Below are 57,671 nucleotides of genomic sequence, written 5' to 3'. Positions count from 1 at the left end.
TCCCTTGGGAAAAACGTAAGATTGGAGGATTTAAGATGCAGGAAATCGTAAATCGGGCAAAAGAACTCCTGGCCGACGGAACCGTAAAACGGGTGCTGGGATGGAAAGCCGGCGACCTGCCTTATAATCCGGAGCCGGCATATTTTGAGAAAGAAGAAGACCTGGAAGAATTCGTATATAACGGATTCTGCGGGGCAAATTTAAGTAAATACATGATTGAGGCCTCTAAGATGGAGGGAAAGACTCTGGTATTCTTAAAACCCTGTGACACCTACAGCTTCCAGCAGCTGATGAAAGAACACCGGGTAGACCGGGAGAAAGCCTATATCATCGGTGTGGGCTGCAAGGGCAAGCTGGACATTGAGAGGATCCGCAGGATGGGGATCAAAGGGATCAAAAGCATCGCAGGGGCCAACCTTGAGGATGAGGCCGAGACCCTGACCATTGTGACCCTTTACGGAGAGAAGGAAGTTCCTTACAAGGACGCCATGCTGGAGCGGTGTCATGTCTGTAAGGGCAAGGACCACATGATCTTCGACGAGATCATCGGGGAGTCCAAAGAGACCAAAGACGGGGACCGGTTCGCGGAAGTAGAGCGGATCGAGGCCATGAGCCCGGAAGAAAAATTCGCCTTTTTCCAGAAGGAACTGAGCAAATGTATCCGCTGCAATGCCTGCCGGAATGTATGTCCGGCCTGCAGCTGCCGCAAATGCGTCTTTGACAGCAATAAATTTGACAGCGCCCAGAAGGCCAACGTGGATTCCTTTGAGGAAAAGATGTTCCACATTATCCGGGCCTTCCATGTGGCGGGACGGTGTACCGACTGCGGCGAGTGCAGCCGGGTATGCCCACAGGGGATCCCCCTTCATCTTTTCAACCGGAAGTTCATCAAAGATATCGATGAACTGTACGGAGAGTATCAGGCGGGCGCAGACCTTGAGGAAAGAGGCCCCCTGACCAGTTACCAGTTGGACGACGCAGAGCCTGGGATCGTGGCGGAAAGGAGTTAGGGCATGTATAAGATAAAACGAGAAGATCTGCCTGCATTATTCCAGAAGATCGCCGCAGATCAGGAATTATATCTGCCGGTTTCTACCGCCGGCCAGACCAATTTCGGCGTGTGGAGAGAAGAGGCAGAGGTGGACCTTGACACTTTGAAGACCGTGAAGTCTCCCAAGGACGTGTTCTTTCCCCAGAGTGAAACTCTGTATACCTGTTACCGGGAGGGGAAGAAGTTAAGTGTAGAGCCGGAGACACTGAAAGAGCAGGATTTCGTGGTGTTTGGCATGAAAGCCTGCGACATAAAAGGAGTAGAGGTGCTGGACCGGGTATTCCTTTCCGATCCTATTGACACCTTCTACGCTGCAAGAAGAGACCACGGCACCATTGTTGCCCTGGCCTGTCATGAGCCGGAAGAGACCTGCTTCTGCAAGGTGTTCGGCGTGGACGCGGCTCATCCGGCGGCAGACGTGGCAGCCTGGATGGTGGAGGACACCCTGTACTGGAAGCCGGAGACGGAAAAAGGACAGAAGCTGACCGAAAAGCTGGCAGATTTCCTTGAAAAAGCAGAGGATGCCGGAAGCGAAACGGCAGTGGCAGAAGAAGAGGAGAAGATCCGCTCCATCATGGAAGAACTGCCTTATTCTCATCTTTCCCTGGAAGGATGGAACGGGGATGTGCTGATGGAGAAGTTTGAGTCGCCTCTGTGGGAGGAACTCTACAAACCCTGCCTGGCCTGCGGCACCTGTACTTTCGTGTGCCCTACCTGCCAGTGCTACGACATCAAGGACTATGATACCGGACAAGGGGTACAGCGCTACCGCTGCTGGGATTCCTGCATGTATTCGGATTTCACCATGATGGCCCACGGCAATAACCGGACCAGCCAGAAGGAACGGTTCCGCCAGCGGTTCATGCACAAGCTGGTGTATTTCCCGGCCAACAATGACGGGATGTACTCCTGCGTAGGCTGCGGCCGGTGTGTGGAAAAATGTCCGGCGTCTCTGAATATTGTGAAGGTGGTAAAAGCATTTCAGGAAAAGGAGGGGGCAAAGGCATGAGCGAATGTACCTGTCATAAGAATTATCAATTAGATACTTTGATCCCGCAGGTGGGAGTGATTACTGATATCCGGGAAGAGACGCCGGATGTCAAAACCTTCCGGGTGAATGCGCCGGAAGGCGGAAAGCTTTTCGAACATATGCCGGGCCAGTGCGCCATGCTGTGCGCTCCGGGGGTCAGCGAGGGAATGTTTTCCATTACTTCCTCGCCTACCAATCGGGAATATCAGGAATTCAGCATTAAGAAATGTGGCGTTCTCACCGATTATCTCCACAGCCTGGAGGTGGGAGATGAGATCACCGTGCGTGGTCCTTATGGAAACCACTTTCCGGTGGAAGATAAACTTCTGGGAAAGAATCTTCTCTTTATCGCCGGCGGCATCGGCCTTGCGCCACTTAGGTCCGTGATCAATTACGTGCTGGATAACCGGGAGAAATACGGAACCGTGGACATCGTCTACGGATCCCGCTCCGCAGAAGACCTGGTGCAGTTAAAGGAGATCCAGGAAGTGTGGATGAAGGCAGAGGGCGTGAATGTCCATCTGACCATCGACCGGGAGGAAGAAGGCTGGGACGGCCACGTGGGATTTGTTCCCAACTACGTAAAAGAACTTGGCTTTGACGTAGACAAAACCGTGTTGGTGTGCGGACCGCCCATCATGATCAAATTCACCCTGGCAGGCCTGGAAGAACTGGGCTTCTCACGGGAGCAGGTCTACACCACCCTGGAACTTCGGATGAAGTGCGGCGTAGGCAAATGCGGAAGATGTAACATTGGATCAAAATATGTGTGCAAAGACGGCCCCGTATTCCGCTGCGACGAGATCGACGAAATGCCAGACGAATATTAAAGGGATAAGGCAGGCGGATCCGGCACTGCAGGATAAACAGGCCAACTTTATAGACATGTGAAACTCAACCGAGATGCAGCGTAAGCGAAATCGAGGTTGTAGCATAAAAGCGCCCAAAGGTTAAACCTAGGGGCGCGTCACCAGGAAAGGAACGAACACTCATGGAAGACATGGTAAACGTATATTTTTTCGGAAAACGATACAGCGTCCCTGCTGACCTGACCATTATGACGGCCATGGAATATGCAGGATATGAACTGAAACGGGGCTGCGGCTGCCGGCATGGTTTTTGCGGCGCCTGCGCCACCATTTACCGGATCAAGGGAAAGAATGAGTTAAAGACAGGTCTTGCCTGTCAGACTCAGGTGGAAGAAGGCATGTATGTGGCCAGCATTCCCTATTTCCCTACAGACAAGCGGACTTATGACATAGAAGAGATCAGGCCTGAGCAGCGGATCATGATGGAGCTTTATCCGGAGATCTACAGCTGCATCGGCTGCAACGCCTGTACCAAGGCATGCACACAGGATCTGAACGTAATGCAGTACATCGCCTACGCACAGCGGGGCGAGTTTGAGAAATGCGCGGAGGAATCCTTCGACTGTATCGGCTGCGGCTGTTGTTCCGTGCGCTGCCCGGCGGGGATCTCTCATCCCATGGTGGGGCTTCTGGCAAGACGTCTTACCGGGAAATACATTGCGCCTGAATCAGAGCATCTTACCAACCGGGTGGAGGAGATCCACCACGGGGAGTATGATCAGCTGATCGAGCAGATCATGGAAAAGCCCATCGAAGAGATGCAGGAACTTTACAATAACAGAGAGATTGAGAAATAGGAGGAGGGAAGACCATGTTTACACCGGAAATGATGGAATCTGTAAAGAAGGTAGAAGCCAGCCGGGCGGAACGTATGAAGACAGAAGCCAGACGGATGACTGCAGAAGAAAAGGATGAGCTTCTGAAAGAATTCCACCCGGATTACCGCACAGAAGCATTTACAGAAATTAAGATCGGCCCCAACAAAGGGCAGAAGGCGCCGGAAGAACTGGTGCATCTTCTCCACTCCAACAGCCGTCTGTTAGGGGAAGAAATCGACCTTGACAAAGTGGATTATGACGTGGACGTACTGGTGATCGGCGGCGGCGGCGCAGGCGCTTCCGCAGCCATTGAGGCAAATGAAGCCGGAGCGGATGTGATGATCGTCACCAAGCTTCGGATCGGCGACGCCAACACCATGATGGCAGAGGGCGGCATCCAGGCGGCGGACAAGGAAAATGATTCTCCGGTCCAGCATTATCTGGACGCTTTTGGAGGCGGACATTTTGCCGCAAGGCCGGAACTTCTGAAGCGGCTGGTCATGGAAGCGCCGGACGCCATCCAGTGGCTCAATGAACTGGGCGTAATGTTTGATAAAGATGAAAATGGACGGATGATCACCACCCATGGCGGCGGAACTTCCAGAAAGCGGATGCATGCCTGCAAGGACTACTCCGGAGCGGAGATCATGCGGACCCTGCGGGATGAAGTGCTGAACCGGCAGATTCCGGTGGTGGAATTTACCGCTGCAGTGGAACTGATCAAGGATGAGAAAGGCCAGGTGGCAGGAGCGGTTCTTCAGAACCTGGAGACCGGCGATTATCTGGTGGCACGGGCCAAGACCGTGATCATTGCCACCGGAGGCGCAGGACGGATGCATTATCAGGGCTTCCCCACCTCCAACCATTACGGAGCAACTGCAGACGGCCTGATCCTGGGATACCGGGCGGGAGCGCCCCTCCTTTACCAGGACACCATCCAGTACCATCCCACCGGCGTGGCATTTCCATCCCAGATCTACGGCGCGCTGGTAACGGAAAAAGTACGTTCCCTGGGAGCTCAGCTGATCAACGTGGAGGGCGAAGCCTTCATGCATCCGCTGGAGACCCGCGACGTGGCAGCTGCAGGGATCATCCGGGAATGTACGGCAAGAGGAAAAGGTGTGGACACCCCTCTTGGCAGCGGTGTGTGGCTGGATACGCCCATGATCGAGGAGCTGGGCGGAGAAGGCACCATTGAGAAGCGGATCCCGGCTATGTTGCGGATGTATCTGCGCTATGACATTGATATGCGGAAAGTCCCGATCCTGGTTTACCCCACCCTTCATTATCAGAACGGCGGTCTGGAGATCGGCGGCGACGGATTTACCAAGGTAATGGATAACCTTCTGGTGGCCGGAGAGGCGGTAGGCGGGATTCATGGAAGAAACCGTCTCATGGGAAATTCTCTTCTGGACATCATCGTATTTGGCCGAAACGCAGGGAAAGCCGCGGCGGCAAAAGCGAAGCAGGTGGAGATCGGAACCATGAACCTGGATCATATCCAGGCTTACGCAGAAGAACTGAAAGAGGCAGGACTGGAGACCGGCGATGTATCGCCGCTTCTGCTGCCGAAATATGCAAGACACCAGAGATAGATAGAATAGAAAAGTGTTTTACATTTACCGGGAGAAAGTTGTCTGAATTTTAGATAAAGAAGGGAAGGGATGAGACCGTGGGAATCGCAGCCTGGTTTCAGGAGAGTGTGTTGGGAAACACATTGATGATCGTATTTCTGGTGGCCGTCATCGGCTACCTGGTTGGAAGTATTAAAATCCGGGGCGTGGAACTGGGGACGGCAGGAGTCCTTCTGGTGGCTCTGGTATTTGGACATTTTGGATTCGAAGTGCCGAATCTGGTCAGAGAACTGGGACTGATCTGTTTTGTGACCTCCGTGGGATTTATTGCAGGCCCCAAATTTTTCCGGAACTTTAAGATCAACGCCAGATCCTACATTTTGCTGGGAGCGATCATTATCATCATCGGCGCCCTGACGACAATCGGGATCATCGAGATTGCCGGTGTACCTTCTGATGTCAGCGTAGGAATGATGGCAGGAGCGCTTACCAGTACGCCGGGGCTTGCGGCGGCCATTGACGCCACCGGATCGGCCAATGCGTCGGTAGGATACGGCATCGCCTATCCCTTTGGCGTGGTGGGCGTGGTGCTGTTTGTGCAGCTGGTGCCCAAGTTTCTGAAGACCGACATGGCGGCGGAGCGGGCCCGGTTCGAGGCGGCCCAGAATGTGGGGGACGAGGAGTTCCATAAGACGAAAAAGGAAGAATTGTTCTACGCGGACAGCATGGGATTCTTTCCCTTTGCCCTGGCCATTGTGCTGGGGATCATCCTGGCCAAGATCGTGATCCCCCTTCCCGGGGGAGCGGAATTTTCCCTGGGAACCTCCGGTGGTCCGCTGATCGCCGGATTGATCCTGGGACATTTCGGGAAGATTGGAAGGCTGAGCATGAAGGTGGAGAAGCACGTGCTGGAGTGCCTGCGGGAGTTCGGCCTGGCTCTCTTCCTCATCGGAGCCGGCGTGGAGGCCGGCGCGGGATTCGTGGAGATCCTCAGGGAAGAAGGACTGGTACTCTTCATTTACGGGGCGCTGATCACCCTGATCCCAATGTTTGTCGGATATTTCTTTGCCGCGAAGGTGCTGAAGCTGAGCCTCTTCAACAGTCTGGGCTCCATCTGCGGCGGTATGACCAGTACCCCTGCTCTGGGAACCCTGATTCGGGTGACCGAGACCGACGACGTGGCAAGCGCCTATGCGGCCACCTATCCGGTGGCTCTGGTATTCGTGGTGCTGGGCTGCCAGTTTATCGGGATCTTTCTATAGATAATGTAGACTTTCAGGGGATGACTGGGTTATGATAAGAAAAGAGTGTTGAAAGGAGTGGTATTCATGCGTGAAATTAATGTAAGCGTCCTGACGGATGTGATCGAGCGGCTTTGTATCGAAGCCAACAATCATCTTCCCCAGGATGTGAAATGCGCTATCCAGGGCTGCCGGTCTAAAGAGGACGGAGAGATCGCTCAGGGCGTGCTGGATAATATTATTGAAAATTTTGAGATCGCGGACAAGGAAAATGTGCCCATCTGCCAGGATACCGGGATGGCCTGTGTCTTTCTGGAGATCGGACAGGACGTCCATCTGACAGGAGGAGATCTTGCCGAGGCGGTGGATGAAGGCGTGCGCCGCGGTTACACCAACGGATATCTCCGAAAATCCGTGGTAAAGGATCCGGTGCGCCGGGGCAATACCGGGGACAATACACCGGCTATGCTTTACACGGAAATCGTGCCCGGCGAGCAGATCAAAGTCACCGTAGGCCCCAAGGGATTTGGAAGCGAAAATATGAGCCAGATCCGGATGTTCAAGCCTTCCGCGGGACTGCAGGGGATCAAGGATTTCATCCTGGAGGCGGTGGAGACCGCAGGCCCCAACCCCTGTCCGCCCATGGTAGTAGGCGTGGGCATTGGCGGCACCTTTGATAAATGCGCCCTGCTGGCGAAAAAAGCGCTGATGCGCCCCCTGGATTCCTCCAATCCGGATCCCTTCTATGCAGATCTGGAGAAGGAAATGCTGGAAAAGATCAATGAACTTGGCATCGGACCACAGGGATTTGGCGGCAGGACCACGGCCATCGGCCTGAATATCGAGACCCTGCCCACCCACATCGCGGGCATGCCCTGCGCAGTGAACATCAACTGCCATGTGACACGCCACAAATCGGAGGTGATATAAATGGCAAGAAAGATTACCTTACCACTGACAGAAGAACTGGCAAAAACCCTTCACGCAGGAGACCAGGTGCTGCTCACCGGCACCATCTATACCTCCCGGGACGCCGGACATAAAAGGATGTGTGAAGCCCTGGCAAGAGGCGAAGAACTGCCCTTTGATCCCACTGACGCCACCATCTACTATGTAGGGCCTACACCGGCCAAGCCGGGCCAGGTGATCGGAAGCGCCGGCCCCACCACCAGCGGACGGATGGACGCTTACGCGCCCACCATGATGTCCGTAGGCGCCCGGGGCATGATCGGTAAAGGCGCCCGCCTGCCGGAAGTAGTAGAAGCCATGAAAAAATACAGCGGCGTTTACTTTGGCGCCATTGGCGGCGCAGGAGCCCTGCTTGCCAAGTGCATCAAGAAAGCAGAACTGATCGCCTACGAAGACCTGGGCGCAGAAGCCCTGCGGAAGCTGTACGTAGAAGACATGCCCCTGGTAGTCATTATCGACAGCGAAGGGAAAAACCTGTACGAAGAAGGCCGGAAAGCATACCTGGCCGGCAGGTAAACATTCGGTCGGGTACACCCTTAATTACAAAAAGGTACAGGGTAAATTGCAATTTGGGACGTAGACCTTTTGCAAAGGTCTACGTCCCAAATGAACAAACTCTTGCGAAAGCGGCCGGAACATGATATACTCCTTCTAAATGAGTCTAAATTTAGGAGGAGTTTTTTATTATGGACGCAGACCCTGCGGGGAACACTATTCTTTTTAACTTATTGTTACTGTTGTTTTTTACATTGATGAACGCTTATTTCGCCGGAGCAGAGATGGCGGTGGTATCGGTCAACAAAAATAAGATCCGGTCCCTGGCATCTGAGGGGAATAAGAAGGCCAGACTGATCGAAGGCCTGTTTGAGGACTCGACCAAGTTCCTGTCTACCATCCAGGTGGCGATCACATTTGCAGGCTTCTATTCCAGTGCATCTGCAGCGGCGGGCCTGGCGCCTTATGTTGCTGAGTGGCTGGGAAGTATGAATGTCCCGTACAGCAGCGGCATTGCAAGAAACGGCCTGACCCTGGTGCTGATGTTCTTTAACCTGGTGTTTGGCGAGCTGGTTCCAAAGCGGATCGCGCTTCAGAAAGCGGAAGCCTTTTCTATGCTGACGGTTATGCCGATCCACTATATTTCCATCGTGCTTTCACCGTTTATCAAACTGCTTTCCGTGTCTACCAAGGTGGTGCTCAAAGCACTGCATATGAAGACGGAGGATCAGGAAGAGGCGGTGACCGAAGAGGAGATCAAGGCGCTTCTGAAAATGGGAAATGAGACAGGAACTTTCGATGATGAAGAAAGGGAAATGATCGATTCCGTCTTTGCATTCGACGACCGGACAGCAAGAGAGCTGATGGTTCCAAGAAGAGACGTGTTTACGCTGGATATCGACGAGCCATTTGAAGAAATGATCGATGAGATCCTGGAATCCAGACATTCAAGGATCCCGGTGTATGAAGAGAATATTGACAACATCATTGGCGTGCTTTACGTTAAGGATGTTATGATCGAGCTTCGCAAGTCGCAGACGGCCAAGATGGATATCCGCGGCATGCTCCACAAGGCATTTTTCGTGCCGGAGACCAAGGAAGCGGACGCTCTGTTCCGCGAGATGCAGAAAGCCAGAAAGCGTATGGCGATCCTGGTGGACGAGTATGGCGGATTTTCCGGTATCGTTACCATTGAAGACCTGGTAGAAGAGATCATGGGCGACATCAACGAAGAGTATGATGAAGTAGAGCCGGAGATCGTGCAGGTGGACGAGCACACCTATCTTCTGGACGGAGGCATCCAGATCTGGGATCTGAATGAGGAACTGGATCTTTCTCTTGAGACAGAGAATTATGATACATTGTCAGGCTTCCTGATGGAACAGCTTGGTTACATCCCGAATGAAGGCGGAAATGACGTGGTAGAGCTCAAGGAAGAAGGACTGACCTTTGTGGTGGAGGAAGTGAAAGAAAAGCGGATCACCAGAGTCAGGCTGACCATTGAACCGCCGGAGGAAGCAGAAGAAGCTTCATAGATGAAATATCACTAAAAGATTTATAAACAAAGTATAAAGAACAACATTTTGCAGTGGAAATACATTGCAAAATGTTGTTTTCTTTTTTGCGGAACCGTATAATGTAGTTGATCGGGACGGGAAAATTCCCGTCTGTATTTACGGGATAAGGAGAGACTTACATGCTTCAGATCAAACATATCCGGAAAGAATACCGGACAGGCAGCCTGGTGCAAAAAGCGCTGGACGATGTCAGCCTGAATTTGCGAGACAACGAATTTGTGGCGATACTGGGACCCAGTGGTTCCGGAAAGACCACCCTTTTAAATATTATCGGCGGACTGGACCGCTATGACAGCGGAGACCTGGTGATCAACGGGATTTCCACCAGAAAATATAAAGACCGGGACTGGGACTCCTATCGCAACCATACCATTGGATTTGTATTTCAAAGCTATAATCTGATCCCCCATCAGAGTATCCTCTCCAACGTGGAACTGGCGCTGACCATTTCCGGCATTGACAAAGGAGAGCGGATCCGGAGAGCCAGGGAGGCTCTGGAAAAAGTGGGCCTTGGCGAGCAGGTGCATAAAAAGCCGAACCAACTTTCCGGCGGACAGATGCAGAGAGTGGCCATTGCAAGAGCCCTGGTCAACGACCCGGACATCCTGCTGGCGGACGAGCCTACCGGAGCGTTGGACAGTGACACCAGCGTGCAGGTCATGGATCTGTTAAAAGAGGTGGCAAAAGACCGGCTGGTGGTCATGGTTACTCACAACCCCGAACTGGCAGAGGCTTATGCCACCCGGATCGTCCGGCTTAAGGACGGGACCATCCGCTCGGATTCTGATCCATTTACAGTAGATGAAACGACGCTGGAACCGGCGGAACACAAAAATATGGGGAAGGCCTCCATGTCTTTTCTGACTGCGCTTTCGCTCAGTTTTAATAACCTGAAGACCAAGAAGGCAAGGACCCTTCTGACTTCCTTTGCCGGATCCATCGGCATTATCGGGATCGCCCTGATCCTGGCGCTGTCTACCGGAGTAAACGCATACATCAACTCCATAGAAGAAGAGACCCTGTCCGAATATCCGCTGCAGATCCAGAGCGCCGGATTTGACATGACTTCCATGCTTTCCTCCAGCGCGGCAAGCGCGCAGAAAGAAAGTGAAGGGGAGAAAGAATCCGGGGAGGTAAATGTGATCCAGATGGTGACGGATATGTTTTCCAGTATGGATTCCAATGACCTGAAATCTCTGAAAACTTATCTGGACAGCAAAGAGAGCGGGATTGGGAAATATACCAATTCTGTCGAATATTCTTATAATGTAACACCGCAGATCTACCGGCAGGAAGAGGACGGGGTGCGCCAGGTCCATCCGGATACTTCCTTTGAACCCATGGGCATCAGCTCTGCCAACAGTACAAACAGCATGATGTCCACCATGATGAGTACAGATATGTTTTATGAGATGCCGGAAAATACAAAGCTGTATAAGCCACAGTATGAGGTGAAAGCCGGGCGCTGGCCGGAAAAATATAATGAATGCGTGGTGGTTCTGACATCCGGCGGAAGTATCAGCGATTTCCTGTTGTATACGCTGGGACTGCGGGATGCAGAAGAACTGGATCAGATGGTGCGCCAGTTTGTCAATGAGGAAACGATAGAAGTGCCTGACAAGATCCGGGACTATTCGTATGATGAGATCCTGGACGTAAAGTTCAAGCTGGTCAACAGCTGCGATTACTATGTCTATGACGACCAGTATCAGGTGTGGAAGGATAAGACAGATGACGGGACCTATATGCAGGAACTGGTTGAAAAGGGCGAGGACATGAAAATTGTCGGGATCGTCCAGGCGTCAGAGGATGCAAACGGCGCGTTTCTGATGAGCGGGATCGGTTATCTGCCTTCTCTTACGGAGCACATAGCGGCTCAGGCAAAAGACAGCAGGATTGTACAGGATCAGCTTGAGAATCCACAGGTCAATGTGTTTACGGGTGAGCCGTTTGGTGAAGAAAACAAGGACAGCGAGTTCGACACAGGCAGTCTTTTTACAGTAGATGAAGAGAAATTAAAAGAAGCATTTGGATTCGATGAAAATGCGTTTCAGGGCCTGAGCGGTTCCTTTGACTTTTCCGGTGCTTTCGGGCAGGCGGCCGGAACCATGGATCTGTCCGGCATGGTGGATCTAAGCGGAATATCCATACAGCTTCCGGAGACCCCGGAACTTAATATGGCAGAACTGATGCAGGGAGTAGAACTTCAGGTGTCCGCAGACGAACTGGATGCGCTGGCCGCCTCTCTGATGAGTGGATATCAGGAGTACACAAAAGAACACGGCCTTTCCGGATATGAGGATCTCCAGGCAGATTTTAATACGTATCTGAATTCGGAATCCGCAAAACAGATTATACAGGACAATCTGAATGAGATCGTAAATGAAGGCGGCGAAGCGCTGACCGCCGAACAGCTTCAGAAGCTGGCGGAAGAACTGATGGCGGGTTACGAAGCGTATGCCGCGGAACATGATCTGACCACAGCCGGTGAGATTACAGAAAACTTCCAGGGATACCTGGCTGAGGAGGAAACCAGACAGCTTTTAAGCGACAGCCTTGCCGGCATGGTGGATACCTCAGGAGTGGAGAAACAGCTTTCCGGCGCGCTGGAAGGCTATCTGACCGGGGCGCTTTCTGCATACACCGGAACCATGGCGCAGGCTCTGGAGACTCAGATCACCCAGGCCATGACCCAGATGATGCAGCAGGTTACATCCGGGATCGAGGCTGCCATGACACAGGCAATGACGCAGATCGGAAACAGCCTGCAGGACGCCATGAATATTGATGCCGATGCCTTTGCAGAAGCATTTCAGATGAATATGGACGCAGACGAACTGACAGAACTTATGATGTCCATGTCCATGACGGGCAGCTCTTCGTATGAAAGCAATCTGAAAAATCTGGGATATGTGGATTTTTCCACGCCGGACGGCATTGATATTTATCCCAAAGATTTTGAGGCAAAGGAACAGGTGGTGGACATCCTGGATGACTACAATGCCCGGATGGAAGAGGAGGGAAAGGATGAGCAGGTGATCACCTACACGGATATGGTAGGAGCCCTGATGTCCTCTGTGACCACGATCATTGACACCATCAGTTATGTGTTGATCGCGTTTGTTTCGATTTCCCTGATCGTATCTTCGATCATGATCGGAGTCATTACGTACATCAGCGTACTGGAGCGGAGAAAGGAGATCGGGATCCTGCGTGCCATCGGCGCGTCCAGGGGAAATATCTCCCAGGTGTTCAATGCAGAGACTGTGATCATCGGCTTTTGCGCCGGACTGATCGGTATCCTGCTGTCGCTTCTGATGCTGATCCCGGGAAATGCGCTGATCCATTATATTTCCGGGAATCAGGATGTAAATGCAGTGCTGCCGGCCATACCGGCGGTAATCCTGATCCTGCTTAGCGTGGTGCTGACCCTGATCGGAGGGCTGATCCCCTCCAGAAAGGCGGCAAAGAGCGATCCGGTGACTGCGCTTCGGACAGAGTAGCCGGACGGATGCAGGAAGAGTTGAGATAGTAAATATACAGGGAGGGATGGAGCATGAATTATGAAGGACAGATCTGCCGGGCTCCAATGGAGCGGGCATCATTTATGCTGCCGGTGATGGTGGGATGCACCTACAACCGGTGTAAATTCTGTGATCTGTTTAAACATCTGACATACCGGGAGCTTCCCCTTAAGCAGATCGAAGAAGAACTGAAACGGGTGCAGTCTGCAGGCGGAGATCCAGGAAAGGTATTTCTGGGAGACGGCAATGCCTTCAGCCTCTCCCCGGACCGCCTGCAGGAGATCCTGGAGATGATCCATTCTTATTTCCCTTCCTGCGAGGCGGTAAATATGGATGCCACGGTGACCAGTATCTTAAGCAAATCCCAGGAAGATCTGGACCGTCTTTATAAGGCGGGAGTCCGGCATCTCTACATCGGGATCGAGAGCGGCCTTGACGATGTGCTGACCTTTATGGAGAAAGATCATGGGCTTGAGGAAGCGTATGAGGCCATCCGCCGCCTGAAAAAGGCCGGGCTGATCTATGACGCACATATTATGACCGGCGTGGCGGGGCATGGAAGAGGAAGAGAAAATGCAGAGGCGCTGGCGGAATTTTTCAACCGCACGCAGCCCAGGCATATCGTTAATTTTTCCCTGTTTCTCCATAAGGATGTCAGCCTTTATGAAGAGATAAAGAACGGCCGTTTTGTTCCGGCGGATGAGCTGGAGAACCTGCAGGAGGAAAGAAGGCTTCTTGAACTTTTGGAGGAGGTACAAGAGATCCGTTACGACGGACTCCATGATTTCCTGGAGATCCGGGTGCGGGGGATCTTGCCCCGCGAGAAAGAAAAGATGCTGGAAAAACTGGACCGGGCCATTGCAGAGGAGAAGGGAAAAGGAATCGAGGCCTGGGTGGAGGGCATGCCGGTTCCGTAAAGGGGATATAAAAAAGTCATATGGAACAATGGATTTTTGCATTCTGCAGTTGACAGGAGAATGAGTAAGTGTTATACTACATATAGAACAGAGGGAGAGGCATAAAAAATGCCCTGTACTTTTGGAAACATGGACCCGGCATTTTGCCGGGTTCTTCTACGATTATAAAGGATATCAGGAGGTGGCGAAGATGGGCGCAAAAAGAGATTATTATGAAGTGCTCGGAGTGGATAAGAATGCAGATGCGGCGGCGATCAAGAAGGCATACAGAAAGCTTGCGAAAAAATACCATCCGGATACCAATAAAGAGAATCCGCAGGCGGAACAGAAGTTTAAGGAAGTGACAGAGGCCTATTCGGTATTAAGTGATCCGGAGAAAAAGAAACAATACGATCAGTTTGGCCATGCGGCGTATGACGGAGAACCGTTCTGGCAGAAAAGCGGTCCGGGGGGAACCTATCAGGAATATCACTTTACCGGTGGAAATATGGATGATATGGAAGACATTTTCGGTGATATATTCGGGGACTTCTTCCATGGAGGCAGCCGGGCGAAAGGATCCGGAACAGGCGGTTTTGCAGGCGGCTTTACGGGCAGAAACTATGCAAGAAAAGGCGCGGACCTTCATGCGGACGTGACAGTTGCTTTTGATGAGGCGGCTTTTGGCTGTGATAAGCGGATTACATTTTCGGACGGATCCGGAAGGAATCAGACCCTTGAGGTACACATTCCTGCAGGGATCGACAGTGGCAAGAGCATACGGCTGAAGGGCAAAGGATTGCCGGGAAGTCATGGCGGGGAGTCAGGAGACCTGCTCTTGAAAGTACAGGTGGCCCCGCGTCCCGGATTTGAGCGTAAGGGCATGGATGTTTATACCACGGCGCGGATTCCGTTTACCGTTGCGGCGCTTGGAGGAGAGGCTTATGTGTCTACCTTATATGGAAAAGTAGCTTTAAAGATCCGGGAGGGAACACAGTCCGGTTCCAGGATCCGGCTGAGGGGCAAAGGCATCGTATCCATGAAAGATCCTTCTGTCCACGGCGACCAGTATGTAACAGTGCAGGTGGAAGTGCCGAAGAATTTAAGCGAGGAAGCAAAGCGGAAGTTAAAAGAGTTTGAAGCCGCATGTAACAAAGGCGGCTCCAGACATAGAACATACGCGGCGTAACAATCAGAAATTTTTTGTATAAAATTTGTATTTTAAATTCTGGTGTGGTAGGATACAATGGATTTATGGAGGAAGAACCATGACGTTGACAATCGGAGCACATATGTCCATTGCAGGAGGGCCGGTAAAGGCCGCCAGGAATGTGATCAAAATGCAGGCAAATACCATGCAGTTCTTTAGCAGGAATCCCAGGGGCTCCAGCTATAAGGAATATGAAGAAAAAGAGACCGAAGAATTTCAGAGATTACGGAAGGAGCACGGCTTTGGTCCTCTCCTTGCCCATGCGCCTTATACGATGAATCTGGCAAGCGCGGATCCCAGGACTTATGAGTTCGCCTGCCAGGTGATCCGGGAAGATACGGCAAGGATGGACGCTCTGGAAATCGAGAACCTGGTGTTCCATCCGGGAAGCCATACCGGTATCGGAAAAGAAGCTGGTATCCGGAATATTATCGCCGGTCTTAACCAGGCGATGACCGGACAGGAAAAGATCTGTATTCTCCTGGAGACGATGTCAGGTAAAGGAACGGAGATCGGCGACCGGTTCGAGGAGTTAAGGGAGATCCGGGAAGGTGCGGCTCATCCGGAACGGATCGGCATCTGCCTGGATACCTGCCACGTATTTGCGGCAGGGTATGATATTGTTCATGATCTGGACGGAGTATTGGAAGAGTTCGACCAGGTGCTGGGGCTTGCCCATCTTAAGGCCATTCATCTCAATGACAGCCTGATGCCGTTTGGCTCCCGCAAAGACCGGCATGCGGCCCTGGGAGAGGGAGAGATCGGGATGGAGGCGCTTCTTCGGGTGCTCTGTCATCCGGCGCTTGCGAAACTTCCTTTTTATCTGGAGACTCCTTTTGATGACGCAGGGCATGCGGCTGAGATCAGGAAGATCCGGGAACTTATGGCAGAGCAGGAGAGATAAGATATGGCAGAGCATCAGATCATTGCAAGAATACATACCGGTTTTCCGGAGAAGTTTGGGATTCCCAGACAAAGCGGACTTGCAGATACGAAAGGGAAGATCCTGTTTGAACCGGATTACCGGAATCCGGAAATGTTAAGAGGCATAGAAGGATATTCCCACCTGTGGCTGATCTGGGAGTTTTCCGAAGCTGTGGGAAAAGGGTGGCATCCGACGGTCCGTCCGCCAAGGCTTGGAGGGAACCAGCGGATGGGGGTATTTGCCACCCGGTCGCCGTTTCGGCCGAATCCCATCGGGCTTTCCTGCGTGCGGCTTGAAAAAGTGGGACTGGATGGCCCGGACGGTCCGGTTCTTTACGTAACCGGAGCAGATATGATGAGCGGAACGCCGATCTATGATATAAAGCCTTATCTGCCTTATGTGGACAGCATTCCACAGGCCAGAGGGGGATTTGCGTCCAGGGTAAAGGAATACGCTCTGGAGGTGGAAATCCCCGGGGCATGTCTGGAAAAGATCCCTGTATCAGAGAGGGAGACGCTGCGGCAGATTTTAAGCCAGGATCCAAGGCCCTCTTACCAGGACGATCCGGAGAGAATGTACGGTATGGGATATGCAGGCATGGAAGTGAAGTTTCAGGTAAAGGACGGACGCCTTCTGGTAAGAGACATCGAGACGGCGTCTAAAGATCCGGCGCAGGAAGAAAAGGGAAGGAAATGAGAGATACAGGAGGATGACAGAGATGGAGTTCGTAAAAGCATCCATGAAATATTTGGAGCAGATGTGTGAGATTACCGATCAGGCCAAGAGGCAGCTTGCAGGACTTGGTCTTGACCAGTGGCAGAAGGGGTATCCGTCCAGAGAGGTATGGCTTTCCGATATTGAAGAAGGATGCACTTATCTTGCGGTGGATGAAGAGAAAGTTCTGGGGATCTTTGCGTTTCAGACAACGCCGGATCCTTCTTATGGCGAGATAGAAGGCAAATGGCTGACTGACGGACCTTATGCTTCCATGCACAGGGTCTGTGTGGCGGACGGCTGTAAGGGAAAAGGCGTGGCAGGCCAGATGTTCCGGAAAGGGTTCGCGCTGGCAGAAGAACTTGGATTTCCTGCGGTGCGGATCGATACCCACCCGGGGAACCTGCCTATGCAAAGAGCGCTTGCCAAAGCAGGATTTCTGCCCTGCGGCAACATCCGTCTGGTCGGCGGAACTGAAGACGGAGATCCAAGGATCGCATTTGAAAAAGTATTGTAAAGGAGAACACAGGTTATGGCAATGTCAGATTATGAGAAGGCGTACAGACTTGGAAAAAAAGATTATCAGTACCGTGCGATGCACGGGATGCATCCGACGCTTGAGGTGCTGGACGATGTCCTGCCGCCCAAAGGCTCTTATTCTGAGGTCCCCCTGGGACTGGTGCAGATCCCTCTGGATCAGGTGGTCGGAACCAAAACCAACAGCAGAAGCAATGCGTTTGCCGGCAATTTCATGCCGATCCTGAGAGCGGACACTGAGTTCGCCCACAAATGGGTCAGCTTAAGTGTCAGCCATATCAATGAAGGGATCCATACGCCGATCAAGGCTTATGAATATATGAATAAGTTTTATGTAGAGGAAGGAAACAAACGCGTCAGCGTAATGAAATATTTCGGAGTGGTTTCCTCGCCCGGCATGGTGACCCGCATCGTTCCGAAACGTACGGAAGAGAAAGAAAATAAGCTGTATTATGAGTTTATGGACTTTTATGACCTTTCCAAAGTCAATTTTATCTGGTTCACAAAGCTTGGAAGTTTTGAGAAGCTGCAGGAAGCAGTGGGAAAAGGTCCCGATGAGGAGTGGAGTTATGACGACCGTCTGGATTTCAGTTCCATTTATACCCGGTTTAAGGCAGAATACCAGGATGCGGGAGATCCAATCCCCTCGATCACGGTAGGGGACGCATTTCTGTCTTTTATCACCCTGTATGGCTATCAGGAAGTCTGCGAGAAGACCACAAATGAATTAAAAGAACTGATTTCCAAAAGCTGGGAGGAGTTCAAGCTGTTGTCGGAAGACGAAGAGATTGATCTGAAAATGGATCCCAATACAGAGAAGAAGCCGCTCCTGAGCAGACTTTTGCAGCCCAGCATTACCAGGCTTCAGATCGCCTTCCTCTATGAGAAGACGATCACATCCTCGGCATGGACTTATGCGCACGAACTGGGAAGACTTCACCTGGAACAGACATTTCCGGAGGAGGTCAGCACCTGTTATTATGAAAATGTCACAAAAGATAATATTGACGAGATTCTGGAAGACGCCGTACAAAAAGGCTGTGATATCATCTTTACTACAACGCCGGTGATGGTGCAGGCCAGTGTAAAAGCTGCCATTGCCCATCCGAAGGTGCGGATCCTGAACTGTTCGGTGAATACCATGCACCGGTATATCCGGACCTATTATGCCAGAATGCATGAGGCAAAATTCCTGATGGGCGCTATCGCGGGAGCGATGGCGGAAAACAACCGCCTGTCCTATATTGCCGATTATCCGATCTACGGAACCATCGCCAATATCAATGCATTTGCGTTGGGGGCCCAGATGACAAACCCGCACGCCGAGGTTTATCTGGAGTGGACATCCGTGAAAGATATTGACGTGATGGAAAATGTAAAGCGGACGAACTCCAGCTGTATTTCCGGAAAAGATATGGTGATCCCGGAAGAGGCGTCCCGGTTCTTTGGCATCTATCATCTGGAGAACGGTACGCCCCACAATCTGGCCATGCCGGTATGGCACTGGGGAAAATTCTATGAACAGCTGATCCGGACGATCATGAACGGAACCTGGAGTTATGATGACGATCCGTCTTCCAGCAAGGCCATCAACTACTGGTGGGGCATGACCTCAGGGGTAGTCGATGTGATCTGCTCCCAGAATCTGCCGCTTGGCATGAAGCGTCTGGTACGGGTATTAAAAGGCGCCATCTCCTCTGGAGAATTTAACGTATTCAGCGGGGTGCTGCACTCTCAGAGCGGGATCGTTCAGCCGGATCCTCATAAGGCTCTGTCTCCGGAAGAGATCGTGACCATGGACTGGCTGGCGGATAATGTGATCGGAGAGATCCCGCCCGAGGATAAGCTGGAAGAAGAGTCCAAGGCTGTGGTACAGCAGCAGGGCGTAGAAAAAACGAAAGGTTAATGATGGAAAAGAATGAGAATACTTGCGATCGCAGATGAGGAATCCGCTTATCTGTGGGATTACTTTGAAAAAAGCAAACTGGAGGGGATCGACCTGATCATATCCTGCGGGGATCTGGCTCCGGAGTATCTGTCTTTTCTTGCCACATTTACATCGGCGCCTGTACTGTATGTCCACGGCAATCATGACAGCAAATATGAAAAGCATCCGCCGGAAGGCTGTATCTGCATCGAAGATCAGATCTATGTTTTTCAGGGGATCCGCATTCTCGGGCTTGGCGGATCCATGCGTTACCGCCCGGGAAGCCATCAGTATACCGAAGGGCAGATGCGTGCCAGGATCCGGAAACTCTGGTTCCAGTTATTCCGGCACAGAGGATTTGACATTCTGGTGACCCATGCGCCGGCCTATCAGTTAAACGACGGGCGGGATCTGCCGCATCAGGGATTCCAGGCATTCATCAGCCTGATGGAAAAGTACCGTCCCAGGTTTTTCCTGCACGGGCATGTGCATAAATCATACGGAAGACAGCATAAACGGTATGATAAATACCTGGATACACATGTGATCAATGCTTTTGACCGGTGTGTGTTCGATTATGAAGATGAAAATTTAAAAGAGCATTTATACTAGTTCAAATGGGGACGGGGGATTTTTAAAAATCCCCCGTCCCCATTTGACAAAAACTGCTTGCAATATACCCCATAAGGGTATATACTTATTTCCGTAAGGAGGAGCGGACATGGAAGAGATGAAATGTATACACGCGAAAAAGGAGCGGTCCGAGGAGGAGTTTAAGGATCTGATCCATCGCCTGAACCGGATTGAAGGACAGGTAAGAGGGATTAAAAGGATGGTGGAGGACGAGGCGTATTGTCCGGATATTCTGATCCAGGTATCTGCAGTGAATTCGGCGCTGAATAGTTTTAGCAAGGTGCTGCTGGGGAATCATATCCGTACCTGTGTGGCCGATGATATCCGAAATGGACAGGAGGAGACGATCGACGAGCTGGTCACGCTTTTGCAGAAGCTGATGAAGTAGGCGGGACCGGATCGGGAAATGATAGAGAGTGAGAAAACGTAAGGAGGTGTAGGGAGATGGAACAATATACTGTAACTGGAATGAGCTGCGCCGCCTGCAGTGCAAGAGTGGAGAAAGCGGTGTCCGGGGTTCCGGGAGTGACATCCTGTTCGGTCAGCCTTCTGACTAATTCAATGGGAGTGGAAGGCACCGCTTCTTCCGGAGATATCATCGCTGCTGTGGAAGCGGCCGGTTATGGAGCGGCGCCAAAAGGAGCCGGAGAAAAGAAAATCGCTGCAAAAGCGGCAGAGGAAGAAGCGCTGAAGGATAAAGAGACGCCGGTATTGAAAAGACGGCTGATCGCATCCCTGTGTTTTTTACTTCCGCTCATGTATGTCTCCATGGGGCATACCATGTGGGGATGGCCGCTGCCTTCCGCCCTGGCGGGAAATCATGTGGCCACGGGCCTTTTCCAGATGTTGTTTGCGGCCATTGTTATGGTGATCAATCAGAAATTTTTCATAAGCGGTTTCCGGAGCATGATTCACAGGGCGCCGAATATGGACGCGCTGGTAGCGCTGGGGTCCGGGGCATCTTTTTTGTATAGCACGTATGTACTGTTTGCAATGACAGGAGCCCAGATGCAGATGGATCATGAAAAAGTCATGTCCTATATGCATGATCTGTACTTTGAGTCGGCGGCCATGATCCTGACTCTGATCACGGTGGGCAAGATGCTGGAGGCAAGATCCAAAGGAAAGACTACAGACGCGTTGAAAAGTCTGATGCGCCTTTCCCCTGAGACTGCAGTGGTGGTAAGAGCAGGCAAAGAACAGGAAGTGCGGATCGAAGAAGTGCGGATCGGAGACATTTTTGTAGTACGTCCCGGAGAGCACATCCCGGTGGACGGGAGGATCCTGGAAGGAAGCAGCGCTGTCAATGAATCCGCGCTGACCGGTGAGAGTATTCCCGTAGATAAAGAAGCCGGGGATCTGGTGTCCGCGGCTACCTTAAATCAATCCGGCTTTCTCCGGTGTGAGGCGACCCGGGTAGGAGAGGATACGACGCTTTCCCAGATCATCCAGATGGTCAGCGATGCCGCAGCTACCAAAGCGCCGATCGCGAAAGTAGCAGACCGGGTGTCCGGTATCTTTGTGCCGGCGGTGATCACCATTGCGCTGGTGACGCTTGCTGTCTGGCTTATCGCCGGGCAGAGCACCGGGTTCGCTGTGGCAAGGGCTGTATCGGTTCTGGTGATCAGCTGTCCCTGCGCTCTGGGACTTGCCACGCCGGTGGCGATCATGGTGGGAAATGGCATGGGCGCCAAAAACGGCATCCTGTTTAAAACTGCAGTTTCCCTGGAAGAAGCGGGGAAGACGCAGATCATTGCCCTGGATAAGACCGGGACCATTACAAGCGGCGAGCCGAAGGTAACGGATATCTTGACTGCACAGGGTGTGACAGAGGAAGAACTGTTAAAAGACGCGCTTTCCCTGGAACAAAAAAGCGAACATCCGCTGGCGGGAGCCATTCTCTCCCTTGGGGAGGAACGGGATCTTACCCCGGCAGAGGTCACAGACTTCCGGGCGCTTCCGGGGAACGGGCTGTCCGCAGTCTTAAACGGAGAGGAAATCTACGGTGGCAATCTGACCTTCATCCGCCAGCAGGCGGATGTGCCAGAGAAAATAGCAAAGCAGGCAGAACGATTTGCGGAAGACGGAAAGACGCCGCTCTTTTTTGGACGTGGCGGACGGATCACCGGTGTGATCGCTGTGGCGGATGTGATCAAGGAGGACAGCCCCCGCGCAGTGAAAGAATTGCAGAATATGGGGCTTCATGTGGTCATGCTGACTGGAGACAATGAGCGCACGGCCAGAGCCATCGGACACCAGGCCGGTGTTGATGAAGTGATCGCCGGAGTCCTGCCGGATGGAAAAGAAGCAGTGATCCGGAAATTAAAGCGCAAAGGCCGGGTGGCAATGGTGGGAGACGGTATCAACGATGCGCCGGCTCTGACCAGAGCGGATATCGGTATTGCGATTGGAGCAGGTACAGATATCGCTGTCGATGCGGCGGATATTGTGCTGATGAAGAGCCGGTTAAGCGACGTTCCTGCCGCGATCCGGTTAAGCCGGGCCACGCTTCGGAACATCCATGAAAATCTGTTCTGGGCATTTTTCTACAATGTGATCGGCATCCCGCTGGCGTCTGGCGTCTGGTTCCCGTTGTTTGGCTGGAAGCTGAATCCCATGTTCGGCGCGGCGGCCATGAGCCTGTCCAGTTTCTGCGTCGTAACGAATGCGCTGCGTCTGAACTGGTTCCGGATGCATGACGCATCCAGAGATAAAAAAAGAATCACCATCAATCAGAAGGAGGAAAAAACAATGGAAAAAACAATGAAGATCGAAGGTATGATGTGCGGACACTGTGAGGCGAGAGTGAAAAAATGCCTGGAGGCGCTGCCGGGAGTAGAGGAAGCGGTTGTCAGCCATGAAAACGGTACCGCTGTGGTTACATTGAGTACAGATGTGGCGGACGATGTTCTGAAAAAAGCAGTGGAGGATCAGGATTACCAGGTGCTTGGGATCCAGTAAGAGGGGATGAAGTATTATCTTGCGCCCCTGGAGGGGATCACTACCTACGTATACCGGAGGGCATACCATATATTTTTTCATCCGATGGATCAATATTTTACCCCCTTTTTTGTGCCTCATACGAAGCGGGGATTCAATGAAAGGGAACAAAGCGAGATCCTTCCGGAGCATAACCCGGGGATGTGCCTGGTGCCTCAGATCATGTCCAATGACGCAGAAGGTTTTTTGCAGACAGAGGAAAAGCTGCGGGAATATGGGTATGAAGAGGTGAACCTGAATCTGGGCTGCCCCTCCAAAACCGTGGTGAGAAAGAACCGGGGGTCGGGATTTCTGGCCCTGCCGGAGGAACTGGACCGTTTTCTGGACCAAATCTACAGCCGGTCCAAAGGAAAGATATCCATTAAGACCAGGCTGGGGAAATATGAACCGGAAGAGTTTGAGCGGATCCTGGAGATCTATAACCAGTATCCGGTAGAAGAACTGATCATCCATCCCAGGGTGCAGCAGGATTATTACAAAAACCATCCGGACCTGAACGCGTTCCGGAAGGCGCTGGAGCATACGAAAATCCCGGTCTGCTATAACGGAGACATTTTTACACCGGAGGATCAGGAGACGCTTACAAGACAGTTTCCCCGTCTGGACCGCATCATGCTTGGCAGAGGGATCCTGCGGGATCCCGGCCTTTTGGGAAACTTATGCGGGGAAGGGAAGGCTCCCGGGAAAGTAGTCCGGGGATTTCTGGAAAAGATCCTCTGGGATTATCAGGAAATCTGTCCGGAAGAGAAGCATGTGCTTTTCAAAATGAAAGAATTATGGGCCTATATGGGAACGATGTTTCCGGAGAGGAAAGAGGCGCTGGAGCGCCTGCGGAAGGCAGAAACGATCAAAAGCTATCAGATGGCTGTGAAAGAGATCCTGGGATAAGGGGTCTCTTTTTCGGCTTTACATTTCCGGCGTGCTGCACTATAATATAAGGAAATTTAGTTCTGAGCGGAAAGGAGAAAAGCGCCATGGAAGATCAGAAACAAAGAGTATATGACGCATTAGATAAGTTAAAAATCAAATACGAAGTGGTAGAACATGAGCCGGTTCATACCATGGAAGATATGGACAGGCTGGGACTGCCTGAAAAGGGAACCCTGTGCAAGAACCTGTTTTTGCGGGACGCAAAGGGAAAACGCCATTTTCTGGTGACCTGCGAGGAAAGTAAGAAGGTGGACCTTAAGGCGCTGGGACGTCAGCTTGGCGGAGGCAACTTAAGTTTTGCGTCCGAAGAAAGACTGGAAAAATATCTGGGACTGAAGCAGGGAAGTGTTTCTCCCTTCGGGCTGATGAACGACACCGATCATCAGGTGGAATTTTTTATTGACAAGGATCTGAGCAGGTGCAAGAGCCTGGGCATTCATCCTCTTGAAAATACGGCCACCGTATTTTTATCTTACAAAGACCTGGATAAATTTTTATGGGATCTGGATGTTGATGTGATCAAGATCAAGATCTGAGAAAGTGAGGAAACAGATAGATATGGAACAGCAGCAGGGAAATCCCAGACCGCCCATGCCCCCGGAAAATTACGGGAAACGCATGTGGCAGTTATGGGGTCCTATCCTGATCAAGTGGGGGATCGAGTTTCTGGTATCACTCCTGGCAATGACTGCGCTTGCCATGGCGTACCAGCTGACTGACCCGGCGGCCTTCCGTGCGGCGATGGAGAGTCAGGAAGCCATGTTTGATCTGTATGACAGGCTGATCAGCAGTTATCTGGAGGCGGGAACGCTGATCCAGGGCGCGGCATCGCTTGTGATCATACCGGTAATGTGGATTTTCTTCCATCAGGACAGAGTAAAAGAAAGAAGGCTTGGGATCATCCCCAATAAAAAGGCTCCGGTCTGGAAATATGCCGCAGTCATTCTTATGGCGCTGGCGCTTTGCCTGGGGCTGAATAATCTGATCAACATCGGGAATCTTGGAGCGTCCGATGAGGTCTATACGGAAACCATGAATACGCTTTATTCGGCTGCGCTTCCGGTGCAGATCATCGCTCTTGGCATACTGGTGCCGATCAGCGAAGAACTGGTATTCCGCGGACTCTTATTTAAACGGCTGCGGGAGAGAGGAACCTTCCTGCAGGCGGCGCTTTATTCGGCAGTTGTATTCGGACTGATGCATATGAACATGGTGCAGATGCTCTATGCATTTATTCTTGGCATGATGCTGGCCTATGTTTGTGAGAAATACGGTTCCGTAAAGGCGCCGATCCTGGCACATATGACGATGAACCTTCTGTCTGTCGCGGCCACTTATGCAGGGCTGATGGACTGGCTGATGGAAGACATCCTGCGGATCGGTACGGTAACAGTGATCTGTGCGGCCGTAGCGGCAAGCATGTTTGTATTCATGCAGCGGATTGAGGAAAAACCGGATATCCCGGGAAATAATGATCAAAATGGCGGAAAACTGGCGGCTGTATAGCTGCCGGTTTTTTAATATGTTACAAAATTGTTAAAAAGTGTTGCAAAAATAATTCCTGTAGAGTATAATGGCCGGTAGATGTAGAGTTACTATGTCAAAATGAGGGGAAGCAAGTATAATAAAGTGAGAAGGAAGGTTGATTATGAAAAAATTTGGAATCAGACTGCTGACAGCCGTTGCGGCAAGTTCTATGATCGTAACACCGGTAATGGCAGCGCCTTCAGTTGATAGTTTGGAAGAAAATAAGGCCGCAGCACAGAGCGAAGTATCTTCTCTGCAGAGCCAGCTGACAGAACTTCTGACAAAGGCAGGAGAACTGGAAGAGGATCTGATCGCAAAAGGGGAAGAGATCATCGAGGCGAAAGAAGATCTGAAAGCGGCAGAAGAGAAAGAAGAACAGCAGTACGAAGATATGAAGCTTCGTATTAAATATATGTACGAGAAAGGCGACGCCAGCATGCTGGTATCCCTGATCGAGTCCGACAGTTTTGCTGATCTGGTAAACAAAGCAGAATACATCCAGAATGTGCATACATACGACCGGAAGATGCTGGACGAATATGTAGAAACAACCAGGAAGATTGATAATCTGAAGACCACCCTGGAAGATGAGCAAAAAGAGATGGAGACTCTGCAGACCGAGTATGAGGCTCAGGGGCAGGAATTAAGTAATACCATCGAGTCCAAGAAAGATGAAGTTGCAAATCTGGACGCTCAGATTCAGGCAGCTGCAGAGGCGGCGGCCAGAGAGGCTGCAGAACGTCAGGCAGCAGAAGAAGCGGCCAATAATGGCGGGAACGATGGAGAGAATGGCGGCGCAGCAGCGAACGGCGGAAATGGCGGAGCTACCACCAACAATGGCGGCGGCACCACGAACAACGGCGGCGGAAATACCGGTTCTACCGGCGGCGGAAATGTAAGTGCTCCGTCCGGCAACACATCTGCGGCGCAGACCATCGTAAACGCAGCTTACAGCCAGCTTGGCGTACCTTATGTCTATGGCGGAAGCACACCGGGAGCGGCTCTTGACTGTTCCGGTCTGACGCAGTATTGCCACAGAGTAGCAGGTATCAGCATTGCCCGTACCTCACAGGCACAGGGCGGCGGCGGAAAAGCAGTCAGCAACCCGCAGCCTGGCGACCTGGTATGTTACGGAACCCACGTGGGTATCTATATCGGCGGCGGCCAGATGATCCATGCGCCTCACACCGGTGATGTGGTAAGAGTGGCCAGCGTATATGGTTCTCCGTGGTACAGACGTTACTGGTAAGATTCCGTTATTACAGGTAATTTTCGGAAAAACAGAAGAATTTGTTGATAAATTGGAAAAAATGTAGTATTCTGACCTTAAGATATGCTGGGGAGCATAGATAATACTTGTTTTAGACGACAAGAATAGTAAGAATGGGTGAGGATATTATGAAGAGACGATATGTGAATGCGCTCATTACAGTTCTTGTAATGAGCGTTTCTTTTTCCATGACAGCCATGGCGGTTCCGGAAGACCAGAATGTAGAATCACTGGAGACGCAGAAAGCCCAGGTGCAAAGCCAGGCGGACGATGTCCAGAAGCAGCTGGTAGGACTGCTGGTACAGTATGACGCACTGCAGCAGGATATTGAAAAGCAGAAGGAACGCGTCAGCCAGGCCCAGGAAGAATTAAAGGCTGCCGAGGCAGAAGAGCAGGATCAGTATCAGGCGATGAAAAAGAGGATCAGATACATTTATGAAGCAGGAGATTCCTCTTTTATCGAGACACTGATCAGCGCGGATTCATTTACAGATCTGATCAATAAGGCGGAATATATCCAGAATGTACATAGTTATGACAGGGATCAGCTGGACAAATACGCCAAAGCCAAAGAAGAGGTGGCGGACCGGAAGGCGGATCTGGAAGCCGGACAGGCTGACATGGAGCAGATGTCCCAGGATATGGGAAGACAGCAGGCAGATCTTCAGACCACGCTTGACGGCATGAGAAGCCAGATCGCGGATTTTGACAGCCAGCTGGAGACAGCCAGAGCAGAGGCTGCGGCACAACTGGATCAGCTGACAGACGCCACAGAAAATATGGTAGACGCTGCGGAAGGGCAGACGGATGCGGACCAGCCGTCACAGGGCGGTAATGGAGGCAATAACGGCAATAACGGTAATAACGGCAATCAAAACGGAAATAACGGCGGTGGTTCAAATAACGGCGGCAGCAAACCGTCAGGCGGAGGAAATAAACCTTCCGGCGGCGGGACCACGTCAACACCGGGCAACGCCTCTCTGGGACAGCAGATTGCAAATACTGCCTGCCAGTATGTGGGCAATCCCTATAAATACGGCGGAACCAGCCTGACAAATGGCGCGGACTGTTCCGGATTTGTAATGTCCGTACATGCCCTGTTTGGCATTTCTACACCAAGAGACTCCTGGAGTCAGCTTGCAGGTGGAAAAGCGGTTAATTACTCAGATATGCTTCCGGGTGATGTGATCGTGTACAGCGGTCATGTGGCTATTTACATCGGAGGAAACCAGATCGTACATGCTTCCAACAGCGCGCCATATCCGGCGGGCGGTATCAAGATCAGTTCGCCGCCGAACTACCGGACGATCCTGGGAGTGAGACGTTACTGGTAAAAACCTGTGATATCCATGAAAAACAGAAGATAAATCCTGATAAAAGCCTTGCAACAGCAGGGCTTTTATGCTATTATGAAAAAGTCGCAAAAAAACACGTACATGTTTGCCCAAGATGGTGCCAAAGCTTGAAGAAAGCCGGTTTCAAGGGCTTACACACGTACGGAAGTAAAAAAACCAAATGGAGGAAAGAAACATGAGCGTAATTTCAATGAAGCAGCTTTTAGAAGCAGGTGTTCACTTTGGACATCAGACAAGAAGATGGAACCCTAAGATGGCTCCCTACATCTACACAGAGAGAAACGGGATCTACATCATCGATCTTCAGAAGTCTGTAGGTATGGTAGACGAGGCATATCAGGCAGTATCTGATATCGCGGCAGACGGCGGAACCATCCTGTTTGTAGGAACCAAGAAGCAGGCTCAGGATGCCATCAAGACAGAGGCAGAGCGTTGCGGAATGTTCTATGTAAATGAGAGATGGCTGGGCGGAATGCTGACCAACTTCAAGACCATCAAGAGCAGAGTGGCACGTTTAAAAGAGATCGAGAGAATGTCTGAGGACGGAACTTTCGATGTACTGCCGAAAAAAGAAGTCATCCAGTTAAAGAAAGAATGGGAAAAGCTGGAGAAGAACCTGGGCGGAATCAAAGAGATGAAGAAACTCCCGGATGCGATCTTTGTAGTAGATCCGAAGAAGGAGAGAATCTGCGTACAGGAAGCTCACGCTCTGGGAATCCCGCTGATCGGTATCGCTGACACCAACTGTGATCCGGAAGAACTGGATTATGTGATCCCGGGAAATGACGATGCGATCCGTGCAGTAAAACTGATCGTTTCCAAGATGGCTGACGCTGTTGTAGAGGCTAATCAGGGAATGACAGGCGAAGAAGAAGCTGTTTATGAGGATGCAGCAGAGGAAGTATCCGAGGCAGAGGCAGCAGAAGAGTAAGATTCTAAAGTGTGGAGGAAAATAAGATGGCAGTTACAGCTAGTATGGTAAAAGAGTTAAGAGAATTAACCGGCGCAGGAATGATGGACTGCAAGAAGGCATTAAGCGAGACTGACGGAGATATGGACGCAGCGATCGAATACCTGAGAAAGAACGGTGAAGCGAAGGCTGTGAAGAAGGCCGGAAGAATCGCCGCAGAAGGACTTGTTATGGCAGAAGTAAAAGATGACAAGACCGCAGCGATCGTAGAAGTAAACTCTGAGACAGACTTTGTTGCAAAGAATGCTGATTTCCAGGCATTTGTAAAGGCAGTAACCGAGCAGGCTATGGCAACAGAGGCAAAAGATATGGATGCATTTATGGAAGAAGCCTGGATCGAGGACAGTTCCAAAACTGTACACGAGGCTCTGACAGAGAAGATCGCCGTGATCGGCGAGAAGCTGAGCATCCGCAGATTTGAAAAGATCGTATCTGACGGCTGTGTTGTAGCATATATCCACGGCGGCGGACGTATCGGCGTTCTGGTAGAGGCTGAGACAGACGTAGTAAACGACGAGATCAGAAAGTGCCTGAAGAACGTGGCAATGCAGGTGGCAGCGATGTCTCCGAAGTACGTATCCCGCGATGAAGTGTCTCAGGAATTCATGGATCATGAGAAAGAGATCCTGTTAGCTCAGGCTAAGACAGAGAATCCGGACAAGCCGGACAACATCATCGAGAAGATGATCATCGGACGTCTGAACAAAGAGCTCAAAGAGATCTGCCTGTTAGACCAGGTATATGTTCAGGACAGCGACCTGACCGTATCCAAGTATGTGGCTAAGGTTGCAAAAGAGAACGGCGCAAACATGACTGTTAAGAAGTTCTTCCGTTTCGAGACCGGAGAAGGTATTGAAAAGAAGGTTGACGACTTTGCAGCTGAGGTTGCCGCTCAGGCAGGAATGTAAGCGTTAAACATAAGCGCGACAGACAGAAAAACAAGGGGGCCGGCGCAAGCAGACTTGCGGCTGGTCCCGTTTTTGTGTCCGTGGAACGATCTGTGAACAGGAGGTTTTTATGTTAAGAGAAGGTATTAACGGATTCTGTATGGCTCTTGCCGACAGCGTACCGGGCGTATCCGGAGGAACGGTGGCATTTATCATGGGATTTTATGACCGGTTCATCGGCTCCATACATAATCTGGCATTTGGAAATCTGAAAGAAAAGAAGACGGCGCTGCGATATCTGATCAAACTGGGGATTGGCTGGGCAGTCGGCATGATCCTTGCGGTTCTGATCCTTTCCGCTCTGTTTGAGAGCCATATTTATATTGTCAGTTCCGTATTTATAGGGTTCATCGCCGGAGCGATCCCGCTGATCATTCTGGAAGAAAAAGAATGTGTAAGAAACGTGGGTAAGGGGATAATTTTCTGCCTGCTGGGGATCATTCTGGTGGCAGGTATCACATGGATGAACGGGCGGATCACAGGAGGATCCGTAAATCTCGCCTATTTTTCCATCGGAACAGGGATCCGTCTGTTTTTTATCGGTATGATCGCCATTTCGGCCATGTTCCTTCCGGGAATATCCGGATCCACGCTTCTGCTGGTGTTTGGCGCCTACATTCCGGTGATCACCGCAGTCAGGGGCGTGCTGTCCTTTGATCTGGCTTATGTGCCGTGCTTGATCTTCTTTGGCTGCGGCATCCTGACCGGAGCTGTGACCGTTGTCAAGATCATCAAAGTGTGTCTGGAAAAATTCAGAACCCAGACGGTCTATGCAATCATCGGTATGATGATCGGTTCTTTTTATGCGATCGTGATGGGACCGACCACCCTGGAAACGCCCAGGGAGGCAATGACCCTTGGAACATTCAGCGTGATAGCCGCGATCATTGGCGTGGTACTTGTGCTGGGCATGCAGCTGATTAAAGAAAAAGGAACGTCAAGATAAATGAACGGGGACGGGGGATTTTTTTAAAATCCCCCGTCCCCGTTTGCCATAAAATATCTGCCCAGAAAAAGAAAGAAGAGAATGACATTTCTGCGTAACCGAGATAAAATGGATATAGGATATAAAGGGTACGGAGGATCAGCAGATGAAAAACAGATATGACGGCATTTTGCAATTTAAGGGGACCTGGCGGGACTACCAGGAGAGGGTCTTGTCTAATTCAGAGAAATACCTGGCGGACGGGAAGCTGCACATTGTGGCGGCCCCGGGATCCGGGAAGACCACGCTTGGCATTGAACTGATCCGGCGTCTGGGGGAGCCCTGCCTGATCCTGTCGCCCAGCATCACCATTCGGCAGCAGTGGCTGGCCAGGATCACAGAGGGATTTCTCGCGGAGGGGCAGGAGCCGGACAGCCTCATGTCCCACGATCTCAAGCAGATGAGAGCGATCACAGCCATCACCTATCAGGCGCTGTACAGCGCCATGAAGCATGACAAGGGAGAACTGAAGGATCAGGAAGAGGAGGAAGGCGAGGAGACGGAGTCCATGGCTTCCGAGGAGACAGAAGAAGTCGATTTCCGGGAGTTCGACATCCTTGCAGCAGTGAAGGAGGCAGGGGTGAAGACCATCTGCCTGGATGAGGCGCATCATCTGCGCAGCGAGTGGTGGAAGGCGCTGGAAGCCTTTATGAAAGAGATGAAGGGAATGACGGTGATCGCCCTGACTGCCACGCCGCCCTATGACAGCACGCCGGCACAGTGGAAGCGCTACACGGACCTGTGCGGTCCGATCGATGAGGAGATCTTTACGCCGGAACTGGTGCGGGAAGGAAGCCTCTGTCCGCATGAGGACTACATCTGTTTCAACTGGCCGGCCAAGGAGGAACTAGAGGAGATCAGGACATATCAGGAGCAGACGGCTGCTGTATACAGGGAACTTCTGACCGGGTCGGAATTCACCCGGATGATCGCTACCCATAAGGGACTGCAGTATCCGGAGGAATACAGTGAAACATTTCTGGAAAAGCCGAAATATTTCTCCGCTCTTCTCATTTTCTGTAATGCCCAGGGAATCCCGTTCCCACATTATCTGCGGGAACTGATCGGTACGGACGGAAAGCTTCCGGAGCTGAAGGATGAATGGCTGGAGGCTCTCCTGCAGGGATTCCTCTATGATGACACAGAGTCTTACCAGGTGGCGGAGGAAGACCGGGAAAGGATCCTGAAAAACCTCAAGGAGGCGGGCTGCATCTACCGGAAGAAGGTCTCCCTGACGCACAAGGACGCGCTGCAGAAGCTGCTTGTGAAGAGCCAGGGAAAGATGGAGAGTATCGGAAGGATCGTGGAGACGGAGCGGCAGGCCATGGGAGAAAGGCTGCGGCTTCTGATCCTTTGTGACTATATCAAGAAGGAAAAACTGTCCGTGGTGGGGACCCGGGAAGACCTGACCGCGGAGATCGGGGCGGTGCCCATCTTTGAGTTCCTGAGACGGAAGGAACTGGACGGGATCCGGCTTGGAGTTCTGAGCGGTTCGGTGGTGATCGTGCCTGCTGATACGGAGGAACTTCTGATGAAACTGCTGGCCAAAAAAGACTGCGAGGGAACCCTGACCCGGATCCGCGGGACCAGCTACGGAAAGCTGCAGGTAAAGGGAAAGCAGACCCATGTGGTAGCTGTGGTGACGGAACTTTTTGAAGAAGGCCGGATCAACGCGCTGGTGGGGACCAAATCCCTGCTGGGAGAAGGGTGGGACGCGCCCTGCATCAACTCCCTGATCCTGGCCACCTATGTGGGCTCCTTCATGCTGAGCAACCAGATGCGGGGGCGGACGATCCGCACCGATAAGAAACATCCCGATAAGACCGGGAATATCTGGCATCTTGCCTGCGTTTTCCCGCAAAAGAAGGGCAAAGAAAAGCATCCGGATCTCTCCGGGGATTACGAGATGCTGGTCCGCAGGTTTGAATCTTTCCTGGGTGTATCCTGGGAAGAGCCGGTGATCGAGAGCGGGATCGGGCGGCTCGGGATCCCGGAGTTTGATACAAAGGAAGAGATGGAAGGGATCAACCAGACCATGCTCTCCCGGGCGGCTGACCGGGAAGGCCTCCGGCAGAGATGGCAGCAGTCTCTAAAAGAGATCCGGGGGGAGATGGAGGTAAGGCAGAGGGAGGATATCCCCAAAGAGACGGCCAATACAGGCTATCTCTTCGTCCACGCCCTGGGATTTATGATCTTAAGCATCCTGTCGGCGGTGTCCTCGGAGGCGGTGAGGCTGTTCCTGGAACTGTCGTTCCGGTATCCTGGCACTGCCCTTCCGCGAGCGCTGATGGTGGTCACGCTGCTGGCCTGTCTTGGCATCGGAAGATACGGGTACCTGCTGTTCAAATTCAGCACGCCCGAGAAGCGGATGCGCCAGATCGGGCAGGCGGTTGCAGACGCCCTGGCAGAGCTAGGGGAGATCGAGGAGCCGCAGCACTGCCGCGTGGAAGTGGAATCCGCCCAGGGAGCACTTATCAGCGTGGCGCTCAAAGGCGGGACCATGCGGGACAAGACGACCTTTGCAGCCTGTATGGCAGAGATCTGGGGCGTTATCGATAATCCCAGGTATCTGCTGGTAAAAGGAAGAAATCCGGAGCGGGCCAGGGAGTTCTATGCGGTGCCTGAGACATTCGGGAAACAGAAAGACCGGGTGTATGTCTATGAGAAACATATCCGCAAGGCGATGGGACGGTTCCAGGCGGTCTACACCAGAACGCCCCAGGGGCGGAGGGTTCTCTTAAGAGCCCGGACCAAATCCTTTGTGAACAAGAATCAGACCGTACTGCAGGGCAGGAAGGTCGTCAAGGGAAAATATGACTAAATTCACTGCGTCTCCCTATTGACAAATTTCTAACATTGTATTAAATTAAAAACATAAGGATTAGACTATAGTCTAAACCAGAGTCGAATCGGTTTAGATATGCGGGAGAACGAGATGAAAAATATAACAAATATCCAAAAATTTTCCATCCATGATGGAGACGGGATCCGTACCACCGTGTTTTTTAAGGGATGCCCTCTCAAATGTGAGTGGTGTCACAATCCGGAGACACAGAAGTTTGAAAAAGAAATGCAGGTGGACCGGGAGAAATGTACCGGGTGCGGAGCCTGTGCGGTGGTATGTCCAAACGGTGCCATCCACATGGAAGAAGGACGGCCCATACTGGATGCAGAGGCCTGCGTATTCTGCGGCAAATGTACCAGATTCTGTCCGACGGGTGCAAGAGAAGTGATCGGACAGGAATATACGGTAAAAGAACTGGTAAAAGAGCTGATGAAGGATCAGATGTTTTACGAGGAATCCGGCGGAGGCGTTACGTTATCCGGAGGAGAAGTGATGTCCATGGATATGGATTATCTTCTTGCGGTGGCAAAGGAACTGAAGCGTCAGGATGTGACACTGACCATTGATACCTGCGGGTTTGTCCCCTATGAAAAGTTCCAGGAACTTCTGCCTTATGTAAATACATTTCTTTATGATGTAAAGGTGATGGATCCTGAGTTACATAAAAAATATATGGGTACAGACAATGCGCTGATCCTTGAGAATCTGGTCCGCCTTGCAAAAGACGGCGCCAGGATCTATATCCGGATCCCTACGGTAAAAGAGGTAAACGGCAACGAAGAAAATATGAAGGAAACCATAGCGTTTCTGCAGGAACACGATATCCATCCGGCTCAGATCAATCTGCTGCCGTATCATGATACGGGAAGCGGAAAGTACAGGAAGCTGGATATGGAATATAAAGGAACGGATCTGCATGCTCCGGATAAAGAGGAGATGGAGGCGCTGGCAGCGCTCTTTATCAATGCAGGTTATAAGAACACCAAAATAGGAGGTTAAAAAATGGGCAAAGCAAGAGGTATGAATGAAAGAATTCAGAAACTCAGAGAGATCAGTGTCAACACACCGGTTCACATTGATCTGGAAAGGGCAAAGATCGAGACGGATTTTTACAAAGCAAATGACGGGAAATATTCCATCCCCGTTATGCGTGCTATGACACTGAAGGAATATTTTTCCAAGAAGACCCTGTACCTTGGAGACGGAGAACTGATCGTGGGAGAAAAAGGAAAAGATCCGCAGGCATCCCCGACATTCCCGGAACTTTGCTGCCACAGCGAAGAAGATATGATCGTCATGAGCGAAAGAGAGCTGGTATCCTTTAAGACAACAGAGGAAGACCGCAAGCTGCAGAGAGAAGAGATCATTCCGTACTGGACAGGAAGAAGTATGAGAGAAAAACTTCTTTCCAGAATGACTCCGGAATGGCAGGAGTGCTACCATGCAGGTATGTTTACCGAATTCATGGAGCAGAGAGGTCCCGGACATACCTGCGGCGGCGAGCAGGTGTTCACCACCGGATACATGGATTATAAGGAAAAGATTAAAAAGACCATGGATGAGCTGGATTATATCAACGATCCGGAAGCACTGAATAAGTGTGAGGAACTCAAAGCCATGGATATCGCCTGCGATGCAGTGATCATCCTTGGCGAGCGTTATCACAAACTGGCCCTTGAGATGGCAGAAAAAGAAGAGAACGAGACCAGAAAGGCAGAACTTTTACAGATCGCAGCGAACCTGGAAGTTGTGCCGGCTCACAAACCGCAGACCTACTGGCAGGCGATCCAGTTATACTGGTTCACTCACCTGGCTGTTACCACAGAGCTGAATCCGTGGGATGCATTCAGTCCGGGAAGACTGGATCAGCATCTGTATCCGTATTATGAGAAAGATGTTGAGGCTGGCATCCTGGATGACGAGAAGGCTCTGGAACTTCTGGAGTGCCTGTGGGTAAAATTCTACAATCAGCCGGCTCCTGTAAAAGTCGGAATCACACTGAAAGAAAGCGCAACCTATACAGATTTTGCAAATATCAATACCGGAGGCGTAACACCGGACGGACAGAATGGTGTCAACAATGTCAGCTATCTGATCCTGGACTGCATGGACGAAATGAAGCTTGTTCAGCCGAACTCCAACGTAACCATCAGCAGAAAGACACCTGCCAAATTCTTAAAGAGAGCATGCGAGATCTCCAGAAAAGGATGGGGACAGCCTGCATTCTACAATACAGAAGCACAGATCATGGAACTGGTAAATGCAGGAAAATCCCTGGCAGATGCAAGACGCGGCGGTTCCTCCGGATGTGTGGAGACCGGAGCATGGGGAAGCGAAGCATATATTCTGACCGGATATATGAATATTCCGAAGATCTTCCAGCTGACACTGTTTAACGGATTTGATCAGTACAGCGGAAAACAGCTGGGACTTGAGCTTGGATATGCAAAAGATTTCAAGACATTTGACGAGCTGTGGGCAGCCTTTAAGAAACAGCTGGAGTATTTCGTAGATGTTAAGATCCGCGGCAACAATGTGATCGAAAAACTTTACGCACAGGATATGCCGGCTCCGTGCCTGTCTGTTGTAACAAACGACTGTATCTCTAACGGAAAAGACTACAATGCAGGCGGAGCAAGATACAACACCAGCTATATCCAGGGCGTAGGTATCGGAACAGTTACCGACTGTATCGCAGCGATCAAGTACAATGTATACGATCACAAGAACTTCACCATGGAAGAGTTGATCGAGGCCATGGAGCATGATTACGAAGGATATGACACCATCTACCGCATGGTTCATGATCAGAGCCCGAAATACGGCAATGATGATGATTACGCAGATGAGATCATGCAGGAAGTATTTGAACTTTACAGAAGCACCATCACAGGACGTCCGAACATGAGAGGCGGAAAGTACGGCGTAGATATGCTGCCGACCACCTGCCATGTATACTTTGGCGATGTGATCCTTGCAACAGCAAACGGAAGAAAGGCACATAAGCCGGTATCCGAGGGTATTTCTCCGGAGAAATCCGCAGATACACACGGACCGACAGCCGTAATCAAATCCTGTGCAAAGATGGATCATCTTGCAACAGCCGGAACACTTCTGAACCAGAAGTTTACACCGGACGTTGTAGCAGGAGAGGAAGGTCTGAACAATATGGCCAGCCTGATCCGTTCCTACTTCTCCATGGACGGACACCACATTCAGTTCAACGTGGTTGACAGACAGACTCTGATCGAGGCACAGAAGCATCCGGAAGACTACAAAGATCTGATCGTCCGCGTAGCCGGATACAGTGACTTCTTCCGCAATCTGGATAAGCCGCTTCAGGATGAGATCATTAACCGTACAGAGCAGTCTTTTGGCTAAGATTCATAGTATGAATGGTTAGGATAAGACCGGGACAAAAAGTCCCGGTCTTATTTTTGTAGTCAGGGAGACCTCATGCAAAGAAGTGGGAAATGGTTGACGCTGTGTCAGATCAGCCTTATACTGGGAATATCAGAAAAGAAAGAGGTATGTGCATTATGCCCAGAGGATCAGAGGAACTGACAAACGCAAGAAAAGAAGAGATCATCCATGCATGCGCAAGACTTTACGAGACCATGAGTTTCCGGGAGATCACGATCAAAGAGATCGGGAAAGAGACATCTTTTACGCGGACCTCCATCTACAATTATTTCCAGACTAAAGAAGAAATCTTTCTGGCGCTATTCCAGCAGGAGTATGAATTATGGACCGGAGACCTGGAAGAATTACTCCGGACAAATGAAACATTTACAGGGGAAGGATTTGCAGAAGCTGTTGCCCATACTCTGGAAAAGCGGGAAAGACTTTTAAAGCTTATGGCTATGAACCATTATGATATGGAAGCGAACAGCCGCATGGAAAACCTCGTGGAATTCAAGATTGCCTATAAGAGATCGATCGAGGCTGTGACCCGGTGCCTGGATAAATTTTTCCCGGAGATGACAGAAAAAGAGCAGACGGATTTTATTTATGCGTTTTATCCGTTCATGTTCGGGATTTATCCATACACGGTAGTCACTGCAAAGCAGAAAGAAGCGATGGAAACGGCTGAGATTGCATATCCACGGTTTTCTATTTATAACCTGACCTGTTCTTTTTTGAAAAAGCTGCTTTCCCATTCCTGAAAAGCGTTGTGAAAGATAGTAAAATAAGGCGGAAAAATCGGTTGAGAGATTTTCCGCTTTTTTTAGCGAATTTGAAAACTTCTATTGTTTTTATAGATATATCGTGGTACAGTTATTTTATCTATGAAAGCAGTCGGTTGACTGCATACGATTCTTTTTATTCAAAAGCTTCTTGCAAATCAGATCGAAGCAAAATCCCTAATATTATACGATTAAGAAGATTAGAAGGAGGATAAATATGGCAGATGTTTTACGTATTGCATTTGTTTCGCCAGTGGAATGATGAACAGCAGGAGGAATTTTTGAATTTTTGCACAGGAACCAAAGGAATAAAGATTTTGTATGATTCTGTTTTTAAGGAAATTATGAATCCGGAAACTGCTCCGGAACGGCTAGAAGAATTTTTGTCACTGGTGCTGGGACAAAGTTGTTTGCTGGACAAAGAAGCGCCTGCTATTCGGCAGATTTACTGTTAAGACAGTATAAGCGTGTAAAAGGGGAAAAAGGGAAAGCTTTTAGTTATCGAGATATAAAGAAAGTATATACAATTGTTTTATATGAGAAGAGCCCAAAGGTTTTTCATTCATTTCAAAAAAATTATCTTCATCGCTTTTCACAAAAATCAGACACAGGAATTAATATGGATCTGCTTCAGGAATATGTATATATTCCGCTTGACGTATTTCAGAAGATTGTGCAAAATAAAGGTGTAAGAAATAAACTGGAAGCATGGCTGATGTTTTTTAGTACAGACGAGCCTGAAAAAATGGCGGAACTTATGGAAAAGTATCCGGAGTTTCAAAAAATGTACAGAGAAATATATGAGTTGTGCCTGAATGTGGAAAAGGTGATGGAGATGTTCTCGAAAGAATTGCAGGAACTGGATCGAAACACAGTACAGTATATGATTGATGAAATGCAGGAAGAGATAGACGGTTTAAAAGCGGATTTGCAGGAAAAGGAGAATGTTCTAGGTAAAAAGGAAGCGGAAAATAACGCATTGCGTGAACAGATCAGAAAATTAATGCAGGAGTGATTTGGAAGAAGTGACACTGTAATAGGTTGAGGCGACTTGTTAGGGTGTCCTTTTTCTATAACAAATCTTGAATAGGAATTCTTGACAAGTATATGAAAACGTGCACAATATATAGATGGTAATAAGTCATACAGGAGGAAAATTGGGGATGAAAGCAGCAGCAAAGGATTATCTGATGATCACTGTGGGGATGATCGTAGTGGTCATCGCAGTATATTTTTTCATGATTCCGCTTCATATCGTACTGGGAAGTATGAGCGGTCTTGCGCTGGTACTGACACAGTTTGTGCCGGTATCGGTTTCTTTGATGACATTGATCTTAAACGGCGTCTGCCTGATCGCGGGATTCCTGCTGATCGGAAGAGAGTTTGGCGTAAAGACTGTGTATGCGTCTTTGCTCCAGCCGTTTCTGTTATGGGTATGTGAAGTGATCTTTCCGAATCAGAAATCACTGACAGGAGACGTGCTTTTGGACGCGATTGCGATGATCATCGTGGTGAGCGCCGGGCAGGCGATCATTTTCCAGGCGCAGGCGTCTTCCGGCGGTCTGGATATCGTGGCAAAGATCATGAATAAATATCTCCATGTGGAGCTTGGCAAGAGTATTGCTGTAGCCGGCGCGCTGATCGTACTGAGCGCGGCGCTTGTCTATGACAGCAAGACGGTGGTGCTGGGTCTGATCGTGACCTATGTAAATGGTCTGGTCGTGGATGAATATATCGGCGGATTCCAGAGAAAGAAAAAAGTGTGTGTGATCTCAGAAAAATATGACGAGATCCGGAAATACATCAATACCCACCTGGGGCGCGGAGCCACGCTTTATATGACCAGGGGAAGCTATGAAGGAACAGAGCGGACAGAGGTTGCCACCATCGTGACGCAGACAGAGTATGCAAAACTGATGCATTTTATCAATGAGACAGATCCCAGGGCATTTGTGACTGTTGCGACAGTGAGCGAGGTGTCCGGATTCTGGAATAAGAAAAAAGGAGTGCCGGGGGAGAAGAACATTTAGATTCCCTTTTCCGGTATCCTATGGTATACTTTATATAAATATGCGGAAGGCATGATAAACAGACGTAAGGAGCATAATTTACTATGAAGAGAGTGTTGTTAAAACTCAGCGGAGAAGCACTTGCAGGCGAAAAGAAGACAGGGTTTGATGAAGAGACCTGTCTGGGCGTTGCGCGCCAGGTAAAGAAGCTGGTGGACGACGGGATCCAGGTGGCGATCGTTACAGGAGGAGGCAACTTCTGGCGGGGCCGGACCAGCGAGACGATCGACCGGGTGAAGGCAGATCAGATTGGCATGCTGGCGACTGTGATGAACTGCATCTATGTGTCAGACATTTTCCGTCATGTGGGGATGAAGACGGAAGTGTTCACACCTTTTGTCTGCGGAGCATTTACCACGTTATTTTCCAAAGATGCCGCAGTGGCAGCCCTTGAGGAAGGGAAAGTGATCTTCTTTGCAGGCGGGACCGGGCATCCGTACTTTTCTACAGATACAGGCGCGGTACTGCGGGCGATCGAGATCGAGGCGGACGCCATGCTGCTGGCAAAGGCGATCGACGGTATTTATGACAGCGATCCCAAGGTAAATCCGGAGGCGAAAAAATTTGACGAGATATCTATCCAGGAGATCATTGACCGGAAGCTGATGGCAGTGGATCTGACGGCGTCCATCATGTGCCTGGAAAATAAAATGCCGATGCTGGTATTTGGACTGAACGAAGAGAACAGCATCGTAAATACCATGTCAGGAACATTTACAGGAACAAAGGTGACTGTATAGGAATAAAGGGAGGAACAAGCATATGAACGAAAAACTGGAAAAATATCAGAGCAAGATGGAAAAGACCATGGACAGCCTGGATGCAGAACTTGCAGGTATCCGTGCAGGGCGCGCCAATCCCAATGTCCTGAATAAGATCATGGTAGAATATTATGGAACGCCGACACCGCTGCAGCAGGTTGCAAACGTATCGGTTCCGGAACCGCGGATGATCCAGATCCAGCCATGGGAAAAGAGCATGATCAAAGAGATCACAAAGGCGATCCAGACTTCTGATCTTGGCATCAATCCGACCAATGATGGATCTTCTATCCGTCTGATCTTCCCGGAACTTACCGAGGAACGCAGAAAAGAGTTGGCCAAGGATGTAAAGAAAAAGGGAGAGGCGGCAAAAGTTGCGATCCGCAACATCCGCAGAGACGGAAATGATACTTTTAAGAAATTAAAAGGAAGCGATATTTCCGAGGATGAGATCAAGGACCTGGAAGATGATCTTCAGAAGATGACAGATAAGTATATCAAAAAGATAGACGGGGCTGTTGAAGTGAAGACAAAAGAGGTTATGACAGTTTAAACAGGATAAGAGGGGCAGATCTGGAGGATACCTGGTCTGTCCTTATGTCTGTAAAGGAGGAGAAAGTTCCAATGAATATACCACAGCATGTGGCGATCATACTGGACGGGAACGGCCGGTGGGCAAAATCGAAGGGAATGCCGAGAAACTACGGGCATGCCCAGGGAAGCAAAAATGTGGAAAGGATCTGCGAGGAAGCCTGGCGCATGGGGATCAAATATCTCACTGTCTACGCTTTTTCAACAGAAAACTGGAACCGTCCGAAAGATGAAGTGGACGCCCTGATGAAGCTGCTCCGGAATTATATGAAGACCTGTCTGAAGACCGCGGCAAAGAACGATATGAAAGTCCGGGTGATCGGAGATCTGAGCGGACTGGATGAGGATATCCGGAGCCGGATCCTGGAGCTTCAGGAGGCGACAAAAGGAAACGGCGGGCTGAATTTTCAGATCGCGATCAATTACGGAAGCAGGGATGAGATCTTAAGAGCCGTCAGAAAAATAGCAGAAGACTGCAGGGAAGGAAAGGTAGAGCCGGAAAAGATTGACGAGGCTGTGTTTGAACAGTATCTGGATACCCATGAGATACCGGATCCGGACCTTCTGATCCGGACCAGCGGGGAACAGAGGCTTTCCAATTATCTGCTCTGGCAGCTGGCTTACACAGAGTTTTATTTTACAGATGTTTTGTGGCCGGACTTTACAAAAGAAGAGCTGGAAAAGGCTGTTTTGAAATACAATGAGAGAGACCGCCGCTACGGCGGGGTAAAGGGGGAGTAAGGAAATGTTTAAGACAAGACTTTTGAGCGGGATCGTGCTGGTGATTGTACTGATCGCGACGGTAGGACTGGGAGGAGACCTGCTCTTTTTCCTTCTTCTGGCTGTCAGCCTGATCGGAATGACAGAACTCTACAACGTAGTAGGAGCCAGGCAGACGCTTCTCGGGGTAGTCGGGTATCTGGCAGCTGCCGTCTATTACCGCTTTCTGTATGTGGGAGAACTGGAGCATGTGATGATGATCTCTCTCTTGTTTCTGGTAGCGTTGATGGCGGTTTATGTATTTTCCTTCCCCAAATACCGGGCGGAACAGGTGATGACAGTGTTCTTCGGCCTCTTTTATGTGGCGATGATGCTCTCTTTCGTCTACCAGACCCGGATGCTTCCGCAGGAGGGAGGAGTGATCGTATGGCTGATCTTCCTGAGTTCCTGGGGATGTGATACCTGTGCCTACTGTGTGGGGATGCTGATCGGAAAACATAAGATGGCGCCAAAGTTAAGTCCGAAAAAATCAATAGAAGGCGGCGTTGGCGGCATCCTGGGAGCGGCGCTTCTGGGCGCGCTGTTTGCGCTTGCCATGAACCACTGGGCAGGAGCGGACGTTGTTGTATGGGAATGCGCCCTGATCTGCGGAGCCGGAGGCGCGATCTCGCAGATCGGCGACCTGGCCGCGTCGGCGATCAAGCGCAATCATGATATTAAAGACTACGGAAAACTGATCCCCGGACACGGAGGGATCCTGGACCGTTTTGACAGCGTGATCTTTACGGCGCCTGTGATCTTTTATCTGGCGAGCGTCATATAATGATGGAGGAGACAATTCATGAAAAAAATAGCAATCCTGGGTTCTACCGGATCGATCGGGACCCAGACGCTGGAAATCGTAAGAGAAAATAAAGACATAGAGGTTCTGGGAATTGCGGCCAGAGAGAATATACAGCTTCTGGAAAAACAGATCCGGGAGTTTTCTCCGAAAGTCGCGGCCGTCTGGTCGGAAGAGAAGGCTCTGGAACTGCGCTCCATGGTGGCTGACACGGATACGGAAATTGTTTCCGGCATGGACGGCCTGATCCGGGTATCAACCCTTCCGCAGGTGGAGATACTAGTGACTGCGATCGTAGGAATGATCGGCATCCGTCCCACTATGGAAGCGATCAGGGCGGGAAAAGATATCGCTCTGGCAAACAAAGAGACACTGGTGACAGCCGGACATCTGATCATGCCGCTGGCAGAAGAATGCCGGGTAAAGATCCTTCCGGTGGACAGCGAGCACAGCGCCATCTTCCAGACTTTGCAGGGAAATGAAGGCAATCCGGTCCGCAAGATCCTTCTGACTGCTTCCGGAGGTCCGTTCCGGGGCAAAAAGCAGGAAGATCTGATGTATGTGCAGGTGGAAGACGCACTTCGCCATCCCAACTGGTCTATGGGAAAGAAAATCACCATTGATTCTGCCACGATGGTAAATAAAGGGCTGGAAGTGATAGAAGCAAAATGGCTGTTTGGCGTTTCTGTGGATCAGGTTCAGGTTGTAGTTCAGCCCCAGAGTATCATTCACTCCATGGTGGAATATGAAGACGGGGCGGTCCTGGCGCAGCTTGGAACTCCGGATATGAAACTGCCGATCCAGTACGCGCTTTATTATCCGGAGAGAAGGGACCTTCCGGGAGACCGGCTGGATTTCTGGAAGCTTCGGAGCATTACATTTGAAAAGCCGGACATGGATACTTTTTACGGCCTGAAGCTGGCTTATATTGCGGGAAGAAGAGGAGGCTCTCTTCCGACAGTGTTTAATGCGGCAAATGAACTGGCAGTCCGGCAGTTTTTGAACCGGCAGATTACATTTCTGGAGATTACGGAGATTATTGAAGACTGCATCCGTGCCCACAAAGTGATCGAGCATCCGACCCTGGAGCAGATCCTGGAGACGGAGGCGGCAACATATGAACGGATCAACAGCAGGAGGTAGCGTTTGGGCATTCTATTAGCAATCATATTATTTGGCTTTATTGTATTTTTCCATGAACTGGGACATTTTTTACTGGCAAAGAAAAACGGGATTGATGTAGATGAGTTTGCGGTAGGTATGGGACCTGCGCTTTTTCAGAAGAAGTACCGGGGAACCGTATACAGTATCCGGATTTTACCGATTGGCGGATTCTGTGCCATGGGAGAAGATGAAGAGGCGTCAGACTCGCCCAATAATTTCAATAAAAAATCTGTCTGGGCGCGGATCAGCGTGATCGCGGCAGGCCCCATTTTCAACTTTATTCTGGCCTGGGTGTTTTCCGTGATCCTGATTTTTATGACCGGTTATGACGAGCCGGTGGTGGGCGCCGTGGAAGAAGGATATCCGGCTTATGAGGCAGGATTAAGACCGGGGGACCGTATTACGGAGATGGGCGGAAAAAATATCCACATTTTCCGGGAGATTTCTGCTTATCTGCAGTTTCATCCGGGAGAAAATGTTTCTCTGACCTATGAAAGAGATGGAAAAGAGACGTCTGTTACACTGACCCCGGAGTATGATGAAGAACTGGGTTATGCCAGGGTAGGGCTTGGAAGCGCCGGTTACACCAGGGCCGACCTTTTATCTGCATTTTCCTATGGAACGTATGAAGTGAAATACTGGATCCAGGTGACGATCGACAGCCTCAGGATGCTGGTGACTGGGCAGATCGGCGTGGATCAGCTCTCCGGTCCCGTAGGGATCGTGGATGTGGTGGACGATGCGTACCAGCAGAGCCGGTCTTATGGAGTGCTTGTGGTGACGGCCCAGATGCTCAACCTGGCGATCCTTCTGTCGGCAAACTTAGGGGTGATGAACCTGCTGCCGCTGCCGGCGCTGGACGGAGGACGGCTGGTATTTCTCTTCGTGGAAGCAGTGCGAAAGAAAAGGGTTCCGCCGGAAAAGGAAGGATATGTGCATTTTGCAGGGATCGTGCTTCTTATGATCCTGATGGTGGTTGTAATGTACAATGATATTCAGAGGGTGTTTTTCTAGAAACAGGATAAGGGAGCGATGCGCAGGGGAGAAAAACCTGTGCATGCTCCCTTTTGTACAAACAGAAGGGCAGAGGGTGAAAAGACGGCGTCAGGAGAGCTCCGCGATCCGGGAGACTCCCACATAGATCTCGGAAATTTTGTACCAGGTAGGATAATCGACGATCCCGGTGGCGGGAAGACCGAAGACAGACTGGAAGTCGCGGACCGCTTTCCGGGTGGTCGGACCAAAGATGCCGTCTGCATCGATTTTCGGAAGAGCCGGATAAGCGCCCGCGATGGTGTTCAATTCTTCCTGCATCTGCCGGACCTTGCTGCCCCTGGACCCAACTTCCAGATTGCTTCCCGGCCAGGAGGAAGGAATCCCGGAAATGGATTCGGCAGTATTGATGTACAGATCATCCCCGTAATAGTACCGCAGGATCTGGATGGGAGAATAGCCCTGGTCTCCGAGAGCTTTGGATCCCCACTGGGTCATCCATCCGCTGCACTGGACCTGGCGCCCGTCGCAGTACTGGGTAAGGATGGGCTGGCGCACGCCGGGCCGGGACAGATAGTTGGAAAACAGTTCATCCACGATCACGGAAATATCCGCGTAGATATTCCGTTCCGGGATCCATTTGTGGTCAAAGGCAGTGGAAGATGTGATGGTAAAGTCGTATCCCAGGTTCCGGTACCATTCTGTGTAGACTCGGTTCAGGGTAAAGGACATGATAGACAGAACATTCGCCCGGATGGTATCGGCAGGCCAGGTGGCATAGATCTCGCTGGAAGCAACATTTTTGATGTAGTCTTTGTATTTGACATAGTAATTCTGGGCGGTGGAGTCCCGGGGACTTCCGTCGTGGACAACAATGTACTCCGGCACTACCACACGGCTTAAGACGATCTCGCCGGTTTCGTCGGTGGGCTTGATCTCCTCCTCGGGGATTTTTGCCGGGTAGGACCCGTATAAGGTATGAGCCGGAATGACAAACACTTCTTCGGAACTTCCGGCAGGGCCAAGAGGCTTAAGGACTGTGTTCTGAAGAGCCTTTACATCCGGCAGGATCTCGGTTCCTGCAATGGTGACAGGTTCATAGCCGGGGGCCTCGATCTGCAGGGTATATTCCGAATAGGGCTGTTCCTCTGTGTCCGGAGTCAGGCTGTACTCCAGGGGAGGGGCGGCAAGCTCTATGGTTTCCGTCTGGCCGGAGGCATCGGTGGACAGTTCCAGGAATGTGCTGTCCGGAACGCCGGTATAGGAGACGCGGACAGAAGCGCCGGCTATGGGATACCCGTTCGCGGCAGAGGTGAGATAGACCTGAAGCTGCCCAAGATCCGGGGTGTCGCCGGCCGGGTTGGAAGAAGTTGTATTCATAACAGTACCTCATAAGAACTCTCTTACGATCAGTCTATGAGAAAATGGGAAAAAGGTTCTGTAAATATATATGGGAGTATTCTTGAAAAACGGTTGCAAACCGGGACAACATATAGTATAATTGCTACAATTTGTCGAGTAATAGGAAGGAAAAGGTGAATCAATGAAAGCATTTCTGATTTTGGAAGACGGAACCGTCTTCTCAGGAACGAGTATCGGGTCCACAAAAGATATGATCAGTGAGATCGTATTTAATACTTCGATGACAGGGTATCTCGAAGTGCTGACTGACCCTTCTTACGCAGGACAGGCCGTTGTCATGACCTATCCGCTGATCGGGAATTATGGGATCACTCCGGATATGGAGTCAAAGAAAGCATGGCCCGACGGGTACATTGTAAGAGAATTATCCAGAATGCCCAGTAATTTCCGGTGCGAGGGAACCATTCAGGATTTCCTTGCCAGTCAGGATATTCCGGGGATCGCAGGAGTAGATACCCGGGCGCTGACGAAGATCCTGCGGGAAAAGGGTACGATGAACGGTATGATCACTACAAGAGAAGATTATGATCTTCAGGAGATCATTCCAAAACTCAAAGCTTATTCCGTAGGGGACGTAGTCTCTGAAGTGACCTGCAGCCAGTCTTACGTGCTGGAAGGCCAGGGCCCCAAAGTGGCGCTGATGGATTTCGGGGCCAAGAATAATATTATCCGATCTTTACAGAATCGCGGGTGCGAAGTGGTGGTTTATCCGGCTGACACACCGGCGGAAGTCATTATCAATTCTAATCCGGACGGAATCATGTTGTCCAATGGACCGGGAGATCCGGCGTCCTTTGAAACTATCATTCAAGAAACCAAGAAATTATACGATTCAGATATTCCGATTTTTGCAATCTGCCTGGGGCATCAGTTGATGGCTCTTGCAAATGGCGCAAAGACATATAAGCTGAAATACGGGCACAGGGGAGGCAACCACCCGGTAAAAGACTTGAGCAACGGACGGGTGTACATATCCTCGCAGAATCACGGATACGCGGTAGATGCTTCCACTATGGATCCGGCGATTGCAAAAGAGGCGTTCGTCAATGTCAATGACGGCACCAACGAGGGGCTGATCTACGAAGGAAAGAAAATCTTTACTGTACAGTTCCACCCGGAGGCCTGCCCGGGACCGCAGGATTCCGGATACCTGTTTGACCGGTTTATGGATATGATGAAAGGAGCATAAGAATGCCAAGAAATAAAGAGATTAAAAAAGTTCTGGTAATCGGATCCGGGCCGATCGTGATCGGACAGGCCGCGGAGTTTGACTATGCGGGAACCCAGGCCTGCCGTTCCCTGAAAGAAGAGGGCATTGAGGTAGTGCTCTTAAATTCCAACCCGGCTACGATCATGACGGATAAAGACATTGCAGACCGGGTTTATATCGAGCCTTTGACCGCCGAGGTGGTGGAACAGCTGATCTTAAAGGAGCGCCCGGACAGCGTACTTCCCACGCTGGGAGGACAGGCGGCCCTGAATCTGGCTATGGAACTGGAAGAAAGCGGTTTCTTAAAGAGAAATAATGTACGTCTGATCGGAACTACATCCGAGACGATCAAAAAAGCAGAGGACCGTCTGGAATTTAAGACGACCATGGAGAAGATCGGAGAGCCCTGCGCTGCGTCTCTGGTGGTGGAAAATGTAGAAGACGGGTTAAGATTTGCAGAGAAGATCGGCTATCCGGTGGTTCTCCGTCCGGCCTATACTCTGGGAGGAAGCGGCGGCGGGATCGCCCACGACAGAGCGCAGATGGTGGAGATCCTGGAAAACGGACTGCGCCTTTCCCGCGTCGGCCAGGTGCTGGTGGAACGGTGCATCGCCGGATGGAAGGAAATCGAATACGAAGTGATGCGGGACAGCAAGGGAAATTGCATCACTGTATGTAATATGGAAAATATCGACCCGGTAGGTGTGCATACCGGAGACAGTATCGTTGTGGCGCCGTCCCAGACTCTGGGGGATAAAGAGTACCAGATGCTGCGGACCTCGGCTCTTAATATCATCAGCGAACTGAATATTACCGGCGGCTGTAATGTACAGTACGCCCTGCATCCGGATACCTTCGAATACTGTGTGATCGAGGTAAATCCCCGTGTCAGCCGTTCTTCTGCGCTGGCGTCCAAGGCGACCGGGTATCCGATCGCGAAAGTAGCGGCAAAGATCGCTCTGGGGTATACGCTGGATGAGATCAAAAATGCGGTAACGAAGAAGACCTATGCCAGCTTTGAGCCTATGCTGGATTATTGTGTGGTAAAAATCCCGAGACTTCCCTTTGACAAATTTATCAGCGCGAAGCGTACGCTGACCACACAGATGAAGGCGACCGGCGAAGTGATGAGCATCTGCGATAACTTTGAAGGGGCGCTTATGAAGGCGATCCGCTCGCTGGAACAGCATGTAGACAGCCTGATGTCCTATGATTTCTCCGGATATAAGGGAGAGGATCTTCTGGAGGAACTCCGTGTGGTGGATGACCGCAGGATCTGGAAGATCGCAGAGGCTATCCGTCAGGGCATCAGTTATGAGAAGATCCATGAGGCGACTAAGATTGATCTCTGGTTTATTGATAAGATCGCACGTCTGGTCGAGATGGAACAGACCCTTCAGACACAGACCCTGAATGCGGACACCTTAAGAGAAGCGAAGCGGATGGAATTCCCGGACAGCGTAATCGCTGGACTGACCGGCAATACCGAGCGACAGATCCACGATATGCGCCATGAATACGGAATCCGCGCGGCATATAAGATGGTGGACACCTGCGCGGCGGAATTTGCGGCGGAGACACCTTACTATTATTCGGTATACGGCAGTGAAAATGAGGTGGAAGAGACCACAGGAAAGAAGAAGGTGCTGGTCCTTGGTTCCGGACCGATCCGGATCGGCCAGGGAATCGAGTTTGACTTCTGTTCCGTACACTGTACCTGGGCTTTTGCCAAAGAAGGCTATGAGACGATCATCGTCAATAACAATCCGGAGACTGTCAGCACAGACTTTGATATTGCGGATAAGTTGTATTTTGAACCGCTGACTCCGGAGGATGTGGAGAGCATCGTTGATCTGGAGCATCCGGACGGAGCTGTGGTACAGTTTGGCGGCCAGACAGCCATCAAGCTGACGGAAAGCCTGATGAAGATGGGCGTGCCGATCCTTGGAACCTCCGCTGAGAATGTGGATGCTGCAGAGGACAGGGAATTGTTCGACGAGATCCTGGAACAGTGCGAGATCCCAAGACCGACCGGCGGCACCGTGTATACGGCAGAAGAGGCAAAGGAAGTGGCAAACCGGCTGGGATATCCGGTACTGGTGCGGCCCTCTTACGTGCTGGGCGGACAGGGCATGCAGATTGCCATTAACGATCATGATATTGAAGAATTTATCGGGATCATCAACCGGATCGCTCAGGATCATCCGATCCTGGTGGATAAATATCTCCAGGGCAAGGAGATTGAGGTAGACGCGGTCTGCGACGGCACAGATATCCTGATCCCGGGGATCATGGAGCATATTGAGCGTGCAGGTATCCATTCCGGAGACAGTATCTCTGTGTATCCGGCCAAAAGTCTGAGTGAAAAGACGAAAGAAACCATTGGCGAATATACCAGAAGACTTGCAAGAGCGCTGCATGTGATCGGTCTGATCAACATTCAGTTCATTGTATGCGGGGAAGAGGTCTATGTGATCGAGGTGAATCCAAGATCCAGCCGTACCGTGCCTTATATCAGTAAGGTGACCGGCATCCCCATCGTACCGCTGGCAGCAAAAGTGATCATGGGACACACCATCCGGGAACTGGGCTATACGCCCGGATTGCAGCCGGAGGCAGATTATTTCGCGGTGAAAATGCCGGTATTCTCTTTTGAGAAGATCCGGGACGCGGACATCAGCCTGGGGCCGGAGATGAAGTCTACCGGCGAGTGCCTGGGAATCGCAAAGACTTTTGACGAGGCGCTTTATAAAGCGTTCCTGGGCGCAGGCATCAAGCTTCCGAAGCATCAGAATATGATCCTGACTGTGAGGGATGAGGATAAAGAGGAGGCCGTGAAGATCGGACGGCGTTTTGCGGATATCGGATACCGCATTTTTGCCACCAGAGGAACTGCTCACGCGCTGCAGGAAGCAGGGGTGAAAGTCATTGCGGTCAATAAGATCGAGCAGGAAAGCCCCAATCTGATGGACCTGATCCTGGGACACAAGATCGATCTGGTCATCGATACGCCGCCCCAGGGAGCAGACCGGTCCAAAGACGGATTTGTGATCCGCAGAAGCGCCATTGAGACAGGCGTCAATGTTCTGACTGCCATTGATACGGCGGAGGCGCTGATCACCAGTCTGGAAAATACAGATATTAAGAAGCTGACGCTGATTGATATCGCAAAAATTTAAAGAAAAAGAAAGGAAGGGTGAAAAGCATGTACAAGATCCTGATCGTGGAAGATGACAGGACCATTGCCAGGGTGCTGGCGTCCCATCTGGAGAAGTGGGAGTATGAAGTCAGATGTACGGAAGATTTCCACAATGTGATGGTGGAATTTCTGGAATTTGATCCGCAGCTGGTCATGCTGGATATTGCCCTTCCTTTTTTCAATGGATTTCACTGGTGCCAGGAGATCCGCAAAGTTTCCCAGGTGCCGGTTATATTTCTGTCGTCCCTGGACGATAATATGAATATCGTCATGGCCATGAACATGGGCGGGGATGAATTTATCGAAAAGCCGTTTGACCTGAATGTGGTGACGGCCAAGGTGCAGGCCATGCTCCGGCGGACCTATTCCTTCCAGGGGTCTGCGGGGCTTATGGAGCATGGCGGGATGGTGCTGAATCTGGGGGATGCGACGATCCTGTACGAAGGACAGAAAGTGGAACTTACGAAAAATGAGTTCCGGATCCTGCAGGTCCTGTTTGAACGGGCAGGCAAGATTGTTTCCCGGGATGAGATCATCGCCAGACTCTGGGACAGCGATGAATTTATTGATGATAATACTCTGACGGTCAATGTGGCAAGACTCCGGAAAAAGCTGGAGTCCGCCGGCATGAAGGATGTGATCCGGACGAAGAAAGGGATTGGGTATATCGTAGAATGATGCGGCACAGATGTTGGAGACTATTACGAAAATATCTCAGAGAACATGCAGGGCAGATCTGTCTGTATATCGGGATCCTGGTCATTTTCCAGGTGGTTTTCTTTCTGCACAATATCCGTACAGATGCGGTGCGGTATGGATGTTTCCTGACAGTTGGATGGATGGCGCTGTACGGGGGCATCGGATTTGCCCGGTTTTATAAAAGGTGCCGGGAACTGGAGGAGAATCAGACTGCCATCCTGACAGATATTTCCCGGATGCCGGAAGCGGCAGGGCAGCTGGAAGCACAGTATCAGGAGATCATAGAACAATTATACAGCCGGATGCGGGAACTGGAATCTGCAGGCCGTATCTCCAGACAGGAGATGCTGGATTATTACGGCATGTGGGTCCACCAGATCAAAACCCCCATTGCGGCTCTGAAAGTGATGATCCAGTCTCTGGAAGAAGAAAGAGCGGATCTTCCCTATGTCAGGGAAATGAAGCTGGAGCTTTTCAAGGTGGAGCAGTATGTGGAGATGGTGCTTTCCTATCTGCGTATGGAAGATATGTCCGGAGATCTGGTGTTTGAAGAGTATTCTCTGGATGAGATCGTGCGCCAGGCTGTGCGGAAGTATTCGCGGATGTTTATTCTGAAAAAGATCCGGCTGGATCTGGGGCCTCTGGATCACCAGGTGCTTACGGATGAAAAGTGGCTGGTCTTTGTGGTGGAACAGATCCTTTCCAATGCCCTGAAATACACGAAAGAAGGAGGCATCTCCATCTATATGACCCGTTACCGGGACCGTCCGGTGCTGGCGATCGAGGATACGGGGATCGGAATCTCGGCAGAGGACCTGCCCCGGGTGTTTGAAAAGGGATTTACCGGGTATAACGGAAGAGCCGACAAAAAGTCTACCGGGATCGGGCTGTATTTATGCAAAAAGATCATGGACCGGCTCCATCATAACATTTACATTGAGTCGCAGGAAGGACAGGGAACAAAAGTGTACCTGTATCTGGAACGTGAACAGGGATTCTTACAGAAATGTAAGGATGAACAGGGAAATGTCATCTAAATCAATGGAAGGGCATTTCTCCTTTTTTTATAATAGGAGACGTAAACAGAACATTGAGGAAAGGACGGGAAAACAGATGACATTACTGGAAGTACAAAATGTAAAGAAGATTTATACTACCCGGTTTGGCGGGAATCAGGTGGAGGCGCTCCGGAACGTGAATTTTTCTGTGGAGCAAAGAGAATATGTGGCGATCATGGGAGAGAGTGGTTCCGGAAAGACCACGCTTCTGAATATCCTGGCGGCTCTTGACCGGCCGACCGGCGGCAAGGTCTACCTGAAAGGCCGGGATCTTTCCGGGGTAAAAGAGCGTGAGATGGCGGCGTTTCGCCGGCAGAATCTGGGATTTGTGTTTCAGGACTTTAATCTTCTGGATACGTTTTCTATTGAGGATAATATCCTGCTTCCGCTGGTGCTTTCCGGCAGGAAATATAAGGAGATGGAAAAGCGGCTCACACCGGTGGTGGAGAAGCTTCGGATCGCGGATATCCTGCAGAAATACCCCTATGAAGTGTCGGGTGGACAAAAACAGCGGGCGGCTGTGGCAAGAGCCTTGATCACCAGGCCGCAGCTTATTCTGGCGGATGAACCCACAGGGGCCCTGGATTCCCGGGCTGCAGATGCGCTGCTTCAGTTGTTTGAAGAAATCAACCGGGACGGACAGACGATCCTGATGGTTACCCACAGCGTTAAGGCGGCCAGCACGGCAAAAAGGGTGCTGTTTATCAAAGACGGCGAGGTGTTCCATCAGTTATACCGCGGAAATCTTACCAATGAGCAGATGTACCAGAAGATTTCCGATACCCTGACAGTGCTGACTACGGGAGGTGACGCAAGATGAGAGGACAGATTTATCGAAAACTTGCGGTGACCAATCTGAAAAACAACCGGAAGACATATGTCCCCTATATCCTGACAGCTGTTCTGACGGTGATGATGTTCTATATGATGGATGCGCTATCAAGGACCGAAGGACTTGGCACGGAAACCATGGAAGTGGTGCTGGCATACGGAAGAGGCGTGATCGTGGTATTTGCAGTGATTTTTCTGTTTTATACCAATAGTTTCCTCATCAAGCGCAGGAAACGGGAGATCGGAGTGTACCACATCCTGGGAATGGGGAAGCGGCACATCGCGAAAATGCTTCTGACAGAAACCCTGATCACAGCGGTTGCAGGGATCGGCGGAGGACTTCTTCTGGGGATCGCATTTGGAAAGCTTTTGTATCTGGCGTTTCTGAAACTTCTGCAGGCGCATACCAGCCTGAAGTTTGAAGTATCAGTTCCTGCGGTGACAGATGCGGTCCTGCTGTTCCTGGCGATTTTCCTTCTGACCCTTTGCTATAATCTTTTGCAGATCCGTCTTGCCAATCCGGTAGAACTTTTGCGCGGAAGCAGCCAGGGGGAGAAAGAACCGAAGACCAAAGTGCTTCTGGCCATCGCCGGATTTGCACTGCTGGGGACCGGATACGGGATCGCGGTTGTGACCGAGTCGCCGCTGGAAGCCATCTCTTCCTTCTTTCTTGCGGTGATCTGCGTGATCCTTGGAACGTATGCACTGTTTGTGGCCGGAAGTATCGCGGTCCTGAAGATTTTGAAGAAAAAGAAGTCTTACTATTATCAGGCAAAGCATTTTACAACGGTGTCGGGGATGATCTACCGGATGAAGCAAAATGCAGTGGGACTGGCAAATATTTGTATCTTAAGCACCATGGTGCTGGTGATGGTGTCCACCACCTTGTCCCTGTATGCGGGGATGGATGATATCTTGCGGTACCGGTTTCCCAGAGAGTACGGTGTCAGGCTGCTCATGACTTCCCCGGAACTGGAGACAATGACAGAGGATGTGATCCGGGAAGAAACTGCGGGGCACTCTGTTACCATAGACCCGGATACCGAGCTTTCCTATCATCAGGGATCAGCTGCGGGGATCCTTGGCACAGACGGATTTGATCTGAAAACGGAGACGGATTATACGATATCAGCGCTGCGGGAAATTTACCTGATCCCTGTGGCAGATTATAATTCCATGGAGGGAAAGAATGTTTCACTGGAGCCGGATGAAGTGTTGGCTTATTCCACAGGTGAAGACTGGAAGAAAGATACGATGCGGATCGGATCAAAAGAGTATCAGGTGGCCGGCACGATTGACGGACTGAAGGTAGAGCCAAAGAACCGCTCCCGGGTGACGGATGCATATTACCTGATCTTATCCGACGAGCAGGAGATCGAGAGCATCCTGAAAGAAGCCTGGGAGGGCAGCGATATGGCCGAAGAGTGGATCGAGCAGCAAAGTTCCGTCGAATATGTGCACTTCTTTGACCTGGAAGGAAAAGAGGCGGATTGTACGGCAGCGGAGCAGGCTATAACAGACCGCCTTGTCAGCCAGGTGCCGGGGATCCAGTGCGAAAGCCGGCAGCAGAGCAGGGACAGCTTTTACGACCTGTATGGCGCCATGTTCTTCATCGGCATTTATCTGGGCGTCCTGTTCCTGATCGCGGCAGTGCTGATCATTTATTACAAACAGATCTCCGAAGGCTACGACGACAAAGAACGGTTCCAGATCATGCAGAAAGTCGGCATGGATCAGCGGGAAGTCAGACGCACCATCAGAAGCCAGGTGCTGACCGTATTCTTCCTGCCCCTGGCCATGGCGGTACTCCACGTGGCAGTCGCCTTTCAGGTGATCAAAAAACTGATGGTCACCCTGAATTTTACCAACACACCACTGTATCTTCTTTGCACCGTCATATGCATAGCCGTATTCGCGGTGTTCTATGCCATCGTGTACGCCATAACAGCGCGGGAGTATTACAAGATCGTGCGGTAATGGGGACGTAGTCCTTTTGCAAAGGACTACGTCCCCATTTGCAATTTGCCCTGTACCTTTTTGGAAAACAGGGTGTACCCGAAAGGATTTTTCGGTAATGATTGACAGTTTTCGGCTGTCGGTGTATTGTTTTTTTAGGACTATTTGTATACGAAGGAGGACGAAACGAATGACTAGAGCAGGAGAGCGGGAGATTGTGAAGGCGGAGCATGCCAATGGAGGCGCCGGATATATTTTGAAGGAGGCGCTGCTTACCGGGGAGGATCAGGGTCAGCACTGCCGGATGTTCAGCAGGGTGACGATCCCGGCCGGATGTGAGCTTGGCTATCATGAGCATCACGGGGAGAGCGAGACGTATTATCTTCTGACCGGAAAAGGTGTGTACAGTGATAACGGGAAGGAGATTGAGGCTAAGGCCGGAGATGTGTTCTTCTGTGACGATGGGAATGGACATGGCCTGAAGAATACAGGGGATGAGGAGCTGTCTTTTGTGGCTTTGATCCTGAAGAAGTAGAGTGCGCCATATCACTGGATGGTCTGTGGCGTCGGCATAACAGAGAACGGCAGGTATCCGCCGGAGTTTTGGGAGATTTCTCCTGAAACTCCGGTGTTTTTTTATTAAATGAGAATAAATATCAAAATCTCGGTTGCCTGCATAAAGTAAATATGGTATTCTGTAAATGTAAATGATTATCAAAATCAATTATAAATTCTTGGTTCGCGGAGGGATGAGTATGCCTGCAGAGGTAGTTGCGGATCTGCTTTCAGATAAAGACGGAGTAAGAAGGCTCATGTTCCAGGTAGTGCTGCAGTGTGCGCCTTTGCTGAAAGGGATCAAAATTGCCTGTATGATGAATCTGGATTACGTGTCATGCCGGATGCTTTCTTCAATCTTACAGGGAACACAGATTTCATGGTACCGGCTCGCAGTCAGGGATGGCAGATATCTGGTGATTCTTTTCAGACCGGACGAGTTTGCGGCTTATCTGAAGCGGGACGAGGTCTGCGGTTTTTTGGAAGAATACGGATATGAACCGGAGAATCTTTTCGGAACTCTGGAAAGGCTGTCGCGCAAGATCCGGTACTGTTTTGAACGGAATCAGGGATTCCCTCATGAGATCGGAGTTTTTCTTGATTATCCCATTGAAGATGTGAAGGGATTCATTGAGAAAAAAGGCCAAAGTTCCCTTTTGTCAGGTTACTGGAAGGTCTATCACGACCGGGAGGAAAAGGAGAAGACATTTCTTGCCTATGACAAGGCCAGATCTGACGCGGTTCAGGAATTTTTAATTGGAAAATGTATCTGTGATATTGCAAAGGAGGGTTTTTTATCATGAGCATTTCAGTGGTTTATTGGAGCGGTACAGGAAATACGGAGGCAATGGCAAACGCCCTGGCGGAGGGAATCCGGGAGGCAGGCGGGGAGGCCGTTCTCCAGACGGCGGACAGTGTGAATGCAGCGGAACTTGCAAAGGAAGATACTTTTGCGCTGGGCTGCCCGTCCATGGGAGCGGAGGAACTGGAAGAAAGCGTGATGGAGCCTTTTGTTTCAGAACTGGAAGGAATGGTGCAGGGGAAGAAGATCCTTCTGTTTGGCTCTTACGGCTGGGGAGACGGCGAATGGATGCGGAACTGGGAAGAGCGGATGAAAAATGCCGGTGCAGAATTAATTACTGGAGAAGGGATCATTGCAAATGAAGCGCCGGACACCGAAGCGGTAGAAGCGCTGAAGGCTGCGGGGAGAGCGATGGTATGAGTGTTGTGATCATAGGTGGAAACGAGCGGATGGAACAGCAGTATAAAGAGATCTGTAAAAAATACAGCTGTAAGGCCAAGGTATTTACCAGGATGTCCGGGAATCTGAAGACCCAGATCGGCCGGCCGGACCTGATCATCCTGTTTACCTCTACAGTGGCTCATAAAATGGTCCACTGCGCGTTAAAAGAGGCGCAGCGTTATCAGATCCGTGTGGAACGGTCTCACAGCAGCAGCGCCAGCGCGCTGGAAAATGTACTGCAGGAGTGCACATAATATTCTGAAAAAAGAGGATACAGAATCAATGCCGGTTTTGAACAAGACATTGGTGATGCCTCTTTTTTTTATGCGGGATTCATGGTACACTATATCTAG

52 protein-coding genes (1 of these 52 running past the window's edge) are annotated in these 57,671 nt (G+C 50.7%); 51 read left to right on the top strand and 1 reads right to left on the bottom strand.

What is annotated here, in order from left to right; all coding sequences use genetic code 11:
* The 41 genes from H6A13_RS06020 to rseP all read left to right on the top strand — a co-directional run.
* A protein-coding gene (locus H6A13_RS06020) for a hydrogenase iron-sulfur subunit (RefSeq protein WP_204908712.1) crosses the window boundary here: on the top strand, positions 1 to 51 show its 3' portion. It extends 396 nt beyond the left edge of the window; only the last 51 of its 447 coding nucleotides appear in the window; its start codon lies beyond the left edge, outside the window; the stop codon is at positions 49 to 51.
* Positions 36 to 1,010, top strand: a complete 975-nt coding sequence (locus H6A13_RS06015; protein WP_204908711.1) for a 4Fe-4S dicluster domain-containing protein — start codon at positions 36 to 38, stop codon at positions 1,008 to 1,010. Before H6A13_RS06020 ends, H6A13_RS06015 begins: the two co-directional genes overlap by 16 nt.
* Before the next feature lie 3 nt (positions 1,011 to 1,013).
* Positions 1,014 to 2,060 carry a 4Fe-4S dicluster domain-containing protein gene (locus H6A13_RS06010; RefSeq protein ID WP_204908710.1) on the top strand — a complete coding sequence of 349 codons (1,047 nt, stop codon included), beginning with the start codon at positions 1,014 to 1,016 and terminating at the stop codon, positions 2,058 to 2,060.
* A complete protein-coding gene (locus H6A13_RS06005; RefSeq protein WP_204908709.1) occupies positions 2,057 to 2,911 on the top strand; it encodes an FAD/NAD(P)-binding protein in 855 nt (284 codons plus the stop codon). The genes H6A13_RS06010 and H6A13_RS06005 overlap by 4 nt, the downstream gene beginning before the upstream one ends.
* Positions 2,912 to 3,072: 161 nt before the next feature.
* Positions 3,073 to 3,747 carry a 4Fe-4S dicluster domain-containing protein gene (locus H6A13_RS06000; protein ID WP_204908708.1) on the top strand — a complete coding sequence of 225 codons (675 nt, stop codon included), beginning with the start codon at positions 3,073 to 3,075 and terminating at the stop codon, positions 3,745 to 3,747.
* Between the two features lie 14 nt (positions 3,748 to 3,761).
* The gene (locus H6A13_RS05995; RefSeq protein ID WP_204908707.1) at positions 3,762 to 5,363 is read left to right on the top strand and encodes an FAD-dependent oxidoreductase; all 1,602 of its coding nucleotides are present in this window, start codon (positions 3,762 to 3,764) and stop codon (positions 5,361 to 5,363) included.
* 110 nt (positions 5,364 to 5,473) lie between these two features.
* Positions 5,474 to 6,604, top strand: a complete 1,131-nt coding sequence (locus tag H6A13_RS05990; RefSeq protein WP_243424745.1) for an aspartate-alanine antiporter-like transporter — start codon at positions 5,474 to 5,476, stop codon at positions 6,602 to 6,604.
* 66 nt (positions 6,605 to 6,670) lie between these two features.
* The gene (locus H6A13_RS05985) at positions 6,671 to 7,513 is read left to right on the top strand and encodes a fumarate hydratase (RefSeq protein WP_204908706.1); all 843 of its coding nucleotides are present in this window, start codon (positions 6,671 to 6,673) and stop codon (positions 7,511 to 7,513) included.
* Entirely contained in the window at positions 7,514 to 8,068 is a 555-nt protein-coding gene (locus tag H6A13_RS05980) for a Fe-S-containing hydro-lyase (RefSeq protein ID WP_204908705.1), read from the top strand.
* A 170-nt stretch (positions 8,069 to 8,238) separates the two neighbouring features.
* Entirely contained in the window at positions 8,239 to 9,582 is a 1,344-nt protein-coding gene (locus H6A13_RS05975; protein WP_204908704.1) for a hemolysin family protein, read from the top strand.
* A gap of 161 nt (positions 9,583 to 9,743) precedes the next feature.
* Positions 9,744 to 13,127, top strand: a complete 3,384-nt coding sequence (locus H6A13_RS05970; RefSeq protein WP_204908703.1) for an ABC transporter ATP-binding protein/permease — start codon at positions 9,744 to 9,746, stop codon at positions 13,125 to 13,127.
* A 53-nt stretch (positions 13,128 to 13,180) separates the two neighbouring features.
* Complete coding sequence (locus H6A13_RS05965; protein ID WP_204908702.1) at positions 13,181 to 14,065, top strand: radical SAM protein; 885 nt, start codon at positions 13,181 to 13,183, stop codon at positions 14,063 to 14,065.
* Between the two features lie 190 nt (positions 14,066 to 14,255).
* Positions 14,256 to 15,233 carry a DnaJ C-terminal domain-containing protein gene (locus H6A13_RS05960; protein ID WP_204908701.1) on the top strand — a complete coding sequence of 326 codons (978 nt, stop codon included), beginning with the start codon at positions 14,256 to 14,258 and terminating at the stop codon, positions 15,231 to 15,233.
* 79 nt (positions 15,234 to 15,312) lie between these two features.
* Entirely contained in the window at positions 15,313 to 16,158 is an 846-nt protein-coding gene (locus H6A13_RS05955; RefSeq protein WP_204908700.1) for a deoxyribonuclease IV, read from the top strand.
* 3 nt (positions 16,159 to 16,161) lie between these two features.
* A complete protein-coding gene (tsaA, locus tag H6A13_RS05950) occupies positions 16,162 to 16,875 on the top strand; it encodes a tRNA (N6-threonylcarbamoyladenosine(37)-N6)-methyltransferase TrmO (protein ID WP_204908699.1) in 714 nt (237 codons plus the stop codon).
* A 22-nt stretch (positions 16,876 to 16,897) separates the two neighbouring features.
* Positions 16,898 to 17,410, top strand: a complete 513-nt coding sequence (locus H6A13_RS05945) for a GNAT family N-acetyltransferase (RefSeq protein ID WP_204908698.1) — start codon at positions 16,898 to 16,900, stop codon at positions 17,408 to 17,410.
* Positions 17,411 to 17,425: 15 nt separating this feature from the next.
* Complete coding sequence (locus tag H6A13_RS05940; protein ID WP_204908697.1) at positions 17,426 to 19,336, top strand: BMP family ABC transporter substrate-binding protein; 1,911 nt, start codon at positions 17,426 to 17,428, stop codon at positions 19,334 to 19,336.
* Positions 19,337 to 19,348: 12 nt separating this feature from the next.
* On the top strand, positions 19,349 to 19,969 hold the full coding sequence (locus H6A13_RS05935; RefSeq protein ID WP_204908696.1) for a metallophosphoesterase family protein: 621 nt from the start codon (positions 19,349 to 19,351) through the stop codon (positions 19,967 to 19,969).
* Positions 19,970 to 20,078: 109 nt separating this feature from the next.
* Positions 20,079 to 20,378: a metal-sensing transcriptional repressor gene (locus H6A13_RS05930; protein WP_204908695.1), complete on the top strand. Its 300-nt coding sequence runs from the start codon at positions 20,079 to 20,081 to the stop codon at positions 20,376 to 20,378.
* Positions 20,379 to 20,434: 56 nt separating this feature from the next.
* The gene (locus tag H6A13_RS05925) at positions 20,435 to 22,951 is read left to right on the top strand and encodes a heavy metal translocating P-type ATPase (protein ID WP_204908694.1); all 2,517 of its coding nucleotides are present in this window, start codon (positions 20,435 to 20,437) and stop codon (positions 22,949 to 22,951) included.
* A gap of 6 nt (positions 22,952 to 22,957) precedes the next feature.
* Positions 22,958 to 23,878 (top strand): tRNA dihydrouridine synthase, encoded by a 921-nt coding sequence (locus H6A13_RS05920; RefSeq protein WP_204908693.1) that lies wholly within the window; start codon positions 22,958 to 22,960, stop codon positions 23,876 to 23,878.
* An 86-nt stretch (positions 23,879 to 23,964) separates the two neighbouring features.
* Positions 23,965 to 24,456 carry a prolyl-tRNA synthetase associated domain-containing protein gene (locus H6A13_RS05915; RefSeq protein WP_204908692.1) on the top strand — a complete coding sequence of 164 codons (492 nt, stop codon included), beginning with the start codon at positions 23,965 to 23,967 and terminating at the stop codon, positions 24,454 to 24,456.
* Positions 24,457 to 24,478: 22 nt separating this feature from the next.
* Entirely contained in the window at positions 24,479 to 25,426 is a 948-nt protein-coding gene (locus H6A13_RS05910; protein ID WP_204908691.1) for a CPBP family intramembrane glutamic endopeptidase, read from the top strand.
* A 142-nt stretch (positions 25,427 to 25,568) separates the two neighbouring features.
* Positions 25,569 to 26,696, top strand: coding sequence for a C40 family peptidase (locus H6A13_RS05905; RefSeq protein WP_204908690.1), 1,128 nt, complete (start codon positions 25,569 to 25,571; stop codon positions 26,694 to 26,696).
* A 149-nt stretch (positions 26,697 to 26,845) separates the two neighbouring features.
* Positions 26,846 to 28,051, top strand: coding sequence for a C40 family peptidase (locus H6A13_RS05900; RefSeq protein WP_243424744.1), 1,206 nt, complete (start codon positions 26,846 to 26,848; stop codon positions 28,049 to 28,051).
* A gap of 196 nt (positions 28,052 to 28,247) precedes the next feature.
* Positions 28,248 to 29,003, top strand: coding sequence for a 30S ribosomal protein S2 (gene rpsB, locus H6A13_RS05895; protein WP_204908688.1), 756 nt, complete (start codon positions 28,248 to 28,250; stop codon positions 29,001 to 29,003).
* A gap of 26 nt (positions 29,004 to 29,029) precedes the next feature.
* Complete coding sequence (gene tsf, locus H6A13_RS05890) at positions 29,030 to 29,950, top strand: translation elongation factor Ts (protein WP_204908687.1); 921 nt, start codon at positions 29,030 to 29,032, stop codon at positions 29,948 to 29,950.
* A gap of 109 nt (positions 29,951 to 30,059) precedes the next feature.
* Positions 30,060 to 30,935, top strand: coding sequence for a DUF368 domain-containing protein (locus H6A13_RS05885; protein ID WP_204908686.1), 876 nt, complete (start codon positions 30,060 to 30,062; stop codon positions 30,933 to 30,935).
* 145 nt (positions 30,936 to 31,080) lie between these two features.
* The gene (locus H6A13_RS05880) at positions 31,081 to 33,795 is read left to right on the top strand and encodes a DEAD/DEAH box helicase family protein (RefSeq protein ID WP_204908685.1); all 2,715 of its coding nucleotides are present in this window, start codon (positions 31,081 to 31,083) and stop codon (positions 33,793 to 33,795) included.
* A gap of 114 nt (positions 33,796 to 33,909) precedes the next feature.
* Complete coding sequence (locus H6A13_RS05875; protein WP_204908684.1) at positions 33,910 to 34,818, top strand: trans-4-hydroxy-L-proline dehydratase activase; 909 nt, start codon at positions 33,910 to 33,912, stop codon at positions 34,816 to 34,818.
* A gap of 3 nt (positions 34,819 to 34,821) precedes the next feature.
* Positions 34,822 to 37,200, top strand: a complete 2,379-nt coding sequence (hypD, locus tag H6A13_RS05870; RefSeq protein ID WP_204908683.1) for a trans-4-hydroxy-L-proline dehydratase — start codon at positions 34,822 to 34,824, stop codon at positions 37,198 to 37,200.
* Between the two features lie 158 nt (positions 37,201 to 37,358).
* Positions 37,359 to 37,985, top strand: coding sequence for a TetR/AcrR family transcriptional regulator (locus tag H6A13_RS05865; protein WP_204908682.1), 627 nt, complete (start codon positions 37,359 to 37,361; stop codon positions 37,983 to 37,985).
* A gap of 245 nt (positions 37,986 to 38,230) precedes the next feature.
* A complete protein-coding gene (locus tag H6A13_RS13275) occupies positions 38,231 to 38,461 on the top strand; it encodes a hypothetical protein (protein WP_243424743.1) in 231 nt (76 codons plus the stop codon).
* Positions 38,413 to 39,021: an Rpn family recombination-promoting nuclease/putative transposase gene (locus H6A13_RS05860; protein WP_243424742.1), complete on the top strand. Its 609-nt coding sequence runs from the start codon at positions 38,413 to 38,415 to the stop codon at positions 39,019 to 39,021. The genes H6A13_RS13275 and H6A13_RS05860 overlap by 49 nt, the downstream gene beginning before the upstream one ends.
* Positions 39,022 to 39,169: 148 nt before the next feature.
* Positions 39,170 to 40,036, top strand: coding sequence for a YitT family protein (locus tag H6A13_RS05855; RefSeq protein ID WP_204908681.1), 867 nt, complete (start codon positions 39,170 to 39,172; stop codon positions 40,034 to 40,036).
* 83 nt (positions 40,037 to 40,119) lie between these two features.
* Positions 40,120 to 40,815 carry a UMP kinase gene (pyrH, locus tag H6A13_RS05850; RefSeq protein ID WP_204908680.1) on the top strand — a complete coding sequence of 232 codons (696 nt, stop codon included), beginning with the start codon at positions 40,120 to 40,122 and terminating at the stop codon, positions 40,813 to 40,815.
* 22 nt (positions 40,816 to 40,837) lie between these two features.
* A complete protein-coding gene (gene frr, locus H6A13_RS05845) occupies positions 40,838 to 41,389 on the top strand; it encodes a ribosome recycling factor (RefSeq protein ID WP_204908679.1) in 552 nt (183 codons plus the stop codon).
* A 44-nt stretch (positions 41,390 to 41,433) separates the two neighbouring features.
* The gene (locus H6A13_RS05840; protein ID WP_204908678.1) at positions 41,434 to 42,168 is read left to right on the top strand and encodes an isoprenyl transferase; all 735 of its coding nucleotides are present in this window, start codon (positions 41,434 to 41,436) and stop codon (positions 42,166 to 42,168) included.
* 4 nt (positions 42,169 to 42,172) lie between these two features.
* Positions 42,173 to 42,970, top strand: a complete 798-nt coding sequence (locus tag H6A13_RS05835; RefSeq protein ID WP_204908677.1) for a phosphatidate cytidylyltransferase — start codon at positions 42,173 to 42,175, stop codon at positions 42,968 to 42,970.
* A gap of 18 nt (positions 42,971 to 42,988) precedes the next feature.
* Positions 42,989 to 44,131: a 1-deoxy-D-xylulose-5-phosphate reductoisomerase gene (gene dxr / locus H6A13_RS05830; RefSeq protein ID WP_204908676.1), complete on the top strand. Its 1,143-nt coding sequence runs from the start codon at positions 42,989 to 42,991 to the stop codon at positions 44,129 to 44,131.
* 3 nt (positions 44,132 to 44,134) lie between these two features.
* Positions 44,135 to 45,166 carry an RIP metalloprotease RseP gene (rseP, locus tag H6A13_RS05825; RefSeq protein WP_204908675.1) on the top strand — a complete coding sequence of 344 codons (1,032 nt, stop codon included), beginning with the start codon at positions 44,135 to 44,137 and terminating at the stop codon, positions 45,164 to 45,166.
* 90 nt (positions 45,167 to 45,256) lie between these two features.
* Here the strand turns inward: rseP and H6A13_RS05820 are convergent, their stop codons facing one another.
* Positions 45,257 to 46,525: a peptidoglycan-binding protein gene (locus tag H6A13_RS05820; protein ID WP_204908674.1), complete on the bottom strand. Its 1,269-nt coding sequence runs from the start codon at positions 46,523 to 46,525 to the stop codon at positions 45,257 to 45,259.
* A gap of 163 nt (positions 46,526 to 46,688) precedes the next feature.
* On the opposite strand from H6A13_RS05820, the gene H6A13_RS05815 reads away from it, so the two are divergent.
* The 10 genes from H6A13_RS05815 (at position 46,689) to H6A13_RS05770 (ending at position 57,572) form a co-directional block, all read left to right on the top strand.
* The gene (locus H6A13_RS05815; RefSeq protein ID WP_204908673.1) at positions 46,689 to 47,756 is read left to right on the top strand and encodes a carbamoyl phosphate synthase small subunit; all 1,068 of its coding nucleotides are present in this window, start codon (positions 46,689 to 46,691) and stop codon (positions 47,754 to 47,756) included.
* A gap of 2 nt (positions 47,757 to 47,758) precedes the next feature.
* Positions 47,759 to 50,956 (top strand): carbamoyl-phosphate synthase large subunit, encoded by a 3,198-nt coding sequence (gene carB / locus H6A13_RS05810; protein WP_204908672.1) that lies wholly within the window; start codon positions 47,759 to 47,761, stop codon positions 50,954 to 50,956.
* A 26-nt stretch (positions 50,957 to 50,982) separates the two neighbouring features.
* Entirely contained in the window at positions 50,983 to 51,654 is a 672-nt protein-coding gene (locus H6A13_RS05805; protein WP_204908671.1) for a response regulator transcription factor, read from the top strand.
* The gene (locus H6A13_RS05800) at positions 51,651 to 52,712 is read left to right on the top strand and encodes a sensor histidine kinase (protein ID WP_243424740.1); all 1,062 of its coding nucleotides are present in this window, start codon (positions 51,651 to 51,653) and stop codon (positions 52,710 to 52,712) included. The genes H6A13_RS05805 and H6A13_RS05800 overlap by 4 nt, the downstream gene beginning before the upstream one ends.
* Before the next feature lie 76 nt (positions 52,713 to 52,788).
* Entirely contained in the window at positions 52,789 to 53,553 is a 765-nt protein-coding gene (locus tag H6A13_RS05795; RefSeq protein ID WP_204908670.1) for an ABC transporter ATP-binding protein, read from the top strand.
* Positions 53,550 to 55,541, top strand: a complete 1,992-nt coding sequence (locus H6A13_RS05790) for an ABC transporter permease (RefSeq protein ID WP_204908669.1) — start codon at positions 53,550 to 53,552, stop codon at positions 55,539 to 55,541. The genes H6A13_RS05795 and H6A13_RS05790 overlap by 4 nt, the downstream gene beginning before the upstream one ends.
* 169 nt (positions 55,542 to 55,710) lie before the next feature.
* Positions 55,711 to 56,055, top strand: a complete 345-nt coding sequence (locus H6A13_RS05785; protein WP_204908668.1) for a cupin domain-containing protein — start codon at positions 55,711 to 55,713, stop codon at positions 56,053 to 56,055.
* A 220-nt stretch (positions 56,056 to 56,275) separates the two neighbouring features.
* Positions 56,276 to 56,878 (top strand): DUF3793 family protein, encoded by a 603-nt coding sequence (locus H6A13_RS05780; protein WP_204908667.1) that lies wholly within the window; start codon positions 56,276 to 56,278, stop codon positions 56,876 to 56,878.
* Positions 56,875 to 57,297 carry a flavodoxin gene (locus H6A13_RS05775; protein ID WP_204908666.1) on the top strand — a complete coding sequence of 141 codons (423 nt, stop codon included), beginning with the start codon at positions 56,875 to 56,877 and terminating at the stop codon, positions 57,295 to 57,297. Before H6A13_RS05780 ends, H6A13_RS05775 begins: the two co-directional genes overlap by 4 nt.
* The gene (locus H6A13_RS05770; RefSeq protein ID WP_204908665.1) at positions 57,294 to 57,572 is read left to right on the top strand and encodes a DUF2325 domain-containing protein; all 279 of its coding nucleotides are present in this window, start codon (positions 57,294 to 57,296) and stop codon (positions 57,570 to 57,572) included. Before H6A13_RS05775 ends, H6A13_RS05770 begins: the two co-directional genes overlap by 4 nt.
* Positions 57,573 to 57,671: the final 99 nt, after the last annotated feature.

Origin of the sequence: Mordavella massiliensis, from assembly GCF_016902415.1 — a bacterium.
Lineage (GTDB): Bacteria > Bacillota > Clostridia > Lachnospirales > Lachnospiraceae > Merdimonas > Merdimonas faecigallinarum.
This window is presented reverse-complemented; position numbering and strand designations above follow the sequence as displayed.

What these genes read in the sequence shown, in the direction of transcription:
- H6A13_RS05910 (WP_204908691.1), top strand. Translation starts at nt 24,479, where the DNA reads ATGGAACAGCAGCAGGGAAATCCCAGACCGCCCATGCCCCCGGAAAAT.
- H6A13_RS06010 (WP_204908710.1), top strand. Translation starts at nt 1,014, where the DNA reads ATGTATAAGATAAAACGAGAAGATCTGCCTGCATTATTCCAGAAGATC.
- H6A13_RS05900 (WP_243424744.1), top strand. Translation starts at nt 26,846, where the DNA reads ATGAAGAGACGATATGTGAATGCGCTCATTACAGTTCTTGTAATGAGC.
- tsaA (WP_204908699.1), top strand. Translation starts at nt 16,162, where the DNA reads ATGGCAGAGCATCAGATCATTGCAAGAATACATACCGGTTTTCCGGAG.
- H6A13_RS05880 (WP_204908685.1), top strand. Translation starts at nt 31,081, where the DNA reads ATGAAAAACAGATATGACGGCATTTTGCAATTTAAGGGGACCTGGCGG.
- H6A13_RS05835 (WP_204908677.1), top strand. Translation starts at nt 42,173, where the DNA reads ATGTTTAAGACAAGACTTTTGAGCGGGATCGTGCTGGTGATTGTACTG.
- H6A13_RS05985 (WP_204908706.1), top strand. Translation starts at nt 6,671, where the DNA reads ATGCGTGAAATTAATGTAAGCGTCCTGACGGATGTGATCGAGCGGCTT.
- hypD (WP_204908683.1), top strand. Translation starts at nt 34,822, where the DNA reads ATGGGCAAAGCAAGAGGTATGAATGAAAGAATTCAGAAACTCAGAGAG.
- H6A13_RS05795 (WP_204908670.1), top strand. Translation starts at nt 52,789, where the DNA reads ATGACATTACTGGAAGTACAAAATGTAAAGAAGATTTATACTACCCGG.
- H6A13_RS05905 (WP_204908690.1), top strand. Translation starts at nt 25,569, where the DNA reads ATGAAAAAATTTGGAATCAGACTGCTGACAGCCGTTGCGGCAAGTTCT.
- H6A13_RS05865 (WP_204908682.1), top strand. Translation starts at nt 37,359, where the DNA reads ATGCCCAGAGGATCAGAGGAACTGACAAACGCAAGAAAAGAAGAGATC.
- tsf (WP_204908687.1), top strand. Translation starts at nt 29,030, where the DNA reads ATGGCAGTTACAGCTAGTATGGTAAAAGAGTTAAGAGAATTAACCGGC.
- H6A13_RS05995 (WP_204908707.1), top strand. Translation starts at nt 3,762, where the DNA reads ATGTTTACACCGGAAATGATGGAATCTGTAAAGAAGGTAGAAGCCAGC.
- H6A13_RS05965 (WP_204908702.1), top strand. Translation starts at nt 13,181, where the DNA reads ATGAATTATGAAGGACAGATCTGCCGGGCTCCAATGGAGCGGGCATCA.
- H6A13_RS05800 (WP_243424740.1), top strand. Translation starts at nt 51,651, where the DNA reads ATGATGCGGCACAGATGTTGGAGACTATTACGAAAATATCTCAGAGAA.
- H6A13_RS06015 (WP_204908711.1), top strand. Translation starts at nt 36, where the DNA reads ATGCAGGAAATCGTAAATCGGGCAAAAGAACTCCTGGCCGACGGAACC.
- H6A13_RS05820 (WP_204908674.1), bottom strand. Translation starts at nt 46,525, where the DNA reads ATGAATACAACTTCTTCCAACCCGGCCGGCGACACCCCGGATCTTGGG.
- H6A13_RS05785 (WP_204908668.1), top strand. Translation starts at nt 55,711, where the DNA reads ATGACTAGAGCAGGAGAGCGGGAGATTGTGAAGGCGGAGCATGCCAAT.
- H6A13_RS05885 (WP_204908686.1), top strand. Translation starts at nt 30,060, where the DNA reads ATGTTAAGAGAAGGTATTAACGGATTCTGTATGGCTCTTGCCGACAGC.
- H6A13_RS05940 (WP_204908697.1), top strand. Translation starts at nt 17,426, where the DNA reads ATGGCAATGTCAGATTATGAGAAGGCGTACAGACTTGGAAAAAAAGAT.
- carB (WP_204908672.1), top strand. Translation starts at nt 47,759, where the DNA reads ATGCCAAGAAATAAAGAGATTAAAAAAGTTCTGGTAATCGGATCCGGG.
- H6A13_RS05840 (WP_204908678.1), top strand. Translation starts at nt 41,434, where the DNA reads ATGTCTGTAAAGGAGGAGAAAGTTCCAATGAATATACCACAGCATGTG.
- H6A13_RS05805 (WP_204908671.1), top strand. Translation starts at nt 50,983, where the DNA reads ATGTACAAGATCCTGATCGTGGAAGATGACAGGACCATTGCCAGGGTG.
- H6A13_RS05815 (WP_204908673.1), top strand. Translation starts at nt 46,689, where the DNA reads ATGAAAGCATTTCTGATTTTGGAAGACGGAACCGTCTTCTCAGGAACG.
- H6A13_RS05975 (WP_204908704.1), top strand. Translation starts at nt 8,239, where the DNA reads ATGGACGCAGACCCTGCGGGGAACACTATTCTTTTTAACTTATTGTTA.
- H6A13_RS05980 (WP_204908705.1), top strand. Translation starts at nt 7,514, where the DNA reads ATGGCAAGAAAGATTACCTTACCACTGACAGAAGAACTGGCAAAAACC.
- H6A13_RS05875 (WP_204908684.1), top strand. Translation starts at nt 33,910, where the DNA reads ATGAAAAATATAACAAATATCCAAAAATTTTCCATCCATGATGGAGAC.
- H6A13_RS05790 (WP_204908669.1), top strand. Translation starts at nt 53,550, where the DNA reads ATGAGAGGACAGATTTATCGAAAACTTGCGGTGACCAATCTGAAAAAC.
- H6A13_RS05945 (WP_204908698.1), top strand. Translation starts at nt 16,898, where the DNA reads ATGGAGTTCGTAAAAGCATCCATGAAATATTTGGAGCAGATGTGTGAG.
- H6A13_RS05925 (WP_204908694.1), top strand. Translation starts at nt 20,435, where the DNA reads ATGGAACAATATACTGTAACTGGAATGAGCTGCGCCGCCTGCAGTGCA.
- H6A13_RS05915 (WP_204908692.1), top strand. Translation starts at nt 23,965, where the DNA reads ATGGAAGATCAGAAACAAAGAGTATATGACGCATTAGATAAGTTAAAA.
- H6A13_RS13275 (WP_243424743.1), top strand. Translation starts at nt 38,231, where the DNA reads ATGTTTTACGTATTGCATTTGTTTCGCCAGTGGAATGATGAACAGCAG.
- frr (WP_204908679.1), top strand. Translation starts at nt 40,838, where the DNA reads ATGAACGAAAAACTGGAAAAATATCAGAGCAAGATGGAAAAGACCATG.
- H6A13_RS05855 (WP_204908681.1), top strand. Translation starts at nt 39,170, where the DNA reads ATGAAAGCAGCAGCAAAGGATTATCTGATGATCACTGTGGGGATGATC.
- pyrH (WP_204908680.1), top strand. Translation starts at nt 40,120, where the DNA reads ATGAAGAGAGTGTTGTTAAAACTCAGCGGAGAAGCACTTGCAGGCGAA.
- H6A13_RS05920 (WP_204908693.1), top strand. Translation starts at nt 22,958, where the DNA reads ATGAAGTATTATCTTGCGCCCCTGGAGGGGATCACTACCTACGTATAC.
- H6A13_RS05955 (WP_204908700.1), top strand. Translation starts at nt 15,313, where the DNA reads ATGACGTTGACAATCGGAGCACATATGTCCATTGCAGGAGGGCCGGTA.
- dxr (WP_204908676.1), top strand. Translation starts at nt 42,989, where the DNA reads ATGAAAAAAATAGCAATCCTGGGTTCTACCGGATCGATCGGGACCCAG.
- rpsB (WP_204908688.1), top strand. Translation starts at nt 28,248, where the DNA reads ATGAGCGTAATTTCAATGAAGCAGCTTTTAGAAGCAGGTGTTCACTTT.
- H6A13_RS05935 (WP_204908696.1), top strand. Translation starts at nt 19,349, where the DNA reads ATGAGAATACTTGCGATCGCAGATGAGGAATCCGCTTATCTGTGGGAT.
- H6A13_RS05770 (WP_204908665.1), top strand. Translation starts at nt 57,294, where the DNA reads ATGAGTGTTGTGATCATAGGTGGAAACGAGCGGATGGAACAGCAGTAT.
- H6A13_RS06000 (WP_204908708.1), top strand. Translation starts at nt 3,073, where the DNA reads ATGGAAGACATGGTAAACGTATATTTTTTCGGAAAACGATACAGCGTC.
- H6A13_RS06005 (WP_204908709.1), top strand. Translation starts at nt 2,057, where the DNA reads ATGAGCGAATGTACCTGTCATAAGAATTATCAATTAGATACTTTGATC.
- H6A13_RS05960 (WP_204908701.1), top strand. Translation starts at nt 14,256, where the DNA reads ATGGGCGCAAAAAGAGATTATTATGAAGTGCTCGGAGTGGATAAGAAT.
- H6A13_RS05930 (WP_204908695.1), top strand. Translation starts at nt 20,079, where the DNA reads ATGGAAGAGATGAAATGTATACACGCGAAAAAGGAGCGGTCCGAGGAG.
- H6A13_RS05780 (WP_204908667.1), top strand. Translation starts at nt 56,276, where the DNA reads ATGCCTGCAGAGGTAGTTGCGGATCTGCTTTCAGATAAAGACGGAGTA.
- H6A13_RS05775 (WP_204908666.1), top strand. Translation starts at nt 56,875, where the DNA reads ATGAGCATTTCAGTGGTTTATTGGAGCGGTACAGGAAATACGGAGGCA.
- H6A13_RS05970 (WP_204908703.1), top strand. Translation starts at nt 9,744, where the DNA reads ATGCTTCAGATCAAACATATCCGGAAAGAATACCGGACAGGCAGCCTG.